Annotated in this window: 51 protein-coding genes and 3 pseudogenes (2 of these 54 only partly in view); 28 read left to right on the top strand and 26 right to left on the bottom strand. The window is 64.4% G+C overall.

Going from position 1 to position 54612, the window contains the following annotated elements; translation table 11 throughout:
• Positions 1 to 96, top strand: the 3' portion of a protein-coding gene (locus ACVWY3_RS10500; RefSeq protein ID WP_456838372.1) for a hypothetical protein. 450 nt of this gene lie to the left of the window's left edge; 96 of the gene's 546 nt are visible here — the last part of the coding sequence; its start codon lies beyond the left edge, outside the window; its stop codon occupies positions 94 to 96.
• A gap of 52 nt (positions 97 to 148) precedes the next feature.
• On the opposite strand, the pseudogene ACVWY3_RS10495 reads toward ACVWY3_RS10500, so the two are convergent.
• Positions 149 to 548: pseudogene (locus tag ACVWY3_RS10495) on the bottom strand (RidA family protein).
• A gap of 147 nt (positions 549 to 695) precedes the next feature.
• Between ACVWY3_RS10495 and ACVWY3_RS10490 the strand changes: the two are divergent.
• Both ACVWY3_RS10490 and ACVWY3_RS10485 read left to right on the top strand, forming a co-directional pair.
• A complete protein-coding gene (locus tag ACVWY3_RS10490) occupies positions 696 to 1571 on the top strand; it encodes a DMT family transporter (protein WP_456838371.1) in 876 nt (291 codons plus the stop codon).
• Between the two features lie 202 nt (positions 1572 to 1773).
• Positions 1774 to 3201: a caspase family protein gene (locus ACVWY3_RS10485; protein ID WP_456838370.1), complete on the top strand. Its 1428-nt coding sequence runs from the start codon at positions 1774 to 1776 to the stop codon at positions 3199 to 3201.
• Between the two features lie 251 nt (positions 3202 to 3452).
• Here ACVWY3_RS10485 and ACVWY3_RS10480 read toward each other — a convergent pair whose 3' ends face one another.
• Entirely contained in the window at positions 3453 to 3692 is a 240-nt protein-coding gene (locus ACVWY3_RS10480) for a BrnA antitoxin family protein (RefSeq protein WP_172783722.1), read from the bottom strand.
• A 3-nt stretch (positions 3693 to 3695) separates the two neighbouring features.
• The gene (gene cysK, locus ACVWY3_RS10475) at positions 3696 to 4685 is read right to left on the bottom strand and encodes a cysteine synthase A (RefSeq protein WP_456838369.1); all 990 of its coding nucleotides are present in this window, start codon (positions 4683 to 4685) and stop codon (positions 3696 to 3698) included.
• Between the two features lie 221 nt (positions 4686 to 4906).
• Here cysK and ACVWY3_RS10470 point away from each other — a divergent pair, with 221 nt between their 5' ends.
• Positions 4907 to 5125, top strand: coding sequence for a hypothetical protein (locus tag ACVWY3_RS10470; RefSeq protein WP_456838368.1), 219 nt, complete (start codon positions 4907 to 4909; stop codon positions 5123 to 5125).
• A gap of 12 nt (positions 5126 to 5137) precedes the next feature.
• On the opposite strand, the gene tgt is transcribed toward ACVWY3_RS10470, so the two are convergent.
• Positions 5138 to 6286 carry a tRNA guanosine(34) transglycosylase Tgt gene (gene tgt, locus ACVWY3_RS10465; RefSeq protein ID WP_456838367.1) on the bottom strand — a complete coding sequence of 383 codons (1149 nt, stop codon included), beginning with the start codon at positions 6284 to 6286 and terminating at the stop codon, positions 5138 to 5140.
• Between the two features lie 219 nt (positions 6287 to 6505).
• Here tgt and ACVWY3_RS10460 point away from each other — a divergent pair, with 219 nt between their 5' ends.
• The 4 genes from ACVWY3_RS10460 to ACVWY3_RS10445 all read left to right on the top strand — a co-directional run bounded on the left by ACVWY3_RS10460 (position 6506) and on the right by ACVWY3_RS10445 (position 10651).
• A complete protein-coding gene (locus tag ACVWY3_RS10460) occupies positions 6506 to 7663 on the top strand; it encodes a patatin-like phospholipase family protein (protein ID WP_456838366.1) in 1158 nt (385 codons plus the stop codon).
• A gap of 130 nt (positions 7664 to 7793) precedes the next feature.
• Entirely contained in the window at positions 7794 to 8543 is a 750-nt protein-coding gene (locus ACVWY3_RS10455; RefSeq protein WP_456838365.1) for a TetR/AcrR family transcriptional regulator, read from the top strand.
• 251 nt (positions 8544 to 8794) lie between these two features.
• Positions 8795 to 9397, top strand: coding sequence for a PepSY domain-containing protein (locus ACVWY3_RS10450; protein ID WP_456838364.1), 603 nt, complete (start codon positions 8795 to 8797; stop codon positions 9395 to 9397).
• A 216-nt stretch (positions 9398 to 9613) separates the two neighbouring features.
• Positions 9614 to 10651 (top strand): aspartate-semialdehyde dehydrogenase, encoded by a 1038-nt coding sequence (locus tag ACVWY3_RS10445; RefSeq protein ID WP_456838363.1) that lies wholly within the window; start codon positions 9614 to 9616, stop codon positions 10649 to 10651.
• A 95-nt stretch (positions 10652 to 10746) separates the two neighbouring features.
• On the opposite strand, the gene queA is transcribed toward ACVWY3_RS10445, so the two are convergent.
• From queA to coaD, 5 genes are all read right to left on the bottom strand, one after another.
• A complete protein-coding gene (gene queA / locus ACVWY3_RS10440) occupies positions 10747 to 11820 on the bottom strand; it encodes a tRNA preQ1(34) S-adenosylmethionine ribosyltransferase-isomerase QueA (RefSeq protein ID WP_456838362.1) in 1074 nt (357 codons plus the stop codon).
• 100 nt (positions 11821 to 11920) lie between these two features.
• Positions 11921 to 12385 (bottom strand): peptidylprolyl isomerase, encoded by a 465-nt coding sequence (locus ACVWY3_RS10435; protein WP_194461990.1) that lies wholly within the window; start codon positions 12383 to 12385, stop codon positions 11921 to 11923.
• Complete coding sequence (locus ACVWY3_RS10430) at positions 12382 to 12807, bottom strand: hypothetical protein (RefSeq protein WP_456838361.1); 426 nt, start codon at positions 12805 to 12807, stop codon at positions 12382 to 12384. Before ACVWY3_RS10430 ends, ACVWY3_RS10435 begins: the two co-directional genes overlap by 4 nt.
• An 8-nt stretch (positions 12808 to 12815) precedes the next feature.
• The gene (locus ACVWY3_RS10425; protein ID WP_456838360.1) at positions 12816 to 13403 is read right to left on the bottom strand and encodes a peptidylprolyl isomerase; all 588 of its coding nucleotides are present in this window, start codon (positions 13401 to 13403) and stop codon (positions 12816 to 12818) included.
• 37 nt (positions 13404 to 13440) lie between these two features.
• On the bottom strand, positions 13441 to 13938 hold the full coding sequence (coaD, locus tag ACVWY3_RS10420) for a pantetheine-phosphate adenylyltransferase (protein ID WP_456838359.1): 498 nt from the start codon (positions 13936 to 13938) through the stop codon (positions 13441 to 13443).
• A 259-nt stretch (positions 13939 to 14197) separates the two neighbouring features.
• Here coaD and ACVWY3_RS10415 point away from each other — a divergent pair, with 259 nt between their 5' ends.
• Complete coding sequence (locus ACVWY3_RS10415) at positions 14198 to 14455, top strand: hypothetical protein (RefSeq protein WP_456838358.1); 258 nt, start codon at positions 14198 to 14200, stop codon at positions 14453 to 14455.
• Between the two features lie 194 nt (positions 14456 to 14649).
• On the top strand, positions 14650 to 16503 hold the full coding sequence (locus tag ACVWY3_RS10410) for a potassium transporter Kup (protein ID WP_456843332.1): 1854 nt from the start codon (positions 14650 to 14652) through the stop codon (positions 16501 to 16503).
• 56 nt (positions 16504 to 16559) lie between these two features.
• Here ACVWY3_RS10410 and gyrA read toward each other — a convergent pair whose 3' ends face one another.
• Both gyrA and ACVWY3_RS10400 read right to left on the bottom strand, forming a co-directional pair.
• Positions 16560 to 19295: a DNA gyrase subunit A gene (gene gyrA / locus ACVWY3_RS10405; RefSeq protein WP_456838357.1), complete on the bottom strand. Its 2736-nt coding sequence runs from the start codon at positions 19293 to 19295 to the stop codon at positions 16560 to 16562.
• Positions 19296 to 19644: 349 nt separating this feature from the next.
• On the bottom strand, positions 19645 to 20142 hold the full coding sequence (locus ACVWY3_RS10400) for a single-stranded DNA-binding protein (protein ID WP_456838356.1): 498 nt from the start codon (positions 20140 to 20142) through the stop codon (positions 19645 to 19647).
• A 450-nt stretch (positions 20143 to 20592) separates the two neighbouring features.
• Between ACVWY3_RS10400 and ACVWY3_RS10395 the strand changes: the two genes are divergently transcribed.
• The 5 genes from ACVWY3_RS10395 (at position 20593) to ACVWY3_RS10375 (ending at position 28432) form a co-directional block, all read left to right on the top strand.
• Positions 20593 to 21354, top strand: coding sequence for an outer membrane protein (locus ACVWY3_RS10395; protein WP_456838355.1), 762 nt, complete (start codon positions 20593 to 20595; stop codon positions 21352 to 21354).
• A 238-nt stretch (positions 21355 to 21592) separates the two neighbouring features.
• Positions 21593 to 22282, top strand: coding sequence for an outer membrane protein (locus tag ACVWY3_RS10390; protein ID WP_456838354.1), 690 nt, complete (start codon positions 21593 to 21595; stop codon positions 22280 to 22282).
• A gap of 481 nt (positions 22283 to 22763) precedes the next feature.
• The gene (ltrA, locus tag ACVWY3_RS10385; RefSeq protein ID WP_456837647.1) at positions 22764 to 24143 is read left to right on the top strand and encodes a group II intron reverse transcriptase/maturase; all 1380 of its coding nucleotides are present in this window, start codon (positions 22764 to 22766) and stop codon (positions 24141 to 24143) included.
• 364 nt (positions 24144 to 24507) lie between these two features.
• Positions 24508 to 27486, top strand: a complete 2979-nt coding sequence (gene uvrA, locus ACVWY3_RS10380) for an excinuclease ABC subunit UvrA (protein WP_456838353.1) — start codon at positions 24508 to 24510, stop codon at positions 27484 to 27486.
• 271 nt (positions 27487 to 27757) lie between these two features.
• On the top strand, positions 27758 to 28432 hold the full coding sequence (locus ACVWY3_RS10375) for an HAD-IA family hydrolase (protein WP_456838352.1): 675 nt from the start codon (positions 27758 to 27760) through the stop codon (positions 28430 to 28432).
• Positions 28433 to 28483: 51 nt separating this feature from the next.
• Here the strand turns inward: ACVWY3_RS10375 and ACVWY3_RS10370 are convergent, their stop codons facing one another.
• The 3 genes and pseudogenes from ACVWY3_RS10370 to ACVWY3_RS10360 form a co-directional block, all read right to left on the bottom strand.
• Positions 28484 to 29437: a YVTN family beta-propeller repeat protein gene (locus ACVWY3_RS10370; RefSeq protein ID WP_456838351.1), complete on the bottom strand. Its 954-nt coding sequence runs from the start codon at positions 29435 to 29437 to the stop codon at positions 28484 to 28486.
• Between the two features lie 2 nt (positions 29438 to 29439).
• Positions 29440 to 30006 (bottom strand): SRPBCC family protein, encoded by a 567-nt coding sequence (locus ACVWY3_RS10365; RefSeq protein ID WP_456838350.1) that lies wholly within the window; start codon positions 30004 to 30006, stop codon positions 29440 to 29442.
• A gap of 922 nt (positions 30007 to 30928) precedes the next feature.
• A pseudogene (locus ACVWY3_RS10360) lies at positions 30929 to 31694 on the bottom strand (AAA family ATPase).
• Positions 31695 to 31954: 260 nt separating this feature from the next.
• Here ACVWY3_RS10360 and ACVWY3_RS10355 point away from each other — a divergent pair.
• The gene (locus ACVWY3_RS10355; protein ID WP_456838349.1) at positions 31955 to 34018 is read left to right on the top strand and encodes a DUF1217 domain-containing protein; all 2064 of its coding nucleotides are present in this window, start codon (positions 31955 to 31957) and stop codon (positions 34016 to 34018) included.
• Positions 34019 to 34034: 16 nt separating this feature from the next.
• Here the strand turns inward: ACVWY3_RS10355 and ACVWY3_RS10350 are convergent, their stop codons facing one another.
• Both ACVWY3_RS10350 and ACVWY3_RS10345 read right to left on the bottom strand, forming a co-directional pair.
• Positions 34035 to 34895 carry a PCC domain-containing protein gene (locus ACVWY3_RS10350; protein WP_456838348.1) on the bottom strand — a complete coding sequence of 287 codons (861 nt, stop codon included), beginning with the start codon at positions 34893 to 34895 and terminating at the stop codon, positions 34035 to 34037.
• 6 nt (positions 34896 to 34901) lie between these two features.
• A complete protein-coding gene (locus tag ACVWY3_RS10345) occupies positions 34902 to 36509 on the bottom strand; it encodes an acyl-CoA synthetase (RefSeq protein ID WP_456838347.1) in 1608 nt (535 codons plus the stop codon).
• 310 nt (positions 36510 to 36819) lie between these two features.
• Between ACVWY3_RS10345 and ACVWY3_RS10340 the strand changes: the two genes are divergently transcribed.
• The 3 genes from ACVWY3_RS10340 to ACVWY3_RS10330 all read left to right on the top strand — a co-directional run bounded on the left by ACVWY3_RS10340 (position 36820) and on the right by ACVWY3_RS10330 (position 38061).
• Complete coding sequence (locus ACVWY3_RS10340; protein ID WP_456838346.1) at positions 36820 to 37179, top strand: hypothetical protein; 360 nt, start codon at positions 36820 to 36822, stop codon at positions 37177 to 37179.
• Between the two features lie 82 nt (positions 37180 to 37261).
• Positions 37262 to 37774 (top strand): DUF3828 domain-containing protein, encoded by a 513-nt coding sequence (locus ACVWY3_RS10335; RefSeq protein ID WP_456838345.1) that lies wholly within the window; start codon positions 37262 to 37264, stop codon positions 37772 to 37774.
• A gap of 11 nt (positions 37775 to 37785) precedes the next feature.
• The gene (locus tag ACVWY3_RS10330; RefSeq protein ID WP_456838344.1) at positions 37786 to 38061 is read left to right on the top strand and encodes a GNAT family N-acetyltransferase; all 276 of its coding nucleotides are present in this window, start codon (positions 37786 to 37788) and stop codon (positions 38059 to 38061) included.
• Positions 38062 to 38099: 38 nt separating this feature from the next.
• Here ACVWY3_RS10330 and ACVWY3_RS10325 read toward each other — a convergent pair whose 3' ends face one another.
• A complete protein-coding gene (locus ACVWY3_RS10325) occupies positions 38100 to 38498 on the bottom strand; it encodes an SPW repeat protein (RefSeq protein ID WP_456838343.1) in 399 nt (132 codons plus the stop codon).
• A gap of 201 nt (positions 38499 to 38699) precedes the next feature.
• Positions 38700 to 39638 (bottom strand): tetratricopeptide repeat protein, encoded by a 939-nt coding sequence (locus ACVWY3_RS10320; RefSeq protein WP_456838342.1) that lies wholly within the window; start codon positions 39636 to 39638, stop codon positions 38700 to 38702.
• A 104-nt stretch (positions 39639 to 39742) separates the two neighbouring features.
• On the opposite strand from ACVWY3_RS10320, the gene ACVWY3_RS10315 reads away from it, so the two are divergent.
• Positions 39743 to 40018, top strand: a complete 276-nt coding sequence (locus tag ACVWY3_RS10315) for a GNAT family N-acetyltransferase (RefSeq protein ID WP_456838341.1) — start codon at positions 39743 to 39745, stop codon at positions 40016 to 40018.
• Between the two features lie 75 nt (positions 40019 to 40093).
• On the opposite strand, the gene ACVWY3_RS10310 is transcribed toward ACVWY3_RS10315, so the two are convergent.
• Positions 40094 to 40495 (bottom strand): DUF3597 domain-containing protein, encoded by a 402-nt coding sequence (locus ACVWY3_RS10310; RefSeq protein WP_027559301.1) that lies wholly within the window; start codon positions 40493 to 40495, stop codon positions 40094 to 40096.
• A 332-nt stretch (positions 40496 to 40827) separates the two neighbouring features.
• Here ACVWY3_RS10310 and ACVWY3_RS10305 point away from each other — a divergent pair, with 332 nt between their 5' ends.
• Positions 40828 to 41736 (top strand): DUF2189 domain-containing protein, encoded by a 909-nt coding sequence (locus tag ACVWY3_RS10305; RefSeq protein WP_456838340.1) that lies wholly within the window; start codon positions 40828 to 40830, stop codon positions 41734 to 41736.
• 137 nt (positions 41737 to 41873) lie between these two features.
• Complete coding sequence (locus tag ACVWY3_RS10300) at positions 41874 to 42698, top strand: lytic murein transglycosylase (protein ID WP_456838339.1); 825 nt, start codon at positions 41874 to 41876, stop codon at positions 42696 to 42698.
• A 70-nt stretch (positions 42699 to 42768) separates the two neighbouring features.
• On the opposite strand, the pseudogene ACVWY3_RS10295 reads toward ACVWY3_RS10300, so the two are convergent.
• Positions 42769 to 42971, bottom strand: a pseudogene (locus tag ACVWY3_RS10295) (hypothetical protein); the annotation flags it as partial.
• A gap of 468 nt (positions 42972 to 43439) precedes the next feature.
• On the opposite strand from ACVWY3_RS10295, the gene ACVWY3_RS10290 reads away from it, so the two are divergent.
• From ACVWY3_RS10290 to ACVWY3_RS10270, 5 genes are all read left to right on the top strand, one after another.
• Positions 43440 to 43592 carry a DUF1127 domain-containing protein gene (locus tag ACVWY3_RS10290; protein ID WP_007590701.1) on the top strand — a complete coding sequence of 51 codons (153 nt, stop codon included), beginning with the start codon at positions 43440 to 43442 and terminating at the stop codon, positions 43590 to 43592.
• A 124-nt stretch (positions 43593 to 43716) separates the two neighbouring features.
• The gene (gene trmFO, locus ACVWY3_RS10285) at positions 43717 to 45144 is read left to right on the top strand and encodes a methylenetetrahydrofolate--tRNA-(uracil(54)-C(5))-methyltransferase (FADH(2)-oxidizing) TrmFO (RefSeq protein WP_456838338.1); all 1428 of its coding nucleotides are present in this window, start codon (positions 43717 to 43719) and stop codon (positions 45142 to 45144) included.
• A 7-nt stretch (positions 45145 to 45151) separates the two neighbouring features.
• Positions 45152 to 46246 (top strand): serine/threonine protein kinase, encoded by a 1095-nt coding sequence (locus ACVWY3_RS10280; RefSeq protein WP_456838337.1) that lies wholly within the window; start codon positions 45152 to 45154, stop codon positions 46244 to 46246.
• A 96-nt stretch (positions 46247 to 46342) separates the two neighbouring features.
• Positions 46343 to 46897 (top strand): CAP domain-containing protein, encoded by a 555-nt coding sequence (locus ACVWY3_RS10275; protein ID WP_456838336.1) that lies wholly within the window; start codon positions 46343 to 46345, stop codon positions 46895 to 46897.
• 78 nt (positions 46898 to 46975) lie between these two features.
• Positions 46976 to 48154, top strand: coding sequence for an aminotransferase class V-fold PLP-dependent enzyme (locus ACVWY3_RS10270; protein ID WP_456838335.1), 1179 nt, complete (start codon positions 46976 to 46978; stop codon positions 48152 to 48154).
• Between the two features lie 59 nt (positions 48155 to 48213).
• Here ACVWY3_RS10270 and ACVWY3_RS10265 read toward each other — a convergent pair whose 3' ends face one another.
• Complete coding sequence (locus ACVWY3_RS10265; RefSeq protein ID WP_456838334.1) at positions 48214 to 48675, bottom strand: cupin domain-containing protein; 462 nt, start codon at positions 48673 to 48675, stop codon at positions 48214 to 48216.
• Positions 48676 to 48801: 126 nt separating this feature from the next.
• Here ACVWY3_RS10265 and ACVWY3_RS10260 point away from each other — a divergent pair, with 126 nt between their 5' ends.
• Positions 48802 to 50355: a winged helix-turn-helix domain-containing tetratricopeptide repeat protein gene (locus ACVWY3_RS10260; protein WP_456843331.1), complete on the top strand. Its 1554-nt coding sequence runs from the start codon at positions 48802 to 48804 to the stop codon at positions 50353 to 50355.
• A gap of 33 nt (positions 50356 to 50388) precedes the next feature.
• Here ACVWY3_RS10260 and ACVWY3_RS10255 read toward each other — a convergent pair whose 3' ends face one another.
• The 5 genes in view from ACVWY3_RS10255 to secD are tightly spaced (at most 60 nt apart) and all read right to left on the bottom strand, a layout consistent with a single transcriptional unit that may run on beyond the window.
• Complete coding sequence (locus ACVWY3_RS10255) at positions 50389 to 51633, bottom strand: threonine ammonia-lyase (protein WP_456838333.1); 1245 nt, start codon at positions 51631 to 51633, stop codon at positions 50389 to 50391.
• Between the two features lie 45 nt (positions 51634 to 51678).
• The gene (locus ACVWY3_RS10250; protein WP_456838332.1) at positions 51679 to 52539 is read right to left on the bottom strand and encodes a phytoene/squalene synthase family protein; all 861 of its coding nucleotides are present in this window, start codon (positions 52537 to 52539) and stop codon (positions 51679 to 51681) included.
• On the bottom strand, positions 52536 to 52919 hold the full coding sequence (locus ACVWY3_RS10245; protein ID WP_456838331.1) for an Mth938-like domain-containing protein: 384 nt from the start codon (positions 52917 to 52919) through the stop codon (positions 52536 to 52538). The genes ACVWY3_RS10250 and ACVWY3_RS10245 overlap by 4 nt, the downstream gene beginning before the upstream one ends.
• Before the next feature lie 60 nt (positions 52920 to 52979).
• Positions 52980 to 53999, bottom strand: coding sequence for a protein translocase subunit SecF (secF, locus tag ACVWY3_RS10240; protein ID WP_456838330.1), 1020 nt, complete (start codon positions 53997 to 53999; stop codon positions 52980 to 52982).
• 10 nt (positions 54000 to 54009) lie between these two features.
• A protein-coding gene (gene secD, locus ACVWY3_RS10235) for a protein translocase subunit SecD (protein ID WP_456838329.1) crosses the window boundary here: on the bottom strand, positions 54010 to 54612 show its end. It continues 1002 nt past the right edge of the window; the window shows 603 of its 1605 coding nt (coding positions 1003-1605); its start codon lies off the right edge, out of view — the gene reads right to left on this strand; it ends in the stop codon at positions 54010 to 54012.

Genomic DNA, 54612 nt, shown 5'->3' with positions numbered 1-54612 from the left:
GCCAACATTTCTCTGAAGACGAGTGGCAACAAGCAGAGCGTCGCGATGCGCGCCGACAGCCAGTTCCGCGGTGCCACCATCACTCTGTCGAAGTAAGCCAGTCAGTGACACGACAATCGACCCGGGCGTCGGCGCCGGGTCGATTTTTTTATGCGACGGGCACGAACGCTGTGACCTCGATCTCGACCTTGGCGCGCTCGTCGACGAGACCGCCGATATAGAGCAGCGTCGAAGGCGGAAAATTGCGCCCGAGCGTCTCCTTCCAGGCCGCGCCGATGCCGGCGCCCGCAGCTTCATATTCGCTGCGGCTGGTCAGGTACCAGGTCAGTCGGACGATGTGCTCGGGGCCGGGCGCCCGCCTCGCCCAGGAGCTTGATGATCCGCTTCAGCGCGGTCGCAACCTGCGCCGCCATGTCGGGCGCGTAATTGCCGGCCTCGTCGCCCCCGGTTTGGCCGGCCAGCACCACCCAGCGGCCCGGCCCATCCACCTCGACGCCGTGAGAAAAGCCGCGCGGTTTTTTCCATTCGGCCGGCTGCAAGATACGCATGAGCGACATTCTCCCGTTTCTTGTCGTTGTTCACCTAAGCCTTAGCACGACATCCTGCATCGCTGCATCCGCAGATTTGGCCGTTGCAAACGGTGCCGATGTCGCCGATACCGGGCGTCCCCTCACGTTCGATCTCCTGCGCCGCCGATGCCCCCGACACCGTCCAAAACGATGGCCGCACTCTGGATGGCCGGCTGGCTAGCGCTGATGCTGGTCATGGCGGTGGCCGGGCGCGAGGCCACGCGCGAGCTCAATGTCTTTCAAATTATCGAAGTGCGATCGGTGATCGGGTTCGCGCTGCTGCTGCCGATCATCTACCGCAGCGGTGGCTTCAAGGCCGTCGCGACCGAACGCCTGCCCCAGCACCTCGCCCGCAACGGCGCCCATTATTTCGCACAGCTCGGCTGGTTCTATGCCCTGACGCTGATCGGGATCGGCCAGGTGGTGGCGATCGAATTCACCATGCCGATCTGGACCGCGCTGATGGCCGCAACCTTCCTGTCCGAGCGCATGACCGTCTGGAAGATCGCCGCGGTCGTGCTGGGTGTCGTCGGCGTCGTTATGATTGTGCGTCCCGCCGCCAGCGAGATCAATCCGGGCCAGATGATCGCGCTCGGAGCCGCAATCGGCTTCAGCATCTCCATGATCCTGGCGAAATCGCTGACCCGGACCGAGAGCGCATTGTCGATCCTGTTCTGGATGACCGTGGTGCAGTTTGTCGTAGGCCTACTGCCGACGCTCTATGTCTGGACCTGGCCGTCAGCCACCCTTTGGGGCTGGCTCTTGGTCATCGGGGTCTGCGGCACATTCTCGCACTACTGCCTCCCCAGCGCGCTCCGCTACGCCGACGCGACGATCGTGGTTCCCATGGACTTCCTGCGGGTTCCGCTGACCGCGACCGCCGGCTGGCTGCTCTATTCCGAACGGCTCGATGCCTGGACCGTGCTCGGCGCCGCGTTGATCCTCTGCGGCAATCTCTTGAATTTAAAGCCGGCTTCGCCCGTTCCCGCCCGCGCGCAGTGAACCCCGCGCGGCCTCGCGCGACCAAACAAAGTGGTCGAGCGTGATTTGGATCACGTTGGAGGAGCCCTCCATCGTGCACATTCGGCCACACAGCAACGGGTTGAATGGATCGTACCGCCGTTCTGGTGGCGCGAAGTCGGGCACTTCGTGTAGGTTCGCTGTCGATTTGTTGCTGCCTGCAATTCGATTCTGGGGATTTCAGATGCGCTATCTCACCCTCCTCGTCTCGCTGATGTGCATGGCCCTGTCGGTCACTGCTGCGAAGGCTGATCGCCGTGTCGCCTTCGTCGTCGGCAATGGCTCCTACAAGAACGTCGCGCAATTGCCGAACCCGCCGATCGACGCCAAGGCTATGGCGGCGACACTGCGCAACGTCGGCTTCGAGGTGATCGAAGGATCCAATCTCAGCCGCGACCAGATGACGGAGAAGCTGCTCGATTTCGGCCGCAAGGCGCAGGGCTCCGACATCGCGCTGTTCTATTATGCCGGCCATGGCATTGCTGTCGGCGGCACCAACTATCTCCTGCCCGTCGATGCCGACATCAAGTCGGAGATGGACGTCAAGCTCGGCGCCGCCATCAACATCGACCTGACGCTCGAGCAGACCATGGGCGATGCCAAGGTCAAGCTCGTGTTCCTCGATGCCTGCCGCGACAATCCGTTCGCCGCCAAGATCAAGTCGAACTCGGCGACCCGCAGCGTCAACGTGCAGAGCGGTCTTGCCGAGATGAAGTCCGGCGAAGGCACGCTGATCGCGTTCGCCACCGGCCCCGGCCAGACCGCGCTCGACGGCCAGGAGGGCAATAACAGCCCGTTCACCCGCGCGCTGATCGACAACATCACCAAGCCCGGCGTCGAGATCCAGCAGGCGATGACGTCGGTGCGCGCTCAGGTCAACGAAGAGACCCACAAAGGCCAGCTGCCCTGGGGCCATACCAACCTGATCGGCGCGGTCTATCTCAACCAGGCTCCGACGACCCAGGTTGTCAACGCGGCTCCCACAGCTTCCAGCGTCGTACCGGCGGCGAGCGGCAGCAATGACGGCGTCGAGCTCGAATACTGGCGCTCGGTCAAGGAAAGCAACAAGCCGGAAGAGCTCAACGCCTATCTGGCGGCCTATCCGAACGGCCAGTTCAAGGCGCTCGCACTGGCGCGGCTTGCCGCGATCAAGAGCGGTCCGTCGACCACGAGCCGCACGCTCAATGCTGGTGTCGATCCCGCAGCCTTCACCGATGAGGCCTCTCAGCTCACCGAGGACCAGATCGGCCTCGACAAGAATCAGCGCCGCGATGTGCAGCGCCGCCTGACCGGGCTTGGCTTCGACACCAAGCAGACCGGCGTGTTCAGCGAGGAAACCCGGTCCGTCATCAAGCGCTGGCAGGCCGCGCGCGGCTATCCTTCGTCGGGCTATCTGAACAAGCCCCAGCATAAGGCCCTGCTCGCCGAAGTCGTCGCCGCGCCGCCGACCGCAAGCGATAACAGTCAGAAGGCGGCCCGCCGTGCCAGCGCCCCGGCAGGCAGCAGCGCGCCGGCACCGGCTCCCCAACGCAGCAGCCCCGGTGATGCGGCCGGCGCAGCCTTCGTCGGCGGCGTCGTCGGCGGCATGATGGGCGGCATGTTCCGCCGCTGAGGCGAGGCCTTTGCGCGAAGTACAAAGCCCGGCTCGCGCCGCCCGGCTCGCGCCGGGCTTTTTCTTTGGTCCGCGCTTAAAGCATGATCCGGAAAAGTGCGAAGCGGTTTTCCGGAAAGATCATGCGCAAACAACAACCTAAAGCGCGATGACGATTCATCCAAATCTCATCGCGCTTTAGCATCTCCATCATCGCGAGCGCCGCACGCGAACGCCTCTTCCTGCGGACAGACGGTCGCCCGAGCGGGCCGCTACTTCCCCGCCGCCTTGCGCAGGGCCTCGTTGATGCGGTCCTGCCAACCCGGCCCGCCTTCCTGGAAGAACTCCAGCACGTCCTGGTCGATGCGCAGCGTGACCTGCTCCTTGATGCCGGGCACGGCGTTCTGCTTCGGCGGTGGCGCGGCGACCTTGGCCGTCACCTTCTTGAACGCTGCCTCCGCCTCGGTCCGCGCGTCACCCAGCGTGCGCGGCCGCCTCGGTTGATCCGCCATGTCCTAGATTCCCTCAAACAGAGCCGTCGAAAGATAACGTTCGGAGAACGACGGCACCACCGCGAGGATGGTTTTTCCCGCAGCTTCCGGCCGCTTGCCGATCTCGAGCGCCGCAGCGATCGCCGCGCCCGAGGAGATGCCGCCCGGAATGCCCTCATGCCGCGCCAGCGCGCGCGAGATCTCGATGGCGGTCGTCGAATTGATCTTCACGATCTCGTCGATCACCGAGCGGTCGAGGATGTCGGGCACGAAGCCCGCGCCGATGCCCTGGATCTTGTGCGGCGTGTGCTGGCCGCCCGACAGCACCGGGCTCTCCTCCGGCTCGACCGCGACGACGCGCAGCGACGGCTTGCGCGGCTTCAGCACCTGGCCGACGCCAGTGATGGTGCCGCCGGTGCCGACGCCGGCGACGAAGAAGTCGATGTTGCCGCCGGTGTCGTTCCAGATCTCCTCCGCAGTGGTGCGGCGATGCACCTCGGGATTGGCGAGGTTCTTGAACTGCTGCGGCATCACCGAGTTCGGCGTCGTCTTCAAGAGCTCCTCGGCGGTCGCGATCGCGCCCTTCATGCCCTGCGCGGCCGGCGTCAGCACCAATTCGGCGCCAAGAAAGGCCAGCATCTTGCGCCGCTCGATCGACATCGATTCCGGCATCACCAGCTTCAGCCGGTAGCCGCGCGAAGCGGCGACGAAAGCGAGCGCGATGCCGGTGTTGCCGGAGGTCGGTTCGATCAGCACGGTGTCGGGCTTGACGATCCCCGCCTTCTCCATCGCGATGATCATGGCCGCGCCGATGCGGTCCTTCACGCTCGCGGCAGGGTTGAAATATTCAAGTTTTGCCAAAATGGTCGCGTTCACGCCGTGCATGCCCGGCAGGCGGCGCAAGCGCACGATCGGCGTGTCGCCAAAGGCCTCGACGATCGAAGAATAGATCCGGCCGCGGCCGGGTTGGTGCGCTGCACCCGTCATTGCAGCCTTTTCGGACGATGCGTCCATGATGAACTCCCTGTGGCGACAATACACTTCTTTCGCAGCTCTCCCGCAGTTGCGGACACCTTGCGACGACACGCAAGCGACAATGCGGCACATGTTAAATACGCTGCATCGCAAAATCGCGTGAGCTGTAATTAGCAGAAAACCAACGCATTTGTGTTGCGACCTCGTCAACTGATTCTGCTTATGTTAGACTTAGGTCTCAAAGCAGGGAGGTCACCGCGATGTCAGCAGTTGCTGAAGTGTTGTCGACCGTCGCGCATCACCGCCAACCGCGTTGTAGCGAGTTGCCCACCTGTCCGGTCTGCGCCGACTCGATGGTCGCCGCCGAAGCATCCGCCTACGTCTCGGACCACATGATCTCGTACCTCTGGACCTGCGACAATTGCGGCTATGGTTTCGTGACCAAGCATGCCGTCAAGCAGCGGATCGTCTGCAATTGACCGTTGATCGTCTTAGCGTGGGGCAATATCGCCCCTCGCCCAGTCCTCGCGCGTACGCTGATAGAACTCCTCGAACGTTCCGTGTGCGATCGCGTTCCTGATGCCCTGCATCAGGAACTGATAGTAGGCGATATTGATCTCGGACAGCAGCATCGCCCCCAGCGTCTCGCCGGCCTTGACGAGATGATGCAGATAGGCGCGCGCGCAGTTGCGCGCCGACGGCCAGGGGCTCTCCTCATCGAGCGGGCGCGGATCGTCGGCGTGGCGTGCGTTGCGCAAATTGACCTGGCCGAAGCGCGTGAAGGCGACGCCGTGGCGGCCATTGCGCGTCGGCATCACGCAATCGAACATGTCGACGCCGCGCTTCACCGCCTCCAGGATGTCGTCGGGCGTGCCGACGCCCATCAGGTAGCGCGGCCGGTCGGTCGGCAGCGCCGGCGCGGTCTCGTCGATCATCGCCAGCATCACCGCCTGAGGCTCGCCGACGGCGAGGCCGCCGATCGCATAGCCGTGAAAACCCATCTCGACGAGGCCTTGTGCGCTCGCGTGACGAAGCTGCGGGATGTCGCCGCCCTGGACGATGCCGAACAGCATGTAGCCGTCGGGCGCACTTTCGAAAGCGCGCTTGCTTCGCTCGGCCCAGCGCAGCGACAGCCGCATCGCGCGCTCGATGTCGTCGCGCTCGGCCGGCAGCCGCACGCATTCGTCCATCTGCATGGCGATGTCGGAGCCGAGGAAGCGCTGCACCTCGATCGAGCGCTCCGGCGACAGCTCGACCTTGGCGCCGTCGATATGCGAGCGGAAAGTCACGGCGTGCTCGCTGACCCTGCGTAAGTCGGCCAGCGACATCACCTGGAAGCCGCCGGAATCCGTCAGCATCGGCCCATTCCAGCCGGTGAATTTCTGCAAGCCGCCGAGCGCTGCGATCCGCTCGGCGCCGGGACGCAGCATCAGGTGATAGGTGTTGCCGAGCACGATGTCGGCGCCGGCCTCGCGCACCTCGCGCCAATGCATGCCTTTCATGGCGCCGGCGGTTCCGACCGGCATGAAGGCGGGCGTGCGCACCACGCCGTGCGGCGTGGTCAGGCGCCCGGTGCGTGCGGCCCCATCGGTGGCGAGCAGTTCGAAATGATTGGCTAGACCTGTGTCCGGAAGATTCATGGCCGTGCTTATTGCGTGTCGGGGGATGCCGATCAACCCGCCCATGCTCCAGACTGGGACAGAATGGGCGCGGATATTTCACGCGCCGCGCTTGTTAAATAAAACGATACAGTTTAGTTTTACCTAGGGCTGGACGAGATGCCGCGGCAGGGTTGCCGGCGGCTGTAGATGCGTGATCGCCAGCCACCGACGATGCTCCCCGCTTCATGTTCGACCGAGATGTCCGGCCCCGCGCGCGGCTGGATCAGGCAGACAAGCGCCCGCCTGACCGGCGCCATGGCCCTGACATGCAGCCTGGCGCTCGCGGCCTGCACCTCCCTGCCCCGCACGCCCTATACGGCAGCTGAAGCCAGCTCATCGCGCGTGCTCGATATCGACGGCCTCAGGCGCTACGCCGACGAGCCGGTCACGAAATTCAGCTTCGAGAAGGACACCAGCACCGCCACGAAAACCTATCTGGCGCTCTCGGGCGGCGGCGCCGACGGCGCCTATGGCGTCGGCGTGCTCAACGGCTGGACCGCGGCCCGAACCCGTCCGACCTTCTCGGTCGTCTCGGGTGTCAGCACCGGCGGACTGATCGCGCCTTTCGCGTTCCTCGGGTCGCAATATGACGACACGCTGAAAGAGGTCTACACCAGCGGTATCGCAGAGAGCCTCCTGAACGACCCCAGCATCATGCGCGTGCTGTTCGGATCGGGCCTGTTCGGCAACACGCGGCTGCGCGAGCTGGTCGCCCGCTATGTCGGGCCGGAGATCCTGGCGCAGGTCGCGCGCGAAAATGCCAAGGGCCGAAGGCTGCTGGTGGTCACGACCGATCTCGACACCCAGCGGACCGCGATCTGGGACATGGGCAAGATCGCCGCGGTCGGGACGCCCGAGGCGCTCAAGCTGTTTCGCGACGTGATGGCGGCCTCCGCCAGCATTCCGCTCGTGTTTCCGCCGATCATGATCGACGCCGAAGGCCAGGGCCGCAAATTTCAGGAGATGCATGTCGACGGCGGGGTGACGGCCCCGGTGCTGACGCTGCCGGAGGCCCTGCTGTTCCAGAGCAGTCGCCTGCCGGGCACCGCGAAGATGGACATCTATATCCTCGTCAACAAGAAGATCGAACGCAACTTCGAGCTGGTGTCGAACAGCACGATCGATGTCGCCTCGCGCAGCCTATCGGCAATCACGCAGTCGCAGACGCGTTCGATCATCTTCTCAACCTACGATTTCGCCAAACGCAACCGCCTCGGCTTCCACCTCTCCTACATAGCGCGCGATTATCCCGCGCCGCCGTCGGAAGGGTTCGACACTGGCTATATGCGGGCGCTGTACCAGTACGGATATGACAAGGCCGCGTCCGGCCAGGCCTGGACCTCGACGCTCCCATGAGCACGTCTTGACGGAACGAGGTCGTATCGAGACCGTTGACGATACGGCCAATTCGGCCAGATTCGCAATGACGCCTTCGCTCCTGCGCGATATAGAGCGAATGACAGCCAACGCGCAGGAATCAACGGGCATGGGATTGACTGCGACCAAGACACGATCGGCAACGGCGCGGCGCGAGGTGCCGAAATCGCGCGGCGGTCGGCCGACCAAGACCGCTGCGATCGAGCGCGACCAGCGGCTGATCGAGGTCGCCACCCGCCTGTTCCTGGACCGCGGCTTTGATGCGACCTCGCTCGATGCCGTGGCCGAAGCCGCGCGGGTCAGCAAGCCCACCGTCTACTCCCGTTACGGCGACAAGCGCGGCCTGTTTGCCGCCGTGCTGAGGCGCGAGATCGAGCGCTGGCTTGCACCGCTGTCGGCGGCGGCTGAGACGCAGCTCTCCAGCGCCTCGGATATTTCTGTCGAGCAGCGCCTGGTCGAGATCGGGCGCGAAATGCTGACCTTCACTTGCGGACCCGACGCTGTCGCTTTCAGCCGCATGATGACGTCGCAGGCCATCAACTTCCCCGACGTTGCCAAGCTCGGCAAGGAGGAAGGCTGGCTCAAGGCGGTCGCCACCACGGCGCGCTTCTTCGACCATCTGGTGGCGCAAGGCGCGCTCGACCTCGAGGACACGACGATCGCAGCGGAAGTGTTCCTCGATGTCGTTGCCGGTCACACCCACCGCATGGCGACGTTCGGAATGGCGCTGGAACTGAAGGCCGCCGAGAAGCGCATGCGCGCCGCCATCAAGCTGTTCCTGGCCGGTGCGCTCGGCCCTGCCGACCGCGTCCAGGATGCCCCAAAGGGGACGCCGCGGCGGCGCCCGTCGTCCCGCTGACAATTACGTGAGCTTGCGATCTATCCCCTGGAAGAACGCACCCTCGCCATTGACTGAAATGAAACGATACGGTATGGTTTAGTTATAGGTGAGACGGACCGCTTTTTTCACCAGCCCCAAAGAGGTCGGTATCGCCCAGATCGCCGCGACGGGTACAGCCCGCCACGACGCTCCGCGGCCGGCCGATGCCCAAGGTCGGCCGCGAATTCTTTACGATCATCCGGCACACTCGCTGGCCGAGGGTTTCGCGCATGACGACAGCCAAACGATGGACCTCGCAACTGCTTGCCATCGCCTTGCCCACGCTGCTCCTCGCAGCGCCGGTACAGGCGACCGTGACCACGGGCACGCCAACGGCCCTTCGCGGCGAAACAGATGGTGATGCCGAGGCCGATCGCCAAGCGGTCAGCCGCGAGATCGAGCGCTTTCGCAGCTCGTCGATCTCGATCAGCCAGGCTATGGCAATTGCCGAGGCCCGTCACGCCGGCGCAACCACCGCGGATGTGAGTTTTGACGGCGGCTCCGGCGTGCCGGTGTATCGGGTCAAGACCGTGCACAACGACCGGATCTGGCGCCACACCATCAATGCGAGGACCGGCGAGCTCGTCGGCGGCGAGGCCGCCCTCCCCCTTGCCGAGCTCGACCTCGAGGACCGCGATACTCTCGCAGCGCTCGGCGCGATCAGGCACCGCCTTGCGGATGCGGTACGCGTTGCCGAGCGTGCAGCCTCGGGCAAGGCGATCAGCGGCGGATTGATCCGCGAACGCGGTCGGCTGAATTTTTCGATCGTCGTCGTCAGCGGCGACGACCTCAAGGAGGTCACCCTCGAGCCACCCGGCGCCCGGGCCAAATAACTCCGCCACAATCCCGCCGAAAAGCCATTGACGGGCGCAAGACTCTCCCGCATAAGTCGCCGCCATGTTCACGACCGCCAAACGCACGACCAAAACCACCACGGCCTTCGGGGCCCGGGGAGGCGTGCGCGCGTAGTCGTCGACTAAAACGCATCAGCTCGACCGAAGCCCCGCCCTCGATGGTCCGGGGCTTTTTTGTTGTCTCAATCGATCTCAATGGAGGACACAGTGAGTAACGATCCCGTCGTCGCGATTGTCGGCGTCACCGGTGCGGTGGGCGCCGAATTCATCGCCACCATGGACAAGCGCGGCTTCCGCGTCGGCAAGCTCAAGGCGCTGGCGAGCGCCCGCTCGGCCGGCAAGACGGTGTCGTTCCGAGGGCAGAATATCGTCATCGAGGAGCTGACCGAGCGCGCCTTCGAGGGCGTCGACATCGCGCTGTTCTCGGCCGGCAGTGGCATCTCCAAGACGTTCGCGCCGATCGCGGTCAAGTCAGGCGCCGTCGTCGTCGACAACTCCTCCGCCTTCCGCATGGATCCGAACGTGCCGCTCGTGATCCCCGAGGTCAACGCTGGCCGCATTCGCGAGCACAAGGGCATCATCGCCAACCCGAACTGCGCCGCGATCACCGCGCTGGTGCCGCTCTGGCCGATCCACCAGAAGAACCGCATCAAGCGCGTCATCATCTCGACCTACCAGGCGGCTTCCGGCGCCGGCGCCGCCGCGATGGAGGAGCTCGTCGAATCCACCCGCGCCAACCTCAACGGGCAGGTCTATACGCCCAAGGTGATGCCGCATCCCTACGCCTTCAATCTCTTCAACCACAATACGGCAATCGACCCTGAAACCGGCTACAACGACGAAGAGACCAAGGTCATCAAGGAGACCCGCAAGATCTTCGAGGACGACAAGATCGCCATCGGCGTCACCTGCGTCCGCGTGCCGGTGCTGCGCGCGCACTGCGAGGCCATCACCTTCGAATGCGAGAAGCCGATCACCGAGGACCAGGTCCGCGCCATCATGGCGCAGGCGCCCGGCGTGAAGATCGTCGACGATCGCGCCAACAACTACTTCCCGATGCCGATCGACGCGTCGGGACAGGACGACGTCCTGGTCGGCCGCATCCGCAAGGACCTCAGCGATCCCAGTGGGCATTCGATCTCGATGTTCGTGGCCGCCGATCAGCTGCTCAAGGGCGCGGCGCTGAACGCCGTGCAGATCGCCGAGCTCTTGCCGCAGCGAGTGATGGCGTAACGGAAAGTGCGTAGGGTGGATTAGCCGAAGGCGTAATCCACCTCTTTAGTGTCCACGGGATGGAGAAGTGGTGGGTTACGCCTTGCTAACCCACCCTACAGCTCTGCCCGAAACAGCAAACACGCATCGCCATACGAGTAGAATCGGTAGCCGCTCGCGATCGCGTGTGCATAGGCCCGTTTCATCGTCTCCAGCCCCGAAAACGCCGACACCAACATGAAAAGCGTCGACTTCGGCAGGTGGAAATTCGTCATCAGCACGTCGACGGCGCGGAAGCGGTAGCCGGGCGTGATGAAGATCGAGGTCTCCGCTGCGAACGGCCGGATGATGCCGTCCTCGCTGGCCGCACTCTCCAGCAGCCGCAATGACGTGGTGCCGACAGCCACGATGCGGCCGCCGTTTCTCCGCGCGCTGTTGAGCCGCTCGGCCGTCTCGGCCGAGATCGTGCCCCACTCGGCATGCATCTTGTGGCCTTCGGTGTCGTCCGCCTTCACGGGAAGGAACGTCCCTGCCCCGACATGCAGCGTGACGCGGTTGACGCCGACGCCGCGCGCGTGCAGCGCCTGCTCCAGCGCCGGGGTGAAATGCAGCCCCGCGGTGGGAGCAGCGACTGCGCCTTCGTTGGCCGCGAACATGGTCTGGTAGTCGGTAAAATCCTGGTCGTCCGGCGTGCGCTTGGAGGCGATGTAGGGCGGCAGCGGCGGGCTGCCGAGATCGGCGATGGCCTGGTCGAGGGCGGGCCCGTGAAACGAGAACGACAGCGTCACCTCGCCCTCGGCGCCCTTGGCTTCGACCTCGGCATCGAGATGGCCGAGCAGGCAGACCTTGCCTTCGTTGCCGAAGCGGATGCGGTCGCCGGCCGTGAGCTTCTTCGCCGGCTTCACCAGCGCCTGCCAGCGCGAGCCGTCGAGCCGCTTGATCAGCGTCGCCTCGATCTTCGGCTCGGTCTCGCGGCCGATGCGGCGGCCCTTCAATTGCGCCGCGATCACCTTGGTGTCGTTGACGACGAGCTGGTCGCCCGACCTCAACCATTGCGGCAGATCGGCGATGGTCTGATCGCGCAGTGCGCCGTTCTCCACCACCAGCATCTTCGCGGAGTCGCGCGGGCTCGCCGGGCGCAACGCGATGCGCTCGGCGGGCAGGTCGAAATCGAAGAGGTCGGTGCGCATGGTCCGCTATTGCATCATTCCGGGGCGCGCAAGGCGCGAGCCCGGAATCTCGAGGTTCCGGGTTCGGCTCTACGAGCCGCCCCGGAACGACGACACATGCTTACTCCTTGTCGATGGCCATCCGCGCCTTGACGATCTTGTCGGGGTTCTGCACCGGCTCGCCGCGCTTGATCTTGTCGACGTTCTCCATGCCCTCGGTGACCTTGCCCCACACCGTGTACTGGTTGTCGAGAAAACGAGCATCGTCGAAGCAGATGAAGAATTGGCTGTCGCCGGAATCGGGGTTGGCGGCGCGCGCCATCGAGGCGGTGCCGCGCACATGCGGCTCCTTGTTGAATTCGGCCTTCAGCTTCTTGCCGGAGCCGCCGGTGCCGGTGCCGTGCGGGCAGCCGGTCTGCGCCATGAAGCCCTCGATGACACGGTGGAACACGATGCCGTCGTAGAATCCTTCGCGGACCAGCTCCTTGATGCGCGCAACATGGCCGGGCGCGAGGTCAGGCCGCATCTCGATGGTAACGGGGCCCTGCGTGGTCTCGAGGATAAGGGTGTTTTCGGTGACGCTCATGCTCGTCTCTCTTGTGTTGGAGGTGAAGTCTTGTCAGGTGACGTTTTGCGGTTGCGGAACTGGATCGCGAATGGACGTCCCGCGGCGGCGCCGGCCATTGCATCGGTAAATGGCATCGGCGTGCAGCGTTGCAACGCCTCCATCACCGCGATCCGGTATTGCAGCCGGTCATTGTCGGAGGCCTCCGCGGATTCATAGGTAATCCTCGGATGGCCCAGAATGTTTCCGGACCGGTTAAAGCTCACGACGACGGTGATGTCGAGTGGGCGAGCCTTGGTCGGCGGCGGCGGCTTCCAGCAGGTCCGCAAGTGCTCGAAGACCTCCTTGATGGTGTTGACCTGCGCGTCCTCCGCGGCCGCGCCACAAGTGCCAAGCAGCAGCGCCGCGGCAGCGAACACGAGCCTGTGGCCGCAGCGCGCCATCACCTCGGCTACTTGATGTCGGAGGCGACTTGCACCTTCACCATCTTGTCGGGATCAGTGACGGTGCCGCCGGGCGAGCCGGGCGGAGCCTTCTTCAGCTTGTCGACGACGTCCATGCCCTGCACCACCTCGCCGATTACGGTGTACTGGCCGTCGAGGCTGCCGCCATCGGCGAACATGATGAAGAACTGCGAGTTGGCGCTGTCGACGCTGTCGCCGCGCCGGGCCATGCCGACGATACCACGCGCGAAATGCACCTTGGAGAATTCCTGCTTCAGATTCGGATATTTCGAGCCGCCGGTGCCGTTGCCGTTCTGGCCGTCGCCAGTCTGGGCCATGAAGCCGTCCATGACGCGGTGGAACGGCACGTTGTTGTAGAAGCCTTCGCGCGCCAGCTGCTTGAGGCGTTCGGCGTGCTGGGGCGCGATGTCGGTGCGCAGCTTGATCACGATGCGGCCCTTGGTGGTGTCGATGACCAGCGCATTGGCCTTGTCGAGATTGGCCGGCAGCTGCTGCGCCATCGCCGGCGCCGTGCCCCAGGGGACGGCCACGAGCGCGACGAACATCGTGGCAAGAATTGCGAGACGACGGATCATGGAAACTCCGGATCAGGTGAGATGAAAAAGCGCGCCGTTATCCGGCGAATTTTGCCTTGAGCTGGAATGCAACGAGCGGCGGGACGAAGGCCGAGACATCTCCGCCCATGCCGGCGATCTGACGCACCAATGTGCCGGTAATCGGGCGCACCAGCGGAGAGGCCGGCAGGAAGACAGTTTGCACCTCGGGCGCCATGGTGCCGTTCATGCCGGCGAGTTGCATCTCGTAGTCGAGGTCAGTGCCGTCGCGCAGGCCCCGGATCATGATGGTCGCACCGTATTTGCGCGCCGCGGTGACCGCGAGATCGTCATAGGTCACGGCCTCGAGCGTGCAGCCGACTTGGGCTGCCACCGGCCCGCAGACGTCATGGAGCATCTTGAGCCGCTCCTCGCTCGAAAACAGCGGCTTCTTGCCGGGATGGATCCCCACCGCGACCACCAGCCGGTCGCACAAGAGGACGCTGCTCCGGACCACGTCCAGATGGCCGTTGGTGATGGGGTCGAAGGAACCGGGGTAGAACGCAATGCGCGGCATAGCCACGTCCTACCGCGCCCGGCCCGGCCCGGCAAGCCGGGCAGGTCCCCTGCCCGTTCGCTGCGGATTCTGCGGCCTATCCTGTCGGCAGCGGCTCGTTTGTTTCGTCCTTGGGGCGGCCACGAAACAAAACGGAGCGGGAACGAAACCATTTCCGGCTTCCGCGAAGACGTCCGGAAACTGGCCATGGTTACTAATCCGCCCAACAAACGGCGGGCCGCACAACCGGGCGTCGCGGCCGCATCACAGGGGACCGTCAATGATCAAGACCATCTCGGCCATCGGTGTTGCTGCGTGTGTTGCTGCCGCCCTCACCCTCCTGCCCGGCTTTGCCCCGACCGTCGAGGCCAGCGTCCCGCAGCCGCTTGCCAAGAGCGACCGTCTCGATATCCGCACCATCGGCAAGGACTGCTCGCAGCAGGCTTGGCCGAACTTCGAAGCCTCGTGCCTGCGCCGCGCCGGCACCAAGGCCAATGTCCGCGAGGCGCGCCTCGTGACCGCCGACCGCACGCCCTAATTGCGGTTGTCAGCTCCGCGTCAGGGAGGCTTCCTGATATAAATTTCATGGATATTTGCGACGTCTCGTCGCAGACTGTCTGATGTTCGCGTCCGTCGGACTGGCCCGCCGGGCGCGATCCCATCAGGGGGTCGCCATTGTCCAGTACGCCCGCAATCGCCTCCGGCCACCATCCTGATCCGCTGCCGCTTGCCATGACCATGGGCGCCCTTGGGGTGGTCTATGGCGATATCGGCACCAGCCCTCTTTACGCGCTTAAGGAAGCCGCCAAGGCGGCGGCTCATGGCGGAACGCTAAGTCACGAGGCGGTCCTCGGCGTTGCATCGCTGATCCTCTGGGCCCTGCTGCTGATCATCTCACTGAAATACGCGTTGCTGATCCTGCGCGCGGACAACCGCGGCGAAGGCGGCATCGTTGCGCTGCTGGCCCTGCTGCATGCCCGGCACGCCCAGCCGGGCACTTGGCGCGCGCATCTGCTTGTGGTCGGGCTCATCGGCGCCGCTCTGCTCTATGGCGACGGCGCCATCACGCCGGCGATCTCGGTGCTATCAGCCATCGAAGGCCTCAAGGTCGACGCTCCTTCGCTCTCGCCTGTTGTCGTGCCCATCACGATCGCCATCCTGGTCGGCCTGTTCATCATGCAGAAGCAGGGCACCGGCTTCATCGGCCGCATTTTCGGCCCGGTGATGCTGGCCTGGTTCGCGGTCTTGGCCGCGCTCGGCATCCACGGCATCATCAAGGCCCCGGCCGTGCTGGCCGCGCTCAGCCCGCTCTACGCGTTCGACTTCCTGATTCATCAGGATTTCCACGTCTCGTTCGCGATCCTCGGTGCCGCCTTCCTCGCGGTGACCGGCGGCGAAGCGATGTATGCCGACATGGGCCATTTCGGCCGCCTGCCGATCCGGCTCGCCTGGTTTGCGATCTGCCTGCCTGCGCTGGTGCTGAACTATTTCGGCCAGGCCGCGCTGCTGATCACCGATCCCGCGATGATCGAGAACCCGTTCTTTCAGCTCTGCCCCGACGCCCTGCATTATCCGCTGGTCGCGTTCTCGGCCGTGGCGACCGTGATCGCTTCGCAGGCGATCATCTCCGGCGTGTTCTCGCTGACGCAGCAATCGATCCAGCTCGGCTTCCTGCCGCGCATGCAGATCCGCCACACCCAGAGTGACGCGATCGGCCAGATCTACGTGCCGCTGGTGAACTGGCTGCTCGCGGCCGCAACCTTGGGCGCAGTTCTGAGCTTCGGCTCCTCGGACGCTCTCGCCGGGGCCTATGGCATCGCGGTGTCGCTGCTGATGGCGATCACCACGCTGCTCGCCGCACTGGTCGCGATCCAGTGGGGCTTTTCGCCCTGGCTCGTCGTGGCTGTGAACGGCTTCTTCTTCGTCATCGATCTGATCTTCTTCGCCGCGAACTCGATCAAGCTATTCGAGGGCGGCTGGTTTCCGCTTCTGCTCGCCGGCCTCGTGGCCTTCCTGATGCTGACCTGGCGTGCTGGCGTGAAGCTGGTCGAAGCTGCGCGCGCCCGGCTGCGCCAGCCCGAGGAGGACCTGATCGAGACCGCCGTGAACAAGTGCCGCGCCAGGTTGCCCGGGACCGCCGCGTTCCTGGCGTCCGCGCCACGGGGCGTGCCGCTCGCGCTGACCCAGTTCGTCAAGCACAACCACGTGCTGCACGAGCGCGTGCTGCTGGTGACGGTGCTGATCGAGGAGTCTCCGCACATCCCGGACGAGGAGCGCGCCGAGGTGATCGAGATCATCCCCGGCATCACACGCGTCATCCTGCACTACGGCTTCATGCAGAACCCCACGATCTACGAGGGATTGGGGCTCGTCTGCCGCCAAGGCAAGCTGCCCGGCATCGATCTCGCCGATGTCACCTATTATGTCGGCCGCGAGACCATCATCCCGCGCGAGGACGTGCCTGGCATGTGGGTGTGGCGCGAAGGCCTGTTCGCCTTCCTCCAGCGCAACGCCGAACGCTCCGCCGCATTCTTCGGCGTGCCGACCAGGCAGGTAGTGGAGTTCGGTACGGAGCTGGAGATCTAGCGAATGGCGAATGGCCGATAGCGAACGGACAATGCTCCATTCGCTATCCGCCCTCACTATTCGCCATTGCCATTGCCGTTGCCGTTCTCGGCCTCTTCGGTGATGTGCTCGACCGAGACGACGTGCTCGTCCTCGGCGGTGTCGAACACGATCACGCCCTGCGTCGAGCGGCCAGCAATGCGGATGCCTTCGACCGGGCAGCGGATCAGCTGGCCCTTGTCGGTGACGAGCATGATCTGGTCCGCATCCTCCACGGGGAAGGACGCGACGAGGTTGCCGTTGCGGCTGTTGACGCTCATGGCGACGATGCCTTTGCCGCCGCGCCCCGTGGTGCGGTACTCGTAGGACGAGGTCCGCTTGCCGTAGCCGTTGACGGAGACGGTCAGCACCACCTGCTCCTGCGCCGACATCTCGACATAACGCTCCTGGGCGAGCTGGAAGCTGCCGGAGGTCTCCTCGGCCTCGGTATCCGCCGCCGCCTCGTCAGCCGCCGCTTCGCCGGCGACCGCGCGGCGCATCTTCAGGTAAGCTGAACGCTCGTCGGAGGTGGTCTCGACATGGCGCAGGATCGCCAGCGAGATTACCTTGTCGCCCTCGCCGAGCGCAATGCCACGCACGCCCATCGAGGTGCGCCCGGTGAATACGCGCACGTCGGGGACCGGGAAGCGGATGCACTGGCCGCCGGCAGCGGTCAGCAGCACGTCATCGCGCTCGGTGCAGATCTGGACGTCGACGATCGCTTCGCCGTCGTCGAGCTTCATGGCGATGATGCCGGAGCGGCGGACGTCGACGAAGTCGGACAGCTTGTTGCGCCGGACATTGCCGCCCGTCGTCGCGAACATCACGTCGAGCTGGCCCCAGGTGGACTCGTCTTCGGGCAGCGGCATGATGGTGGTGATGCGCTCGCCCTGTTCCAGCGGCAGGATATTGATCATCGCCTTGCCGCGCGCGTTGGGAGCTGCCATCGGCAGCCGCCAGACCTTCTCCTTGTAGACCTGGCCGCGCGAGGAGAAGAACAGCACCGGAGTATGAGTCGAGGCCACAAAGAGCCGGCTGACGAAATCCTCGTCGCGGGTCTGCATGCCGGCGCGGCCCTTGCCGCCGCGGCGCTGGGCCCGATAGGCCGACAGCGGCACGCGCTTGACGTAGCCGGCGTGCGAGACGGTGACGACCATGTCCTCGCGCTGGATCAGGTCCTCGTCCTCGACCTCGCCCTCCTGCTCCATGATCACGGTCTTGCGCGGCGTGGCGAACTCCGCCTTCACCTCCGCAAGCTCAGTCTTGATGATGTCGAGGATGCGCCCACGCGAGCGCAGGATCTCGAGATAATCGCCGATCTCGCCGGCAAGCTTTGCCAGTTCCTCGCCGATTTCGTCGCGGCCGAGCGCGGTGAGGCGTGCGAGGCGCAGCTCGAGGATCGCCCTCGCCTGCTCCAGCGACAGGCGGATGGTGCCGTCCTCGTTGATGCGATGGCGGGGATCGTCGATCAGCGTGATGATGTCCTCGACGTCGCGCGCCGGCCAGTCGCGCGTCATCAGGGTTTCGCGGGCAGCCGCCGGTGTCGGCGAGTGCCTGATGACCTTGATGATCTCGTCGATATTGGCGACTGCGATGGCAAGCCCGACCTGCTCATGCGCGCGCTCGCGCGCCTTGCGCAGCTTGTACTTGGTCCGGCGGGTGACGACCTGTTCGCGGAAACCGACGAAGATCGTCAGCATGTCCTTCAGGTTCATCGTCTGCGGACGACCACTGTCGAGCGCGACGGCGTTGACGCCGAAGCTCGTTTGCAGCGGCGTGAACTTGTAGAGCTGATTGAGCACCACGTCGGGCACGGCATCGCGCTTGAGCTCGACCACGACGCGGTAGCCGTCGCGATCGGATTCGTCGCGCAGGTCGGCGATGCCCTCGATCTTCTTTTCCTTGTAGAGCTCGGCGATGCGCTCGACCATCGTCGCCTTGTTCACCTGATAGGGGATCTCGGTGATGACGATCGCCTCGCGCTCCTTGCGGATCGTCTCGAAGGTGACCTTGCCGCGCATCACGATGGAGCCACGGCCGAGGTGATAGGCGCTGCGGATGCCCTGGCGTCCCAGGATGATGCCGCCGGTGGGGAAATCCGGGCCGGGGATGATGTTGTTGAGCTCGTCGATCGTCAGCGCCGGATTGTCGATCAACGCGAGGCAGGCATCGATCACCTCGCCGAGATTGTGCGGCGGAATGTTAGTGGCCATGCCGACGGCAATGCCGCCGGCGCCATTGACGAGCAGGTTCGGGAACCGCGCCGGCAAAACCACCGGCTCCTTGGTGGAACCGTCGTAGTTATCCTGAAAGTCGACGGTTTCGTTATCGATGTCGTCGAGCAGCTTCAGCGCGATCTTGGCCAGGCGCGACTCGGTGTAGCGCATCGCCGCCGGCGGATCGCCGTCGACGGAGCCGAAATTGCCCTGCCCGTCGACCAGCAGCTCGCGCATCGAGAAAGGCTGCGCCATGCGCACCAACGCATCATAGATCGCCTGGTCGCCATGCGGATGGTATTGGCCCATGACGTCGCCGACGATACCGGCCGACTTCTTGTGCTTCTTGTCGGGCGTGTAGCCTTTCTCGTTCATCGCGAACAGGATGCGGCGATGCACCGGCTTCAGGCCGTCGCGTGCATCGGGCAGCGCGCGCGACACGATCACGCTCATGGCGTAATCGAGGTAGGACTTCTTCATCTCGTCGAGGATGGAGACGGGGCGAATGTCCGAGGGTTGCGCCGGCTGGTCGCCGGGCTTGTTGTCGTCGTCAGCCAAGGGGAAATCCGGTGAGGTTTATCTGGGAATCATATAGCGCATCGACGCCCCGATAACCACCCTTACGGCCCGTCCCAAGGTGCTTTTTCCGCTCATTCTTCCAATAACTTAAGCCCCTGCGACCGCCACTTGGGCGGCTTCCGGAGCAGCTTGCAGGAATTGCGCTTTGGCCCCTGTCAAACCGGGCGGCAGGAGCCCCGGCGAGCCCGCTGGCCGGGCGCGATCCGAGTTCATCCCAAACGTGAAGCGGGCCCGGAAGTCCCGAGCCCGTCCCGCCGATTAGTACGATCTGCTGACCTCGCGTGGAACGCGCCGCCCGATCCGGCCCGTTGTCGCGGGGTGGCCCGCCTCAGAACGGGATATCGTCGTCCATGTCGCTGTTGCGGCCACCGCCGCCGGCAGCCACGGGAAGGCGCGGCGCGCTGCTGACGGGACCCGAGGAGCCGAAATCGCCGCCCGGCTCGTCGCCGAAGCTGCCGCCTCCTCCGCCCCCGCCGCGACCATCGAGCATCGTCAGCGTCGAGTTGAAGCCCTGCAGCACGACCTCGGTGGAGTACTTCTCAACGCCGCTCTGGTCGGTCCATTTGCGGGTCTGCAGCGCGCCCTCGATGTAAACCTTGGCGCCCTTCTTCAGGTACTGCTCGGCGACCTTGCAGAGACCTTCGTTGAAGATCACCACGCGGTGCCACTCGGTCTTTTCCTTGCGTTCGCCGCTGTTCTTGTCGCGCCAGGTCTCCGAGGTGGCGATGCTCAAATTCGCGATCGGCCGCCCGTCCTGGGTGCGGCGGATTTCGGGGTCCTTGCCGAGGTTTCCAACCAGAATGACCTTGTTGACGCTTCCCGCCATCGCCGCTCTCCACTCCAAATGCCATTGAATGTCAAAAGGCCGAACCCGCCCGCCGCGAAGCTCCGCCGCCCCGTTGAGCCGACCTATACGCTCGCGCGGGGTGATCAGCCCGTCGCCCCTCAGGTTATCCCCACATATAGCATCAGCCCTTGGCTTGTTCCAGATTTGTTCTTGTGCAGATCGCACTCAACGCGCGGCAGGACCGGGCGGAGGTGGCGTCAAAAATAGCAAGCGTCGGATGGAACTTTTTCCGGTTCCCGGCAACGGGCAAAAGCGCTTAACATTCATCAAGTTAGAAACGCCTCAGATGGTCCCTGACTGTTGCATTTCGGAGACGGACTCTGCCTCACCATTGAGCTACGGTTGCCTTGGAATTGAGTCCATATGGGCGTCGCGCCTGATCAACCGTTTCGGGGACTTCGAGAAGCGGACGAAACTGGGGAGACTGCAATGAATAAGATTTTGTTTGGTGCAATCAGTGCAATAGCGTTGGGCCTGTCGGCTCCCGCAAGCGCGGCGGATCTCGCGGCGCGTCCCTACACCAAGGCTCCGGCACCGGTGGTGGCGACCGTTTACGACTGGAGCGGCTTCTACATCGGCATCAACGGTGGCTGGGGTACGAGCCGCAATTGTTGGGATTTCGTGACACCGGTCGTCGGCACGCTGATCACAGACGGCTGCCATGACGCGTCGGGCGGCACGGTCGGCGGTCAAATCGGATATCGTTGGCAATCCGCCAACTGGGTGTTTGGCCTGGAAGGCCAGGGCAACTGGGCTGACTTCAGCGGAAACAACATCAGCCCGACTGCCCCGGGTCAGCAGAACCGTACCCGGATCGATGCCTTCGGCCTGATTACCGGCCAGGTCGGCTATGCCTGGAATAACGTTCTGTTCTACGTAAAGGGTGGTGGCGCGGTCGTGGGCGACAAATACGACCTCATCGTCGCGCCAGGTTTCGTGGGTGCAGGCACTACCTTCGGATCGGCCCGGGAAACCCGCTGGGGCGGAACGGTCGGCGCCGGTCTCGAATTTGGCTTCGCTCCAAACTGGTCGGTGGGCGTCGAGTACGATCACATCTTCCTCGGCAGTCGTAACGTCGACTTCACCCTCGGCGGCGTTCTCGTCCAGACCGAACGCGTCCGCCAGGACGTCGATATGGGTCTCGTTCGTATCAATTATCGCTGGGGTGGCCCGGTCATCGCGAAGTACTGATATCCATCAGACATCATTCAGAGATCAAAGGCCGGCTTTGCGCCGGCCTTTTTTTTTGCGTGATCCCGAGCTGCGACAATCTGCCAGCAATTATGACGTTTTGCAGCTGTTGTGGCTTTTGAGAGACACAACTTGCGGATTTGGTGGTGTAAGCACGGCGCCAGTTGGACCACGGCGTCCGATACCCTTCTGCACGCGGAAGGCAACAACAGAAACTGGGACTGGGATTTTGGTTGAAATGAAGAAAGTTTTGTTGGCTTCGGCCTGTTTGTTCGCTCTGGCTGCCCCCGCGTCGGCGGCTGATCTCGCGGCCCGCCCGTACACCAAGGCTCCGGTGGCAGTGGCCTCGGTCTACAACTGGACCGGCTTCTATCTCGGTATCGTCGGCGGCGGCGCCTGGGAAAACGCTTCGGGCGACCCGAAGATGAAGGGTGGCTTCGTCGGCGGCACCGCCGGCTACAACTGGCAGACCGGCAACGTCGTGTTCGGCATCGAGGCCGACGGCGCCTGGGCTGACGTCAGCGCCACGGCGACCGGCGCGACCGCTGTCCCCGGCTTCGGCGTTGTGACCGCAACCGCCAGCTCGAAGACCGACGCGATGGGCACTGTGCGTGGCCGCATCGGCTGGGCCGTCAACAACGTCCTGCTCTACGGCACGGGCGGCTACGCCTGGATCGACAACAAGATCACCCTCTCGGCGCTCGGCGTGAGCGCGTCGGACAGCAAGTGGCACTCCGGCTGGACCGTCGGCGCGGGCGTCGAAGCGTTCATCGCGCCGCAGTGGTCGATCAAGGGCGAATACCTGTATCGCAGCCTCGGCGGCGAGACCTACTTCGCCGGCGCCCTGCCCACCGGCACGCTCAACTTCCACACCGTGCAGGTCGGCGTGAACTATCACTTCGGCGGCCCGATCGTCGCGAAGTACTGAGCTTCGTCTCACGACCGACGTCATATCGTCACGAAAGGCCGGCCTCGCGCCGGCCTTTTTGTTGTGTGCCGAGTATGAACGACAGCTTGGAGGTGGAAGTCCTCTATCCAGCCTGATGGCGGCGAAGGATTAGCGAAGCGCAAGGGCGTCACCGCGAGGTGGGGTCTGAAGAAAGCGTGGAGCAAAGCCGCGGCCCGATGGACAAACACCGGATAACGAGGCCTACCCGGCCGGACGAGCGAGCAACTGATCGCGAAGTCCAGGGTCATCAAGGGTCGGGGTGGTAAATTCGGCGGGCGCGCGGTGAAGGCGGTCGGTCTTACCTCGGGAGGTCTGCGTTGTGTCCCGGCAACGGGACTGAGGTCGTCGTAAGGCGGCCCGACCGCAGCGCAGAAGTCAGCTGAGGGCATAGTAGGTGGCGTGTGCCGCCGAAGGCCCGAACGGTGGAAGTGGTTAGTAGAGCAACGATCTCGCGCGAGCCATGCGGCAGAAGAATCAGGTCGAACTGAACTTGGGCACCGGAGCAGGCGGTGAAGCCGCAAGCTCCGCCGCCGGAGAGACCGAAGCAAGCGCGGTGAGAGCCAGCCTCGAACGCCCGGCGGTCGCAGGACCGTCGATGGAAGTAGTCGTCGAGCGTGAGAATCTGCAAGCAGCATTGGCGCAAGTGAAGCGCAACAAGGGTGCGGCAGGCGTCGATGGGATGACCGTCGGCGAGCTATCGGCCTATCTGAAGGAGCACTGGCTCACGATCCGCGCCCAGTTGCTTGACGGCACCTATAAGCCACAGCCGGTGCGGCGGGTGGAGATACCGAAGGCGTCGGGCGGCCTGCGGCCGCTCGGCATCCCGACGGTGCTCGACCGCTTCATCCAGCAGGCGGTGATGCAGGTGTTGCAGGCAGATTGGGACGGAACGTTCTCCGAGGCGAGCTTCGGCTTCCGGCCGACCCGCTCGGCGCATCAGGCGGTGGAACGGGCGCAGACCTACATCGCATCCGGTTACGCCGTCGTCGTCGACATCGATCTGGAAAAGTTCTTCGACCGGGTCAACCACGACATCCTGATGGGGCTCATTGCCAAACGGGTCGCTGACAAGCGCCTCCTCAAGCTCATCCGTGGCTTCTTGACTGCGGGTGTGATGGAGGCAGGGCTGGTCAGCCCGACGGAGGAGGGTACGCCGCAAGGCGGACCGCTCTCGCCGCTGTTGTCGAACCTGATGCTGGATGTGCTGGACAAGGAACTGGAGAAACGCGGCCATCGCTTCGTGCGCTACGCCGACGACTGCAATATCTATGTACGCAGTCAGAAGGCGGGCGAGCGGGTGTTGGCCGGCCTCGAACGGTTCCTCGAAAAGCACCTCAAGCTCAAGATCAACAAGGCCAAGAGTGCGGTCGCCAAACCGAGCGTTCGCAAGTTCCTGGGCTTCAGCTTTACCGGCGGAAGTGAACCACCGCGACGGCGCATCGCGCCGCAGGCGCTCGCCCGCTTCAAGGTAAAAGTTCTGGAGCTGACGCGACGCACGTGCGGTCGAAGCCTCGTGCAGATTACCAAGGAGTTGTCAGCCTACCTGATCGGGTGGCGCGGCTACTTCGGCTTCTGCCAAACCCCGTCGGTGTTGCGCGTGCTTGACCGGTGGATCAGGCGGCGGCTGCGCGCCGTCGTCTGGAAGCAATGGAAGTATGGACCCGCTCGCTTCGCCGAGCTGCGACGCCGTGGCGTCGGCCGGGATCTGGCAGCGCAAACTGCCGGCGCCCCGCATGGCCCTTGGCGGCTCGCGAACAGCCCCGCGCTCGCCATTGCTCTGCCAAATAGCTTCTTCGCTTCGCTCGGCTTGGCTTCCGTCACGGGACAGTGGCCTGCATAATCCGCCGAACCGCCGTATACGGACCCGTATGTACGGTGGTGTGGGAGGGGAGGAGTCGCGAGACTCCCCCCTATCCCGATTTTCGCGCGCCGCTGATTGGCGCCGGTCACGTGCGGATTCCCCAAACCCGCACTCGACCGCGAACGAAGGGCCGACGCTTCGCCTGTTCCAGATCCCTCACTCCTGCCAGATGCCGCCAGCGCGCCAACAATCCGTTGACGATTCGCAAAGTCCACTGGAAATCCGCCCTCGTTCTTCCTACGTTCGCTGCCATACCCATCGGCGCCGTTCCCGGTTCCGGGCGAAGCGCGCCTCCAGCGTCGGCGCGCTCGCGCACCCATGGGATTCCTTGAGGGCAACTCGGATGGATGAAGTGATCAAGGCGAAGCGCCAACAGCAGAACGCGGGCTCCAGCCTGCGCGCAATTACGATCCGTGGCGCGCGCGAGCACAACCTCAAGAACATCGACGTCGAGATTCCCCGCGACAAGCTCGTGGTGTTCACCGGGCTCTCCGGCTCCGGCAAATCCTCGCTCGCCTTCGACACCATCTACGCCGAAGGCCAGCGCCGCTACGTCGAGTCGCTCTCGGCCTATGCCCGCCAGTTCCTGGAGATGATGCAGAAGCCTGACGTCGATCAGATCGACGGGCTGTCGCCGGCGATCTCGATCGAGCAGAAGACGACGTCGAAGAATCCGCGTTCGACCGTCGGCACCGTGACCGAGATCTACGACTACATGCGCCTGCTCTGGGCCCGCGTCGGCGTGCCCTATTCGCCCGCGACCGGCCTGCCGATCGAGAGCCAGACCGTCTCGCAGATGGTCGACCGGGTGCTGGCGCTGCCCGAAGGCACCCGCCTCTATCTGCTGGCCCCGGTCGTGCGCGGCCGCAAGGGCGAGTACCGCAAGGAGCTCGCCGAATGGCTCAAGAAGGGCTTTCAGCGCGTCAAGATCGACGGCACCTTCTACGAGCTGGCCGAAGCCCCTGGCCTCGACAAGAAATTCCCGCACGACATCGACGTCGTGGTCGACCGCATCGTGGTCCGCGCCGACATCGGCCAGCGCCTCGCCGAAAGCTTTGAGACTGCGCTGAAGCTCGCCGAAGGCCTCGCCGTCGTCGAGTTCGCCGACGCGCCGGCCGCCACCGCGCCCGCCGAGGAGAAGAAGAAGACCGCGAAGATCCACGACAAGAGCGGCCCCGAGCGCATCCTGTTCTCGGAAAAGTTCGCCTGCCCGGTCTCCGGCTTCACCATCCCCGAGATCGAGCCGCGCCTGTTCTCGTTCAACAATCCCTATGGCGCCTGCCCGGCCTGCGGCGGTCTCGGCGTCGAGCAGCATGTCGACGAGGACCTCGTCATCCCCGAGAAGGACCTCACCTTGCGCAAGGGCGCGATCGCGCCCTGGGCCAAGTCGTCATCGCCCTACTATACGCAGACGCTCACCGCGCTCGGCAAGCACTACAAGTTCACGCTCGACACGAAATGGAAGGACCTGCCGAAGAAGACGAGAGACGCGATCCTCTACGGCTCCGGCGAGGACGAGATCAAGTTCTCCTACGAGGACGGGGTGCGCTCCTACGACACCAAGAAGCCGTTCGAGGGCGTGATCACCAACATCAACCGCCGCTACCGCGAAACGGAAAGTGAATGGGCGCGCGAGGAGCTGGCGAAATATTTCCACGACGTGCCCTGCGAGGGGTGCAAAGGCTTTCGGCTCAAGCCCGAGGCGCTCTGCGTCAAGGTCGGCGGCAAGCATATCGGAGAGATCTCTGAGCTGTCGGTGAGGAAGGCCGGCGAGTGGTTCGAGGGCGTGCCGGCGGCGCTGAACGCGCAGCAGAACGAGATCGCGGGCCGCATCCTGAAAGAGATCCGCGAGCGCCTCACCTTCCTGCTCGACGTCGGCCTCAATTACCTCACCCTGTCGCGCTCGTCCGGCACGCTGTCCGGCGGCGAGAGCCAGCGCATTCGCCTGGCCTCGCAGATCGGCTCGGGGCTGACGGGCGTGCTCTACGTGCTGGACGAGCCTTCGATCGGCCTGCACCAGCGCGACAATGCCCGCCTGCTCGACACGCTGAAGCGGCTTCGCGATCTCGGCAACACCGTGGTGGTGGTCGAACATGACGAGGATGCCATTCGCCTCGCTGACTACGTCCTCGACATCGGCCCCGGCGCCGGCATGCACGGCGGCAACATCGTCGCCGAGGGCACGCCCGATCAGATCATGCGCAACCCGAAATCGCTCACCGGCAAATACCTCACCGGCGAGCTCGAGGTCGAAGTGCCGGAGCGGCGTCCGCCGAACCATCGCCGCACCATCAAGGTGGTGAACGCGCGCGGCAATAACCTCAAGAACGTCACCGCCGAGATTCCGCTCGGCCTGTTCACCTGCGTCACCGGAGTCTCCGGCGGCGGCAAGTCGACGCTCCTGATCGACACGGTCTACCGCGCCATCGCCCGCAAGCTGAACGGCGCCAGCGAAGGCGCAGCGCCGCACGACCGCATCGAGGGGCTCGAGCATATCGACAAGATCATCGATATCGACCAGTCGCCGATCGGCCGCACCCCGCGCTCGAACCCTGCGACCTATACCGGCGCCTTCACGCCGATCCGCGAGTGGTTCGCAGGCCTTCCCGAAGCCAAGGCGCGCGGCTACGAGCCCGGCCGCTTCTCCTTCAACGTCAAGGGCGGCCGCTGCGAGGCCTGCCAGGGTGACGGCGTCATCAAGATCGAGATGCACTTCCTGCCCGACGTCTACGTCACCTGCGACGTCTGCAAGGGCAAGCGCTACAACCGCGAAACGCTGGAGGTCCTGTTCAAGGGCAAGAGCATCGCCGACGTGCTCGACATGACCGTCGAGGAAGCCGCCGAGTTCTTCAAGGCAGTGCCGCGCGTGCGCGAGACTTTTCAGACGCTTCACCGCGTCGGCCTCGACTACATCCATGTCGGCCAGCAGGCCACGACGCTCTCCGGCGGCGAAGCCCAGCGCGTCAAGCTCGCAAAGGAGCTGTCAAAACGTGCCACCGGCCGCACGCTTTACATCCTGGACGAGCCGACCACCGGCCTGCACTTCCACGACGTCAAGAAGCTGCTGGAGGTGCTGCACGAGCTGGTCGCGCAGGGCAACACCGTGGTCGTCATCGAGCACAATCTCGAGGTCATCAAGACCGCTGACTGGGTCATCGACCTCGGCCCCGAGGGCGGTGACGGCGGCGGCGAGATCGTCGCCTGGGGCCCGCCGGAGGACATCGTCAAGGCGCCGCGGAGCTATACCGGCAAGTTCCTGGAGCCGGTGCTGAAGAAGGCGCGGAAGCCGAAGCGAAGAAGCACGAGCGAGGCGGCGGAGTAGAACTTATTTCTTGGTCAAACGCTCATCTCTGCCTCGAATCTATGCGCCCTTTCATCAAGGTCGCGGAACTGTCCAAGCCGAACGAACGAATAAACATGCAGTGCGTTGCGGCTAGGGGACGCGCCCGACGACTAGGCGCGCCCCAAGTTTCTCATTGCAATTAGAATATACGAAGCGACAATAGCTCCATTGTAGATTTTCGTCACGCATCGCAACGGTTTGCAACCTTAAATCCGATTCATTGGCATCGCGGCCAACTTCCCATTTCTCCATGCCCTACACCTTCGCCATCTTCGATCTCGACGGCACGCTCGTCGACAGCTTCCCCTGGTTTCTGCGTACCATCAACGACGTCGCCGATCGCTTCGGCTTTCGCCGCGTCGCGAATGAGGAGATCGAAGAGCTCCGTCATGCGTCGAGCCGCGAAATTCTCGGCCGGCTCGAGGTGCCCTTGTGGAAGCTGCCGGCAATTGCACGGCATGCGCGGCGGCTGAAGGCTGAGGCAGCGGGCGAGATCTCGCTGTTTGCGGGCGTCGAGACGATGCTGCAAGCACTTGCCGACAATGGCGTGCAGCTTGCGCTGGTGACCTCCGACAGCGAAGCCAATGCGCGCGAGAAGCTCGGGGATGCCGCCGCATTGTTCTCGCATTACGACTGCTCGGCATCGCTGTTCGGCAAAGCGGCGAAATTCCGCCGCGTCATCCGCCGCGCCGGTGTCGAGCCGAGCAAGGTGATCGCGATCGGCGACGAAGTGCGCGACATCGAGGCGGCGCGGACCGCAGGCATCGCCTGTGGCGCGGTGTGCTGGGGCTATGCGGCACCGCCCGCGCTGCGGGCACTTGGGCCGGACCACGTGTTTGAGCGGATCGATGAGATTAGCTCGACGCTCTGCGCCGCAGCCGTAGCCCGGATGAGCGAAGCGACATCCGGGAACGTCGATGGATGAGGATGGCGCTGTGCCGGATTTCGCTTCGCTCATCCGGGCTACGAGATGCCCCTACTCCGTCCGCCTGAGAAACGCCCCGAAGGCCCGCGGCCCATCGCCCACCCTGACTTCGCCGATCACCTTCAGCTCGGCCGCGTCGATGATATCGAGCGTGTTGCTCTCCCAGCAGGCGACGATGACACGCTTGCCGTCGGCGGTCGCGTTGATGCCTTCAGGGTAGTCTCCGACATTGATGCGCTTGACCGGCTTCAAGCTCGCGAGGTCGAACACGCTGACGGTGCCGCCATATTGGTCGGTGACGAAGCCGCGGCCCTGCGCCAGCGCCACCGCATAGGGGCGCATCCCGACCGGCACGCGGCCGATCTCGGCACCCGCGGCGATGTCGATCACCGAGACGTCGTCAGAGCCGACATTGGCGGTGTAGGCGCGCTTGCCCTCGGCATCGATGGTGACGCCGAACGGGCGGGTGCCGACCTTGATGCTCGCCTTGCGCTCGCCGGTCGCGGTGTCCACCACCGAGACGCTGTCGTCGTCACGGTTCGCCGAGAGCAGCAGCTTGCCGTCGGGCGTCACCGCAAGCCCCGACGGTGAAGCGCCGACCGCGATGCTGGCGGTGACGCGCCGGGCGACCGCATCGATCACCCGTACCGCCGCCGCATACCAGTCGGCGACGTAGATGGTGCGGCCGTCGGGCGCGACCGCGATGCCGAGCGGCCCGCCGCCGATCTCGATGCGGCTTGCGACCTGCCACGTGGCGGCGTCGACCACCGTCACCACCTTGGCGTCGGGGCTGGTGACATAGGCGAAGCGCCCGTCCGGGCTGACGGCCACGCCGGCCGGCTTGCCGCCGATCGGGATGGTCGCAACGCTGCGTGATGTCGCGAGGTCCACGACCATCAGATCGTCGCTGAGCTGGTTGGTGACGAACGCCTCTTCGGCGGACGCGCAGCCGAGGCCGGCGATGCAGATGCTGGCGGCGAGCGCCGCCAGAACCAGGGCGCGCACGCTCAGCTTCCGCTCTCGATCTTCTTCTTCAGCGCCTCGAGGCCGTTCTTGTAGAGGCCGCTCACCGCGGTCTTGGCCGCTTCGTCGCTCAGCTCCGGCGGCGGATCGTTGTTGGGATAGCCGCGATAGAACGCACCGGCCCATTCCAGCGTCGCGCCCTTGCCGTCGGCACTCGGCGTCACCGTCAGCGTCGAGGAATAGTTGGTGACCGGCAGCACCTTCACGTCGACGGTGGTGATCCGGTAGGAATAGGTCATCGCGGCCGCGTCGAACTTGTAGAGCTCCTCGTCGATCGTGGCGCCGCCGGTCAGCGTCAGTTTCCGCGTCGCGCCGATCTCGTTGCCCTTCTCACCCTCGGTCTTGGTGACGGGCGGAAGCCAGCTCATGTCCTGGAAATTGCCGATCGCCGCCCACACCTTGGCCGGGGCCGCGTTGATCTCGATGGATTCCCGCACCTTCTGCCGGGTCGGCCCGTGCGCCCACACCGGCTCAAACATAGCGGACAGAGCCATCCCCGCCACCGCCAGCGCCGCCACCCCGACGATCGCCGTTCCGCTTCTCGTCCTCATACCGTTTCCTCACTCTTCATCCGCGCGACTTGAGGCGCGCTGAGGCCATGGTAGCGCATTTTTGGACCATGGCGAGACCGGTTCGCGGCGCGGCTGTGGCCGAGGCGCTCGCCCATCCACACCATCCATCGCGTTGCCCGACGGGCAACACACGCAAGAGCAGGGTCAATGCACGGCGGCGAAAACAATTCGCTTTACTCGAATTCGGAATTATCGCATGTTGCGGCCATCCCAGCCCGTGCCGAGGGGCGTATCGCGATCGTCACGACATGCGGGGTGGGACGTGGTGGGCGCAGGCGGCGTCGGCGCGAAGGCGGTTTGCAGGGGCGGGTCACACCGTGAGCGACGGCTAGCGCGCACACGACCGGTGCAGTCTGCGTACGGCAAAATCGTGTGGTCCTGGCGCCCGGGGTCTGTGCGCCAAGTCTTGCGGTGATGCGCGGTGCCCGATCGGGTCCGCGCGTCAGCTATCCGCAAGGCGACGGGGGCAATAGTGCATCGCTCCCCGGGGAGAGCGCGACATAAGCCGTCAAACCACTGCGCAGGGAAGGCCGGATGTTTGGCTTCACCTGTATGCCGCTGTGCATCATCTTCCAGCGCATTTCGCGCACAGCGGACCGTGGGTGCCCAGCCGGCACCCGGCCTTCCCTGCGCCCTCGGCATGTTCGGGGGCGGCGACTGAAGCAAAGCTCGGACCGGATAGGCCGCGAGAGCGCGAAGGTATGTCAGCAATCGGACTCGAACGTCGATTGAGGCTCAGCCGATGCCACACACTCCGTCATTGCGAGGAGCTCTTGCGACGAAGCAATCCAGGCTGCCTCCGCAGAGAGATTCTGGATTGCTTCGCGGAGCCTGTCATCGGGCAGCGCTTGGCGTGGCTCGCAATGACGACGGCGAGAGCGAGTATCGGGAGTGCCCTCGCCTATTCCCCCAGCGTCACATCTACGAACCCACGCGGGTCCGCGCAAAACTCCCGCATCAGCCGGTAACGATCCGTCTCCTCCACTGTCGTCGGCCCCAGCCCATATTTCCCGAGCCGGAGCAATTTGGCATTTGGATAGGCCATCAGCATTGGCGAATGGATCGCCATGATGACCTGGCAGATGCGGGACTGGTCCATGCGGCGCAGCAGTTTCAGGAACTCGATCTGGCGCGCCGGCGAAAGCGCCGACTCCGGCTCGTCGAAGATAAAGATGCCCTGGCGCTGGCAGCGCTCCTCGAAGAAGCGCAGGAAGCCTTCGCCATGGGAATGCGACAGGAAATCGGGACCGGCCTGTCCGGCATCACGTGCGGCCTTGTCGAGGTATCGCGCGACCGAGAAAAAACTCTCGGCGCGGAAAAACCACCCATTGGTGATCTTCGGCAGCCAGCTTGCGCGCAGCGCCTTGGAGAGCTGGCCGCCCATATTCTCGCGGGCTTCGGAGTGGTCAACCGGCATGTAGCCCTTGCCGCCCCGGCATCGTCGTAGCCGGCGAGCGCTGCTATCCCCTCGAGGATCGTCGACTTCCCGGTGCCGTTCTCTCAACGATGATCGTGATGGCGGCCTCGAAGTTGAGCTCGAAATCGTCCGGAAAGATCGGCAAGCAAAACGGATAGACCTCGCGATCGCGAACCTGGGACGGGTCGAGCCAGACCCGCTTCAAATACGGGGCCGGCAGATTGATCGTTCGACTGCTCCTGCGGCTCATGTCCGGCTTTCCCACCCGTTCCGCTTGAACCTTGATTGGAACGTATCAGGAACAAAAGCTTCGCGAAAGCTGCATCTGGGAAACATATGGAAACGACTGGAAACATACCCGATATGCGTTACTTGGACACAAATTGCTACCTGAAATTGCCGATAAAAATCGGGCTACCAGACAGTTTGCTGGCATGACGCCAGCTCCCACCTCGCGACCCCGGCAATGATTGACGGACGTCCGGGACACTAAGCCGCGAGGAATGCGCGATGGTCACGACCTATTTCAGCTACAGCTACATCACGCGCAATCTCAAGCAGTCGCTGACGCGGGTCGAACAGCAGCCGGATGTCGCGCGGGAGGCCGCCTATTACAGGGCCAACATCGGCAAGGTGAAGACCGTCGACGATTTCATGAAGGACCATCGCCTCTATCACTATGCGATGAAGGCATATGGCCTGGAGGACATGGCGTACGCCAAGGCTTTCATGAAAAAGGTGCTGGAGAGCGATCTCAACGACTCCAAGAGCTTCGTCAACAAGCTGGTCGACAAGCGCTACCGTGAGTTTGCCGCGGCGTTTTCGTTCAACGGCACTGCGACGCCGGTCGCACAATCGGACGACCAGACCGACGAGATGATCGGTCTGTACACGGCGACCAAGAAGAGCCAGGTCGACGCGCTTGCCGACGACACCAGCTACTACAACGCCAAAATCGGCAACATCACCGGTGCAGACCAGCTCCTGAACGACGACCGCCTTCGCAACTACGTCTATTCAGCGTTCGGGATCGATGAAAGCAAGTGGCCCCGTGACACGATAAGCCAGGTCCTGCGCAGCGATCCATCCGATCCCAACAGCTATGTCAACACCACCTTCGCATCCCAGGTGATTGGCCTCAAAGCCCAGCTCGCCCAAGCCAAATCGGACGTGAGCGCCACCAATACGAAGATCGCCGACTACACCGCCCAACTCTCGCAGCCGGGTGCCGACGTGTCCCAGTTGAAGGTCCAGATCCTGGTCGAAAAACATCACCTGGAATCATACACGACAAGCGTATCCGACCTGGGCGATCAAATCGCCACGATCGGTAACTTCGTAGATCTGGCCGGCGCATTCGAGTTTTCGCCTGACGGGTCGCTTCCGTCGGGCGTGTCTGCGCAAACCGCCGCAAACGTCACGCTCACGACAAAGCGGTTCGACGACAGCAAGTCGGAGGTCTATGCGGCTGTCAGCCCGCTGAACGAAGCTCTGGCCATCAGGCAATTCAGAACGGCCGTCCTCACCATCAACTCAGTCCAGACGTTCGTATCGACTCCAGCCGTATATGATTTCGCGCTGGGCGCCGTCGGCCTCGATCCGGCAAAGATTTCGCAGAACACCGTCAAGGCTGTCCTCGAAAGCGATCTCAGCGATCCCAAGAGCTACGTCTATACGCTGAAGGACGATCGCTACGTTGAGCTCGCGCGCGCCTTCAACTTCGACGCAAAAGGCAATCTGACGACGCCCCTGGTGGCTCAGGACCCGGCTGAAGTCCTCGACATTGCAAAGGACTACGTCATACAGGCAGTGAAGCAGGCAAGCCCCGATCAGCAGAAGGCCGTTCGAGCCCAGGCGCAGAAAGACGCGACGGCTTATCAGGAAGCCATCGGAGGCATCGACAGCGTTTCCGATCTGCTTGCAAACCGGAAGATGGTCGATTTCATTCTCGTCGCCAAAGGCCTGGAGCCCAAGACGGTCAGCACCGACTATCTCAAGAAGATCTTCGCTTCCGACTTGAACAATCCAAAGAGCTTCGCCAACACCGAGAGCGATCCGCGCTTTGCCGAGATCGCAGCGTCGTTCAATTTCGACAGCAAGGGCGACGTCGCCCGTCTTGCGCTGATGGGCCCGCAGAAGCGGGATCAATTCCGGGAAACACAGGCGAACTATCTCCAACAAAGCGTGGAGCAGCAGCAGGGTGAGACGAATCCCGGCGTGCGCCTGGCACTCTATTTCCAGCGCAAGGCCGGCGAGATCACCTCCGCCTACGACATCCTTGCCGACAAGGCTCTTTCGGAGGTGTTCAGGACCACGTTCGATTTACCGGACTCGATGGCTGCGATGCCGATCGATCAGCAGGCCAAGTTCGTGGACAAGTTCATGAAGATCACGGATCTGTCCGATCCAACGAAGGTTGCAAAGCTGTTGAACCGTTTCTCCGCCATGTATGACATCAGAAACAGCCAGAGCACCGGTCAGACCCAATCTCCCTTGCTCAACCTCTTTCAGGGATCGAACTCGGGATTAAGTGACGCGACGTACCTCGCCATTGCCAAGCTGCGTGCTCACTGATGATCGTTCGGGGCTATTACGCCAACACCTCGAGCACCAGCTCCATGGTCATCAGCACGGGATTGTCGCCTCGGATCAAGCGGCCCTCCGCAATGCCGCCGGTGTAATCGATCAGGGCAATGTCGAGCGCCGCTTCGAGTGCGCCCGAAGCGCCCGGCGCAATCGTCCCCGCCGTCACCGCAAGCTCCGTCGCGAACGGCTCGGTCACGCCGCCATGGGTGAAGCGCGCGCCGATGGTCGAACCGACGCCGCCGCGAACCTTCGCGCGGGCGATGCCGTGCGCGCGGCAGAACGCTTCGAGGCTGCCGGCAAAATCCTGGTTGGGCCGCAGCCGCAGGGCGAAGGCGCGGCTGGCCGTGCGTGCGCCGGTGCTCGCGGCGGCCACCGGTCCAAACAGCCTGAAGTTGGTCTCCGGATCGACCGCGGTCGTGAACGCCGCGCCATCGAGGCCGAACGCCTCGACCTCGAACGGCTCGGCGACGATCGTCTCATCCGGCATCATGTGGCCGCCGCTCGCCGTGCCATCCGCCTCGGTCCAGAGCCCGTGGCAATGAAAGAACGGTGCGTCGTCGCGCGTACCGAGGGTCATGCTGCCGAGCCTGGTGCGCGTCACGCCGCCGGGACGATAGGTGTCGCTGTAGAACGCCGCGTTCTCGCCGGTCTTCGACAGCGCCGGCATCACATAGGCGAACGGCCCGAGCGCGCCGCGGCCGAAATTCAGGACGCCAGCCGCAAATCCCTCCGCGGCAAAGCCACGGCGCGCGGCTTCCAGCAACGGCAGGCCGGCTTGAAGCGTGAACGTGAACGCGCGCCCCCTCGCTTCCACCCACTGGATGCGTTCGGGAGGCGGCGCGCCCGGCTGCTTGATACTCCGCATCCCCGCTCAGCCCGCCTTCGTCTTGTCGAGGTCGAGCAGCCCGCGCGCCTCGAGCTCGTCGCGCACCATACGCTTCGGCACCTTGCCATAGCCGGACTTCGGCAGCGCCTCCCAGAAGAAGAACCGCTTCGGCATCTTGTAGCGCGGCACCTTCGGACCGAGGAACGCTGCCATCTCGGCTTCGCTCACCGGCTTCGCGCCCTCGCGCGCGACGCAGACGGCGACGCCGACCTCGCCCCAGGTCGCATCGGGCACGCCGAGCACGGCGACCTCGCCAACCGCGGGATGGGTCAGGATCTTCTCCTCGATCTCGCGCGGATAGATGTTGGAGCCGCCGGAGATGTACATGTCGGAGGCACGGCCGGTGATGTAGACGAACCCCTCCTCGTCCATGTGGCCGAGATCGCCGGTGCGGAACCAGCCATTGCGGAACGCCTTCGCATTGGCCTCGGGGTTGTCGTAGTAGCCGGCGAGCACCGCGGGGCCGATCACGCAAATCTCGCCGCTCTGGTTCGCCTTGAGCTCGCGGCCCTCGTCGTCCTGGATCGACACCTGCATGGCCGTGCGTTCGAAGCCGCAGGTGCCGATCCTGGCATGCGGACTATCCTCGGCATCGTGCAACGCGGCGGGCAGCACCGTGATGTTGCCGGTGACCTCGCCCAATCCAAAATACTGCACGATGACCTTGCCGAGCTTCCTCAGCGCGGTCTTCTGATCCTCGCGATACATCGGCGCGCCGGCATAGATCACGTGCCGCAGCGAGGAATGATCGTATTTGTCGACGGCGGGGTGCTCGACCATCATCTTCAAAATGGTCGGCACGGTGAAGAGATTGGCGACCCGATGCTTCTCGATCAGACGGAAGGCCTCGTCGATGTCGAACTTCTCGGTCGGCAGCAGCACGGTGCAGACGCCGCGCGCGGTCTGCACCAGCTGGTGCACGCCGGCGCCATGCGACAGCGGCGCCACCACCAGCGAGGCATCCGCTTCCGTGACGCCGGGAGTGAGATCGGCAAGATGATTGGTGACGACGAAGCCCATCTGGCCGTGGGTCAGCACCGCAGCCTTGGAACGGCCGGTGGTTCCGGAAGTGAAGAAGAACCAGCAGGGATCGTCGTGCTCGACCGCAACGTTTTCGACCGCGCTGCCCGCCTTGGATGCGATAGCCTCCGCGACCGACGTCTCGCCAAACGCGCTGCTGCCCTCGATGCTCCAGGTGAACTCCAGCGCCCCACCCTTCACCGCCGTGGCATGCTCGGGAAAATCGACATGGCACAAAAATGCCTTCGCGCCGGAGGCCTCGGCGAGATAGCTGACCTCGTCTGGCATCAGGCGGAAATTGGTGGGAACCCAGACGGCCCCGAGCCGGAACGCTGCGAACATCGAGAAGAACATCTCGTCGCCATTCTTGGAATGGACGAGGATGCGGTCGCCTTTCGAGATGCCGCGCGCGGCGAGCGCTGCGGCCAGCGCGGACACCTGCGTATCGATCTCGCGCCAGGTCCAGGATCTGTCACGCCAGACGAAGCCTGTCCGCGCCCCATGCCGCCGCGCATTCTGGGTCAGCATGTGAGCGAGATTCATGACGCGGCGGGACATGCGCAGGGGCTGCATCGGGCTTCCTCTTCGGTAGCGGACCGTGCACTCGCCGCCCGCTCATTAGAGCCCATTTATCGCCATCGCCAGCGAGGTAGCAAGACCGCCGGCCGCGCGCCTGCCCTACGGCTGCGTGAATGCGAACGCGCCGCCGTGATCGCCCTGACATGGGCCTGCACGCCGAGACCGCCGCAATGGCTGCCGGGCAGATCGAGGCGGATGGCGCGCGCGGCGCCGCGTTTGTCGGCCGCGCGGGCACGATCGTTCATGGAATTTTAAACATGGTCAGCGCAACCTCGCTCAGTCTTCGCGTACAGAGTGCCGCATCATGGTCAAAGCGCCCGCCTTCCTCCTGTTGTCGCTGGCGCTCGCCGGATGTGCCGTCGCCCCGCAAGCCCAACTCGCACCCGATCCAGCCTTCAAGCCCGCGCGCTACGCCTGGGACGGGGCCGGCGAGAATCCCAACCAGCCGCGTTCTGCCTCATTGCATGTTGCGCGCTCCGCGAGCTCCGAGCGCACCAGATCGCAAGCCGGGCTTCAGCCCTATTCTCGGGAATGGTGGCAGGCGCAGGACGGCATCGAGGCCGAGCAGGACGCCAGGATCAACCGCTCCCTCGTCATTTGCGAGGATTGCCTCCGCCAACAGCCGCAGCCGGAAGACTCCAGGCTCGCCAAGGCGAGTGATTGAACCGAACGGCCGCTCCATTGGTCTACAGAGATACGCGCCGGCCACTCCGGCCTATTGTCGCGCGCCATCTCAAGGACGTTCCATGTTCACCCGTCGGACCTTCGTCGCCGCCTCTCTGCTTGCCGCAATCGCCCCGGCCTTCGCCGAGACCGCTCCCAGCGATCCCGTCGCCATCCTGACCGCGATCTATACCCGCGCCGCCAAGGGCAAGGGCGATGGCGGCGCCGCCTTCGGCATCGAGAACAAGGCGGCGAAGTCAAAATACCTCTCCAAGGCGCTGGTCGCGTTGTGGGCCAAGGCAGATGCGCACACGCCGAAGGGCGACGTCGGGCCGGTCGATTTCGATCCCGTCACCAATTCGCAGGAACCGGACGTGAAATCGTTCAAGGTGGACGCTGAGAAGATGGAAGCGGACAAAGCGACGGTCGCAGTGACCATCACCGGCCATCGCAACGACCGGAAACCGGCCGACCAGATCGTGCGTTACGACTTCGTACGCGAGGCAAATGGCTGGAAAATCGACGACATCAAGGGCTCCTCCGACGGGGAAGCCTGGTCGATCCGCAAGATGCTGACGGACTCGCTGAAGAGCTGACCGGAGACGACATGAGCGATGTCATCAACAACGAGGCCCATCACCGCTATGAGCTCGAGGTGGAGGGCCATCTTGCGACCGAGCATTACAAGCTCGACGGCGACGTCATCACCTTCGAGCATACGGACGTGCCGAAGGAGCTCGGCGGCAAGGGCGTCGGCTCAAAGCTGGTGCAAGGCGCGCTCAACCAGGTCCGCGCTGCCGGTTTGAAGCTGATCCCGCAATGCCCGTTCGTAAAGGCGTGGATCGAGAAGCATCCGGACTATCAGGACCTGGTGAAGCGATAAGCGCGCAGGCTCGCTGCTGACGGACCTGCCGACGGGCCCTATTGCCCATGCTTGAGCATGTCCTGATCAGTCAGATCCCAATCTTGCCACAGCTGGAGTATGCCGAGGAGCACCGTCACCGCGCCGAGGCTCGTGTGGTAGATGCGGACAAAGCCCTCGCCGGAATAGCCGAGGATATAGGGCGAGGCGATGAGCCACAGCCCGATCAGGATCGTCGTCACCTCTTGCCAGCGCTGCAGCGCAACATACTCAAGCTGGCTGATGCCGAACACGAGAAGGCCAACTGCGACAGAGTTCAGGATCATCGCCTCTCTTCCGGCGACCTCTAACTCGTCTTGGACAGGAAACCACGGCGAAATGACAATCAATGCGCCGAGCAGCATGCCGCACCAGTCTTCCCATGTTCGATGAACATTCAAGAAACCAAACTCCGACATTGTACCCTCCTACACGAGAGGCATACGTCGGCGGCTGGCGATCATGACACTCCGAATGTCTAGCAACCCTGCCGGCCGCATTCGGGCGTATGTCCTTCAAAAAGACGTGGGAACCGTCGACGACCGCGCAAGAGCGATGACGAGGATTATTTTCGTCGGGCGCGCGACGTTCGCTGCTCAGGGCTTCATACTGAACCGGGGCTACGGAGCCCCGAGCTTCTGCAGGGCCTCGCGCGCCACCGGCAGGCCGGGCTTGAATTCCAGCGCCGTCCTGAAGTCGGCGATCGCGCCCTGCTTGTCGCCGAGCCGAAGCTTGGCCTGGCCGCGATTGTTCCACGAAAACACGTCCGAGGGATCGTATTGCAGCGCCTTGTCGTAGTCGGCAAGACCGCCCTTGTCGTCGCCCTGGTAGAGCCGGATCATGCCGCGATTGCGCCAGCCGCGCGCGTCGGTCGGCGCGATACGGATCGCCTCGCCATAGTCGGCGGCGGCGCGGTCGAGCTGCTCGCTGTCACGATAGACATTGCCGCGATCGATATAGGCGAGCAGGCTGGGTGCAAGCTTGATCCGCATGGTGTAATCGGCGAGCGCATGCGCCACGTCGTGCCTGCGGTAGTAGACCAAGGCACGATTGGTATAGGCCGTAGCATAGTTCGGATCCCGCTTGATCGCGGCGTCGAAATCGGCGAAGGCGCCGTCGAGATCGCCCTTGTTGTAGCGGGATTCGCCGCGATTGCTGTAGGCCAGCGCGAGCGAGGGATCGAGCTTGATGGCCTGGTCGTAGTCGGCGATGGCGCGATCGTAGTCGCGCTTGAAGCTGTAGAGGCGTCCGCGATTGTTGTAGGCGCAGGCATAGTCCGGGGCGAGCCTGACCGCCTCGTCGAGATCGGACAGCGCGGCATCGAGCTCGCGCTTCTCGGTGAGACCATGGCCGCGATTGCAATAGGCGCCGGCGAGGCGGTGCCCGCTCTCGCTCCCAGTCTCGATTACGGTCGAGCAGGCCTTGACCCGCTCCTCCGGCGTGCTGGTCGGCCCGACGCATGCGTCCCAGGCAGGACCGCCTTCGGCTGCGGCCGGCAGCGGCGCCGTCGAAGCAAGCGCGCCAAGGAGCAACGCCATCAAACTGAGCGGGACACGCATTTTCCAGATATCTCCCCTACGGCAACCTCCCTTGGTCGCATCCTGGCAAGGGCCGGTTCAAACGCCTAGATCAAGGGACACACGGCGCTTCGGAAGGATCTGGCATGGCGGCAGCAGTACGTGACAACAAGGACAGGAGCCGCTTCGAGCTCGATATCGGCAGCGAGATTGCATTCGCCAATTACCGGCTGACCCCGTCGGCGGTGATCATCACCCACACCGAGACGCCGCGTGCGCTGCGCGGCCGCGGCATCGCCTCCGAGCTGGTCAAGGGCGCGCTCGACCTGATCCGCCGCGATGGCAAGAAGGTGATCGCCGGTTGCGGCTTCGTCGTCGACTATCTCGAACGGCATCCGGAAGATGCCGACCTCGTCGCCTGAAAGCAGAAGGGCCCGCGAGATCGCGGGCCCTTCTCAATTCCTTGTCAAACGCCTTGGCGATGACCGATCACACGGTCAGTGCTTGATCTCCGGCGGCAGCTTGCCACCATTGGCGGCGAGCTTGGACATCACCTGCTTGTGCAGCCAGACGTTCATGCTGGCCGAGTCGTTCATGTCGCCGCTATAGCCGAGCTCCTTGGCGAGGTCCTTGCGCGCGGCAAGACTGGAATCGATGTCGAGCGCTTTCATGAGATCGACGATCGAGGTGCGCCACTCCAGCTTCTCGCCCTTGTGCGCGGCCGCGGCCTTGTCGACGATCGCGGCGACGTCGACCGTTGCCGCCGGCGCGGCAGCAGGCGCCGATCCAGCCGGCGCGGCGCTCGCGGGCGCGCTGGGCGACGGTGCGCTGCCTGCGGGTGCGGCGGCAGCCGGATGGCTGCCGAAAATCGCGCCCATGATTTTCCCGAAAATGCTCATGTCTGCTCCCCGAAAAGGATCCGTTGGAAGGGCCTTGAGTGGCACTTATAGACGGAATTACCGCGTTGCGCCCGCGTTCCTGCGAACGAACCAGCAGCATCAGCTTATCTGCGGCGAAATGACGACCGAATGACATCATCGAGGTTGCACTGCGGCATCAAATTTCACCCAAGCATGAGGGACATGACTTGGAAATCGGCGTACGCTTCCGGTTCAGCTCGCGATGCCTTCCGGAATTCGCGTCTGGTCGGGATCGCGCAACTCAGAGAATGGCGGCCGCTTGCGCCGTTGCCGGCGCCGGATGCGGTCGCCCGGCAAGGGAGCTAGCGATCATGGCCACATTCTACCAGGGCAATGTCCCAACGATGGCCCAGCCCACTGATGCGGCTGGACCGGTGATCCGAACCATCCAACTTTCCGACCTGCACGATGCGCTCAAGCGCGGCTGGGAAGATTTCAAGGCGGTCCCGAGCCACGCCATCATCCTCTGCGTGATCTATCCGGTGCTGGGCCTCGTGCTCGCCCGCGTGGTAATGGGCTATTCGGTGCTGCCGCTGCTGTTTCCCCTGGCCGCCGGCTTCGCGCTGATCGGGCCGTTTGCGGCGATCGGTCTCTACGAGCTCTCCAGCCGGCGTGAACGCGGTGAAGAAGCGAGCGCCTGGCATGCCATGGAGGTGCTGCGCTCGCCTTCGTTCGGCGCCATGCTCGGCCTCGGCACGTTGCTGCTCGCCCTGTTCGTGACCTGGGTTGCGACCGCGCAGGCCATTTATGTCTCGGCGTTCGGCTATGAAGGCTTGACCGGAATCTCCGATTTCATGACGCGCGTGCTGACCACCCGGCAAGGCTGGTGGCTGATCGTGGTCGGCTGCGGCACCGGTTTCCTGTTCGCCCTCGCCGCGCTCTGCATCAGCGTCGTGTCGTTCCCGCTCATGCTCGATCGCCATGCCGGCGCGTTCGAGGCCATGGTCACCTCGCTCCGCGTCGTCGCCAAGAACCCGGCGCCGATGGCCGCGTGGGGTCTGATCGTGGCGGTGCTGCTGGCGCTGGGTACGATCCCGGCCTTCCTTGGCCTTGCCGTTGTGATTCCCCTGCTCGGCCACGCCACCTGGCATCTCTATCGCAAGGTGATCGCCTCCGAGCCCGGTTCGCGTCCGGTGCCACCCCCGCCGCATCGTCCAAGCAAGCCGGCCGCCGACTTCCCCGCCAACCTCTTCCCCTGGCGTAACAGATCGGACGCCTGACGGCATCGTGACACGCGATCCTGCCCGAGCCCGGCTCGGGCAGGATCCGCGAACTTGTCATACGCCTTGCTTTGGCCGCGGTTAGAATCGAGATTGCGCCTGCCGGTCAGATCACTTCACGGAATCTATTTCATCTGATGACCCCGACGATTTCTCGTCTCGCTCTCGCAGCCCTCGCCCTCTCCGCGTCCATCCTGTCCGCCCAGCCAGCGCTCGCCGCGGTCCCCTGCGGCTCTGGGAATTTCGAGGCCTGGCTTGCCGATTTCAAAGCCGAAGCCGCGGCCAAAGGCATCTCGCAACAGGCCATTGCCGCCGCGCTTGCGGGCGTGACGCTCGATCAGAGCGTGCTCAACCGTGACAAGTCGCAAAAGGTCTTCACCCAGACTTTTGAAGAGTTTTCCGGCCGCATGGTGCCGCCGCGAATGACGCGCGGCTCCAACATGATGAAGCAGTACGGCTCGGTGCTCTCGCGCATCGAGCAGACCTACGGCGTGCCCGGCGAGGTGCTGGTCGCGATCTGGGGGCTCGAGACCGATTTCGGCGTCAACACCGGCAAGTTCTCCACGATCCGCTCGCTGGCGACGCTGGCCTATGACTGCCGGCGTTCGGAGCAGTTTCGCGCCGAGCTGATGGATGCGCTGCGCATCGTCCAGCGCGGCGATCTGGCCCCCGGCGACATGAAGGGCGCTTGGGCCGGCGAGCTCGGCCAGACCCAGTTCATGCCATCGTCCTGGTTGAAATACGCCGTCGACTTCGACGGCAATGGCAAGCGCGATCTCCTGCACAATGCGCCCGACGTGCTCGCCTCCACCGCCAATTATCTCGCCGGCTATGGCTGGCAGAAGGGTAAGGACTGGCAGCCCGGCAGCCCCAACTTCGCGGTGCTCCAGCAATGGAACAAAAGCGAGGTCTACTCCAAGACCGTGGCGTACTTCGCCACTCAGCTCGCGCACGCTCCTTGATAATGCTCGGCAGCCAATCCTCGACGCATAGGGCCGATCGATAAGGCGACCGGCCCTCTCTTGGCTGCGTTTACTTGCCCATGGTGGCGTGCATCGCCTTGTTGAGATCCGAGCCCATGCACCCATCTTGCCATTGATGAGCGCGTCCCGCGCCGCCGCGATCTCCTTCTGCGCGATGAACTTGCTGTCGCCATCGGCGATGGCTTCGATCGCAGTTTCGGTCTTTTCCAGATTGGCCGAGCTGCAGCCGCCCATCGCGTGCTTGGCGGGCTGGGGCCGGTTCCTTGACGCTCCATGGCCTACCGGCCAGAGAGCTGGCGAATCGGTGGTTGACGTCTTGATCGCGCTGTTGCTTGCTCCTGCAAACCTGCTGCTTATAATGAACTAATATTCATTATTTCTTGACAGCGCCGCACATGCGATTCGCGCATGCGAGACTTGGGTCCAGTAGCTGATTGGTCGCCTTGCTCGGCAGGGGAATACGACCTATTTCGCTCCTGAAGGGAACCGCGATTGTAATCATAAGGCCGTGTATTCACGGACGTTTATGACCGTTTTGCGTCTCGCTCGCCCACGCCTTGGGCAAGCTTGCCTTCGGGTTAATCGTCCGTTACCGACGCTATGCGTTAGGCGCTTAGCTGCGTCGCAACATCGGAACTTTCGCACTGCACCACTCTCACCTATATTCATTTCAACGATGAGGCCTCGGCAAAGGCTGAATCGAACTACAGGAGACTATCAATGCTGCTCTCGCTCATCCGCATGATCCAGGCTTTCCGGGACTATCAGCGCAATGTTGCCGAGCTGTCCCAGCTCAGCGATCGCGAACTGGCCGACATCGGCCTTGATCGCTCGGACATCCCGCGCGTTGCCGCCGGTCAGTATCAGGGCTGATATCGTTCAGCCCTACCGGACCAACCGATAGCGCCCGCCTCGTGCGGGCGTTGTCGTTTCCAATGGCAGAAAACTCGATCTCGGCGATTCCACTCTCCGCCGAAAAGCGCTACCTGTCGGCCCCATGACAGGCCCCCACTCCAACATCGTGCACGTGATCGGCGCCGGCCTTGCCGGTTCCGAGGCCGCCTGGCAGGTCGCCAAGTCAGGCGTACCCGTCGTGCTGCACGAGATGCGGCCGAGCCGCATGACCGAAGCGCACCGCACCGATGGCCTTGCCGAGCTCGTATGCTCCAATTCGTTCCGCTCGGACGACGCCGTCAACAATGCCGTCGGCCTGCTGCATGCCGAGATGCGCCGCCTGGACTCGCTGATCATGCGCGCGGCCGATGCCAACCAGGTGCCCGCCGGCGGCGCGCTCGCGGTCGACCGCGAGGGCTTCTCGGCCGCCGTCACCAAGGCGCTGAACGAGCATCCGCTAATCGAAATCGCCCGCGGCGAGGTCGCAGGCCTGCCGCCGGCTGAGTGGGGCAACGTCATCGTTGCGACGGGTCCCCTCACCTCGGCGGCGCTGGCCGATGCCATCCGCGAACTGACCGACGAGAACGCGCTCGCGTTCTTCGACGCGATCGCGCCGATCGTGCATCGCGAGTCCATCGACATGTCGGTGGCCTGGTTCCAGTCGCGCTACGACAAGGTCGGCCCCGGCGGCAATGGCGCCGACTACATCAACTGCCCGATGACCAAGGAGCAGTATGACGGCTTCGTCGCCGCACTGATCGCGGGCGAGAAGACCGAGTTCAAGGAGTGGGAGACCAACACGCCCTATTTCGACGGCTGCCTGCCGATCGAGGTGATGGCGGAGCGCGGCCCTGAGACCTTGCGCCACGGCCCGATGAAGCCGGTCGGCCTCACCAATCCGCACGATCCCGCGACGAAAGCCTACGCGATCGTGCAGCTGCGCCAGGACAACAAGCTCGGCACGCTCTACAATATTGTCGGCTTCCAGACGAAGCTGAAGTACGGCGAGCAGCAGCGCATCTTCCGCACGATTCCCGGTCTGGAGAAGGCCGAGTTCGCCCGTCTCGGCGGCCTGCATCGCAACACCTTTCTCAACTCGCCAAAGCTGCTCGACGGCCAGCTGCGCCTGCGCGCGCAGCCGCGGCTGCGCTTTGCCGGCCAGATGACGGGCTGCGAGGGCTATGTGGAGTCCGCGAGTGTCGGCCTCATCGCCGGCCTCTATGCGGCAGCCGGCGCCCGCGGCGAGACGCTCGCGAGCCCGCCGGCGACGACGGCGCTCGGCTCGCTGCTTGGCCACATCACCGGCGGCCATATCGAGACCATCGAGCCGGGCACCCGCTCGTTCCAGCCGATGAACATCAATTTCGGCCTGTTCCCGCCGCTCGCGAGCGTGCCGACGAAGAAGCCCGACGGTACGCGGCTGCGCGGCAACGAGAAGGCGGTGGCCAAGAAGCAAGCGATGAGTGCACGGGCGCTCGCCGATCTCGATCGCTGGATCGCCGATCACCTGCGCATAGCCGCTGCCGCGTGAGCTATCGATGAGCCTTCCCAAAGACGACGCCGCGTCGCTCTCGACGCGCTGGACCGAGGGGGTGCTGCTCAAGCGCGACGTGTTCTCGACCGTCGAGCGCGGCCGCTTCCGCGCCGACGACGGCGAGGTCGATGCGGTGCTGCGCCGGCTCGACGAGGTGCCCTGGTGGTCGTTCCTGCTGGCGCGCCATCTGTTCGCGCGCGAGAAGCACGCGCTGGCGCTCGCCAAGGGCCTGAACGTCGGCCCCGAACTGCTGTGGGCCGGACGGCGCGCGCTGGTGCGTGGCTTTGTCGACGGCGTCGCGCTGCATCTGGCCAAGCCTCATGGCGACCTCGCCTATTTCCGCTCGGCCAAAGCGGCGCTGCGCCGGCTGCGCCGGGCCGGCATCTGCCACAATGATCTTGCCAAGGAACAGAACTGGCTGGTCGGCCGCGACGGCCGCGCCTATGTGACCGACTTCCAGCTGGCAGCGTGCTTCAACCGGCGCGGCCGGCTCTATCGGATCCTCGCGTATGAAGACCTCCGGCACCTGCTCAAGCACAAGCGCTCCTACGCGCCCGAGGCGCTGACGCCGCGCGAGCGCAAGGTTCTGGCGAAGAAGTCGTTTGCCGCGAGCCTCTGGCTTGCGACCGGCAAGAAGGTCTACCGCGCCATCACCCGCGGCCTGTTCAACTTCACCGACCGCGAGGGCGGCGGCCGCCGGCTCGTCAACGACGCGCCGGTGCTGGCCGAGCTGATCCGCAAGAACCCGGCCGTGCGCGACACCGCCATCGTCGCCTTCGCCGACCGCCGCTCGGGCGTCGGGCTCTATGCCTTCGTGGAAGCGGATCAGGCCACGCTCGAAGGGCAGCTGCGCAACGAGCTGACCGCCGCGAAGGGCCCGAAGCCACCGGAACACATACAGGTCGTGCATGCGCTGCCGCGCGATCACGGTGGCAAGCCGCGCACCGAGATCCTGCAACTGGTCGCCATGAACCAGCTCGACCTGATCGAGCCGATGATGAGGAACGACCAGGACCGCGCCTTTCTCAAGGACATCCTGGAGCAGCGCAAGAACCTGCGCGACCGCTTCAATTTCGAGGCGGACCTGCCAACGAGCTAGCGCAGGGCGCTGTGCCTTGAAGCGTCCACATTAGCGATGGAGAAGCGGTCGAACGAAGGCAGGCTTGGCGGAATCATGGGGACGCGGGGGACGAGGATGCATGGTGCGGTTGGCGGCCTGATCGCCAGCCTTCTGCTGCTGGTGGCCGCCCCGGCCATGGCCGAGTCTCCAGCCGAGCAGATCTCGAGCTTCCGCCTCAAGCACGGTGAAGTCCGCGTCGTCCGCGACGCAACGCTGGACCGCATAGCGATGGACCAGGCGCGCGCGATGGCGGCGAAGGACGACCTCAGCCATGACGCTCTCGGTCCATTCAACAAGCGCGTCGCCCCGGCCGGCGCGGGTCGCGCCGCCGAGAACATCGCCTACGGCTACGACAATTTCGAGAAGACGCTCGGACAGTGGATCGACTCCTCCGGGCACCGCAAAAACCTGCTCCTGCACAACGCCTCGCGCGTCGGGATCGCCAGTGCCAAGAACGCGAGCGGCAAGCGCACCTATTGGGCGATGGTGATCGCCGGCGATTACGAGCCAAAAGGCAAGAAGAAGAACAAGGACAAGGAGCCGCTGGTCGCCGTGAAGCGCGAGACTGCGCCCGCGAGCAAGCCGAAATCCAGCGGCTGCCACATCAAGCTGCTGAGCCTCTGCATCTGAGGCAAAACCGGGCCATCTTGCCCGCAGTCCTCGCCGCGTCTAATTCATGCATGAAGATCGCGAAAGGCGCAGACGCAAGTGATCGACATCGACCGAATTCGCGCCGACACGCCGGCCGCCTCCCGCCTCGCCTATCTTCACAATGCCGGCGCGGCTCTCATGCCGGCGACGGTCGTCGCAGCGATGAAACAGCATATCGACCTGGAGGCAGAGATCGGCGGCTATGCCGCCGCCGACCGCGAGTCCGATCGGCTCGAGAACGTCTACGGCTCGGTCGCGCGCCTGCTGAATGCGGCGCCCGACGAGATCGCCCTCGTGCAGAACGCGACCGTTGCCTGGCAGATGGCATTCTACTCGCTGCCGTTTCGCAAGGGCGATCGCATCCTCACCGCGGAGGCGGAATATGCCGCCAACTATGTCGCGTTTCTTCAGGTCGCGAGGCGCACCGGCGCGATCGTCGACGTGGTTCCGAGCGATGCCAGCGGCGAGCTCGACGTCGGCGCGCTCGAACGCATGATCGATGCGCGCGTAAAGCTCATTGCCATCACCTGGGTTCCGACCAATGGTGGGCTGGTCAATCCCGCTGCGGCTGTCGGGAGGATCGCGCGGGCGCACGGCATTCCCTACCTGCTCGATGCCTGCCAGGCCGTCGGGCAGATGGTGGTCGATGTCGAAGCCATCGGCTGCGACCTGCTGTCGGCGACGGGGCGCAAATTCCTGCGCGGCCCGCGCGGCACCGGCTTTCTCTACGTCCGCCGGGCGCTGCTGCAATACCTCGAACCGCCGATGATCGACCACTTCGCAGCACCCTGGGTCGCGCGAGATGAATATCGGCTGCGTGACGATGCACGCCGTTTCGAGACCTGGGAGAACAACTACGCGGCCCGGCTGGGGCTGGGCGCTGCCATCGACTACGCCCTCGACATCAGTCTTGGCCCGATCGAACAGCGCTGCCGCCTGCTCGCCGATCGCCTGCGTGCCGGCCTTGCATCCATTCGCGGGATTACAATTCGCGACCTCGGCCGCACGCTGGCCGCCATCGTCAGCTTCACGATGGAGGGATATGAGGCGGATGCCATCGTCCGCAGCGCCGCCGCGGCCGGCATCACCATCGGCGCTTCGGATCCTGCGAGCACCCGCATCGACGCCGAAATCCGCGCGCTGCCGCCGCTGGTGCGGGCCTCCCCGCATTACTACAACACGGAAGCCGAGATCGATCGGCTGATCGGACATCTGGCGGGGTTGACTCGTCGATAACTCGCAACGCGGGCTCGGATCGGCATCAGTCCAATCTGCCGTCGCGCGCGGGCCCCATCTCAGGTTCTTGCCGTCAGCGCAGATAGTTGATCGGTATCGAACCGCGCGCGCAACTCGCTGATGGCTTTCGCGTCCGGCGTTCCGCTGGCTGTGAGCCTGGCCAGTTCCTCGAAATAGCGTTCGTGCCCCGGGGGCGACACGGTCATGAGAACGCGGGCAGGCCTGTCACTGACATTGGTGATGTTGTGGGGCACGCCCGGCGGGATGAAGAGGTAGGTCCCGGGCGCGGCTCGCACGACCTCCTCGCCCACGTGCCATTCGCACTCGCCTTCGAGCATGTAGAAGGTCTCCTCCTGCACGCGGTGAACGTGGAGGCCCGTGGCAAATCCTGGCGGGACCGTCCAGTCGAACATGCTGGTGTGCCGGGTGTCCTCCCCGGTCACCAGGAAGGCCATTGGTTGGCCACGCAGCATGACCCCCTTGGTCTCGCCGGGCCTGCGGATGACGTGTCTGGCGGTCATGTATCCCTCCATGGCTTGTTACAGCCTTCCTCACGGCCCCGCCATAGTTGCCCAGTCGAGCTCGAAAGTCGTGAAACGGTTCGGAAAACATTGCAAAAAACCTACAAAATGTGCCCTTCTTCGGCGATGGCCGCGATGCTTGAATTCGGTCCCTTCCGCCTTGATGGTGACGCGGGGATCCTTTTCCACGGTGCCGAGCCGACTGCTCTCGGCCAGCGCGCTGTGCTGCTCCTGGCTCTCCTTGTCCGGCGGGCTGGCGTGCCGGTGGCAAAAGATGCGTTGATCGAGGCGGCCTGGCCCGGCCAGGCCGTCGAAGACAGCAACCTGACCGTCCAGATCGCGGCGGTGCGGCGTACGTTGGCGGACATATCCGGTGAGGCTCATTGGATCGAAACTCTGCCGCGCCGCGGCTATCGCTATGTCGGGCCGGCTCCGACCACGTCCGATCCGGATCGCGCGCCCGCCACTCCCGAGGCGCCGCTGCTCGCATTACCCGACAGGCCATCGATTGCGGTGTTGCCTTTCACGAACCTGAGTGGCGATCCAGAGCAGGATTATTTTGCCGACGGGATGGTCGACGACATCATCACCGGCCTCTCACGCATCAACTGGTTGTTCGTGATCGCGCGCAATTCCACATTCACGTACAAGGGCCGCGCAGTGGACGTGAAACAGGTCGGGCGCGAACTTGGCGTACGCTACGTGCTGGAAGGCAGTGTTCGCAAGACCGGCACGCTTGTCCGCATTACAGGCCAGTTGATCGATGCATCGACTGGAATGCACGTATGGGCAGAGCGCTATGATCGCAGGTCCGAAGACATCTTCGCCCTCCAGGACGACATCGCTCTGTCGACCGTCGGCGCGATCGCACCGAGTCTGCGGCGCGCCGAGATCAACAGGGTCAGGCGCAAGCGGCCGGACAGCCTGGATGCCTATGATCTCGTCCTGCGCGCCCAGCCAGACGTCGATTCCGGCATGCCGGATCAGGTCACACAGGCGCTCGTGCTGCTCGAACGTGCAATCGCGATCGAGCCTGCCTACGCAATCGCGCACGGCAACGCAGCAATGTGCTATCATTGCCTGTTCCTTCGAGCCGGTTTGCAGGAAGTCAATCGCGAGGCCTCGATCCGCTACGCACGCTCGGCCATCGCTCACGGCCAGGACGATGCACTGGCCCTCACCCTTGCGGGTTTTTCGATTGGCATGGATGGGCACGATCGCTCCGCAGCCTTTGCCGCGCTCGATGCGGCGCTTGCCATCAGCCCATCCTCGGCTCTGACCTACATCCTCGGCAGCGTCATGCTCGGCTGGGGCGGGGACGCCGACCGTGCGATCGAATGGAGCGAACGCGGCATGCGGCTCAGCCCGTTCGATTCCTGGGCTTTCGCCGCCTTCGACGCCCAGGCTCTGGGGCATTTCCACCGGGGCCGATATGAAGAGGCATGCCGCGCCGCTTACCGCTCGGTTCAAGCCAATCCTCGCCACAGCATTACCTATGTGCAATTGACTGCCGCGCTCGTAAAGCTTGGGCGGTTGCAGGACGCGAAGGCGGCGGCTGCGCGGGTGCTGGAGCTGCACCCGACGTTTCGCTACAGCCGTCAATTTCAGGGCGTCAATTGCGCGCCCAGCCTGGCTTCCTCGCTTGGGAGTGCCCTCCGCGCGGCGGGACTTCCGGAGTAGCGATCAACTCGGTTGGGCGTTTCAATACGTCGCTTACGTGCAGCGCGCGCTCAGTCCGGATGCACTGAGCCTCGCCATGACCTCATCGAGATGCGCGGCGTCGCGGGTCTCGATCACGAGTTGCAGCAGCGTCGCCTTGGCCGGCAGGTCGGAGAAGGTCCGCTGATGCGAGACCTCGATGATGTTCGCGCCGGCCTCGGCCAGCAGCGCCGCGACCGCAGCGAGCTGTCCGGGCCTGTCCGGAATGTCGAGCGACAGCTGGGTCAGGCGCCCCTCGCGCGCGAGCTCGCGGGTGAGGACGGATGCGATCAGCCGCGTATCGATATTGCCGCCGCTCAGCACCAGGCCAACCTTCTCGCCGGCAAAGCGCGAGGGATCGGACATCAGCGCGGCGAGGCCGGCGGCGCCGGCACCCTCGACGACGGTCTTCTCGATCGAGATCAGGGTTGCGACGGCGCGCTCGAGCTCGGCTTCGTTGACGAGCGCGATGTCACGGACGAGGCCGCGGACGATCTCGGTGGTGATCTTGCCCGGCGACTTCACCGCGATGCCTTCCGCGAGCGTATCACCCCGCGCCGGCAGATTGCCGTCGTGGATGGCGTTGTACATCGAGGGATAGAGCCAGGCTTCGACGCCAAGGATCCGCAGCGACGGCTTGATCGATTTGGCGGCGATGGCGATGCCGCTGATCAGCCCGCCGCCGCCGATCGGGACGACGAGCGTATCGAGGTCCGGCACGGCCTTCAGCATCTCCAGCCCGACCGTGCCCTGCCCCGCGATCACCAGCGGATCGTCGTAGGGATGGACGAAGATCATGCCGCGGGACTCGCCGTGGCTGCGCGCGAAGGCTGCCGCTTCCTCCAGCGTCGCGCCCGTGACCACCACCTCGGCACCATGGTGCCTGGTGTTCTCGACCTTCACCATCGGCGTGCCCACAGGCATCACGATGGTGGCGGGAATGCCGAGGCGCCTCGCGTGATAGGCGACGCCCTGAGCATGGTTGCCCGCCGACATCGCGATGACGCCGCGCGCACGCTCCTCCGGCGTGAGCGCGGTGAGGCGGTTGAGCGCGCCGCGCTCCTTGAACGAGGAGGTGAACTGGAGGTTCTCAAACTTCAGCCAGATGTCGCAGCCGCAGATGCTGCTCAGGGTGCGGCTGTAGCTACAGGGCGTCTCGACGACGGCGCCGCGGATGGTCTCGGCGGCGGCATGGATGTCGCGAGGTGTGACCGGATAGCCACCAGGATCGGCGGACATGCTTTGGGACAACTCAGCCATAGGACAGCATAGAGCATTTGGCGGGCTCAGGCGATAAGCCAGGCGCTATTTGGTAAATTCCCGGGAGCGCGAGGCGCGCCAGAGCGTCCACAGAGTGCGCAGCCGTGAGGCCGGCTGCGGCGTAAACGGATTGCGCGCTGGCTGCGACAGGCACTTTAGGTCCGCTCGAACCAGTCCGAGCGGCAGAAAGGCCGGCCGCGCCACGGCTGGCAGCTCGGCCAGCAACGATAGCGCCGTCGCCAGATGCTGCTGCGCTTCGCCCGTAAGCTGGTCCAGCGCGGCACGCAGGTTCGGCGTCTCCTTGCCGGCGAACACGTCCTCCATGCTGCAACTGTGGCGCGCCAGGACCTGCTGCGGCAGGAACAATTGGCGGTGCGCCGCATCGCGTGGCAGGTTCGCGATGACCTGCGCGATGCCCTGCGCCAGCCCGGCATGGCGGGCAAGATGCTCCGCCGCGTCCGAAGGCGGCGCCATGATGCGGGCGGCAAGCGCAAACAGCGCCGAGGAGGTCGCTGCCAGATAGCCTTCCAACGCCGCCGTGGTCGGCATCGGATCGTTGTAGAGATCGAACTGGTGCTCGTCGACGAGCAGCGACAGCGGCTCGACCGGCAGGTCGAAATCCCGGATCGCGCGGAGCAGCTCCGCCGCCACGGGATTACCCTCGGCGCTGCCATGGACATGGCCCGCGAGCAGATCGGTCCACCATTGAAAGCGGATCTCGCCGGGCAAGGGCTGGCTCACCTGGTCGCGGACGCGGACGATCTCGACGTTGAAGGCATAGAGCGCCAGCAGCGCACGCCGCTCGGCGGCCGGCACGAACAGCGTCGCGGCATAACGCGGAAAGTCATGGCTGCGCAGCAGATCGGCGCAGTAAGTCACGTTGTCCGACGTCGCGGCGCTGCTCATGGCACGGCGATCAGCGCGGCCGCGACCCGCCGCCGTTCGCCGATCATGATGTTGTAGGTGCGCACGGCCGGGCCGGTCTGCATCGTGTCCAGCACCACCCTCACGGCCTTGAGTTGCTGGCGCAGCTCCGGTGGCGGCAGCCAGAGCCCGGTTCCGGTGCCGATCAGCAGCGTGTCGATGCCGTTGGCGGCCGCGAACACCCGATCCAGCGAGTAACGGTCGATCTTGGCAGGATCAGTCACGTCCCAGGCCCAGATCGCGTCGGGCAGGCAGAGCAGCGAGCCGCGATGCGACATGCCGGCAAAGGCGAAACCGCCCTTGCCATAGGCCTCGATCGGCGCCGAGCGCGGGAAATGCGGAGCGTTAGGATCGCCGGCCATGAGCCTCGTCCGAATGGGCTGACTACCCTCGCAAACTCGTGCGAGGGCATAGGGTTCGGATCACGCCTTGCTTTTCTTCGCCGGCGCAGCCGTATCAGGCGCATCCTCGCGGTGCTCGCCGACGCCGAGATAGATCAGGATCGGAGCCGCGATGAAGATCGAGGTGTAGGTGCCGACCAGCACCACGCCGAACATCATCACCGCCGTGAAGCTGTGGATGGCATGACCACCGAACAGCAGCAGCGCCAGCAGGGCCAACGTCACGGTGAAGTGAGTGATGATCGAGCGCGACAGAGTCGAGTTGATGGATTCGTTGAGCAGCTGCGGCATCGGCATCTTCTTGTAGCGCCGCAGCATCTCACGGATGCGGTCGTAGATGACGACGGTGTCGTTGAGCGAATAGCCCAGAATCGTCAGCAGCGCCGCGATGCTGGTCAGGTCGAAATCGACCTGGCTGATCGACATGAAGCCGATCGTCAGCACGATGTCGTGCACGTTGGCGATCATAGCGCCGAGCGCGAACTGCCATTCGAAGCGGAACCAGAGATAGATCAGGATCGCGACGATCGCGAGCATCAGGCCGAGCATGCCGTAGGCCAAGAGCTCACCGGCGACGCGCGGACCGAGCACTTCGGTGCGCTGAATGTCGACGCTGTCGCCGAGCGCGCCACGAAGCTTCTGCAAGGCCGCCTGCTGGGCGGCGTCGCCCCCCGGCTGTTCCGCAACACGGATCAGGACGTTCTCGGGGCCGCCGAACTGCTGCAACTGGACTTCGCCGAGACCCAAGGCGTCGAGCTTGGTGCGCATCGCCGCGATGTCGGCGGTGCCGGACTTCGCCTTCACCTCAAGGAGCGTGCCTCCCTTGAAGTCGATGCCGAGGTTCAGGCCGTGGGTGAAAAACAGCGTGATTGCGACGATCGACAGCGCCGCCGAGATCGGGAAGCTGATGCGGCGGAAGCGCGTGAAGTCGAAATGCGTGTTGTCCGGAACGATGCGCAGCGACGGCAGCACGCCGAGGGCTGCGACCACGGTCAGGACGGCAATCAGGACGCCGAGCCCGATGAGAACGGTGTGAGTCACGATCAGGCTCCTAGATCGGCACGCTCTGCGGCCGCTTCCACCGCACCCACCAGGCGACGATCAGCCGGGTCAGGGTGAAGGCGGTGAACACCGTGGTGATGATGCCGATGCCGAGTGTCACGGCGAAGCCGCGCACCGGGCCGGTGCCGATGTAGAACAGCACCGCGGCAGCAATGAAGGTGGTGATGTTGGAATCGAGGATGGTCGCGAGCGCGCGCTTGAACCCGGCGTCGATCGCTGAGATCGCGTTGCGGCCGCCGCGCAGCTCCTCGCGGATACGCTCGTAGATCAGCACGTTGCTATCCACCGCGATACCGACGGTGAGCACGATGCCGGCAATGCCGGGCAGCGTCAGCGTGGCATTGAGCAGCGACAGCAGGCCGAAGATCATGGCGACGTTGATGGTCACCGCAATGTTGGCGAACACGCCGAACAGCCGGTAGGTCAGCAGCATGAACACGACGACGAGGATTGAGCCGACATAGGCCGCAAGCTCGCCCTTCTCGATCGAGTCCTGGCCGAGGCCCGGGCCGACGGTGCGCTCCTCGACCACGGTCAGCGGCGCCGGCAGCGCGCCGGCGCGCAGCAGGATGGCGAGATCGTTGGCCGATTG

The sequence above is a fragment of the Bradyrhizobium sp. USDA 4486 genome, assembly GCF_054057995.1.
This window is presented reverse-complemented; position numbering and strand designations above follow the sequence as displayed.

What these genes read in the sequence shown, in the direction of transcription:
- ACVWY3_RS10450 (WP_456838364.1), top strand. Translation starts at nt 8,795, where the DNA reads ATGACGACAGCCAAACGATGGACCTCGCAACTGCTTGCCATCGCCTTG.
- ACVWY3_RS10265 (WP_456838334.1), bottom strand. Translation starts at nt 48,675, where the DNA reads ATGACCGCCAGACACGTCATCCGCAGGCCCGGCGAGACCAAGGGGGTC.
- ltrA (WP_456837647.1), top strand. Translation starts at nt 22,764, where the DNA reads ATGCGGCAGAAGAATCAGGTCGAACTGAACTTGGGCACCGGAGCAGGC.
- trmFO (WP_456838338.1), top strand. Translation starts at nt 43,717, where the DNA reads ATGACAGGCCCCCACTCCAACATCGTGCACGTGATCGGCGCCGGCCTT.
- ACVWY3_RS10250 (WP_456838332.1), bottom strand. Translation starts at nt 52,539, where the DNA reads ATGAGCAGCGCCGCGACGTCGGACAACGTGACTTACTGCGCCGATCTG.
- ACVWY3_RS10395 (WP_456838355.1), top strand. Translation starts at nt 20,593, where the DNA reads ATGAATAAGATTTTGTTTGGTGCAATCAGTGCAATAGCGTTGGGCCTG.
- ACVWY3_RS10355 (WP_456838349.1), top strand. Translation starts at nt 31,955, where the DNA reads ATGGTCACGACCTATTTCAGCTACAGCTACATCACGCGCAATCTCAAG.
- ACVWY3_RS10390 (WP_456838354.1), top strand. Translation starts at nt 21,593, where the DNA reads ATGAAGAAAGTTTTGTTGGCTTCGGCCTGTTTGTTCGCTCTGGCTGCC.
- ACVWY3_RS10315 (WP_456838341.1), top strand. Translation starts at nt 39,743, where the DNA reads ATGGCGGCAGCAGTACGTGACAACAAGGACAGGAGCCGCTTCGAGCTC.
- ACVWY3_RS10245 (WP_456838331.1), bottom strand. Translation starts at nt 52,919, where the DNA reads ATGGCCGGCGATCCTAACGCTCCGCATTTCCCGCGCTCGGCGCCGATC.
- ACVWY3_RS10455 (WP_456838365.1), top strand. Translation starts at nt 7,794, where the DNA reads ATGGGATTGACTGCGACCAAGACACGATCGGCAACGGCGCGGCGCGAG.
- coaD (WP_456838359.1), bottom strand. Translation starts at nt 13,938, where the DNA reads ATGCCGCGCATTGCGTTCTACCCCGGTTCCTTCGACCCCATCACCAAC.
- uvrA (WP_456838353.1), top strand. Translation starts at nt 24,508, where the DNA reads ATGGATGAAGTGATCAAGGCGAAGCGCCAACAGCAGAACGCGGGCTCC.
- ACVWY3_RS10415 (WP_456838358.1), top strand. Translation starts at nt 14,198, where the DNA reads ATGATCAAGACCATCTCGGCCATCGGTGTTGCTGCGTGTGTTGCTGCC.
- ACVWY3_RS10325 (WP_456838343.1), bottom strand. Translation starts at nt 38,498, where the DNA reads ATGTCGGAGTTTGGTTTCTTGAATGTTCATCGAACATGGGAAGACTGG.
- ACVWY3_RS10255 (WP_456838333.1), bottom strand. Translation starts at nt 51,633, where the DNA reads ATGGCTGAGTTGTCCCAAAGCATGTCCGCCGATCCTGGTGGCTATCCG.
- ACVWY3_RS10340 (WP_456838346.1), top strand. Translation starts at nt 36,820, where the DNA reads ATGGTCAAAGCGCCCGCCTTCCTCCTGTTGTCGCTGGCGCTCGCCGGA.
- ACVWY3_RS10490 (WP_456838371.1), top strand. Translation starts at nt 696, where the DNA reads ATGCCCCCGACACCGTCCAAAACGATGGCCGCACTCTGGATGGCCGGC.
- ACVWY3_RS10290 (WP_007590701.1), top strand. Translation starts at nt 43,440, where the DNA reads ATGCTGCTCTCGCTCATCCGCATGATCCAGGCTTTCCGGGACTATCAG.
- ACVWY3_RS10350 (WP_456838348.1), bottom strand. Translation starts at nt 34,895, where the DNA reads ATGCGGAGTATCAAGCAGCCGGGCGCGCCGCCTCCCGAACGCATCCAG.
- ACVWY3_RS10335 (WP_456838345.1), top strand. Translation starts at nt 37,262, where the DNA reads ATGTTCACCCGTCGGACCTTCGTCGCCGCCTCTCTGCTTGCCGCAATC.
- ACVWY3_RS10305 (WP_456838340.1), top strand. Translation starts at nt 40,828, where the DNA reads ATGGCCACATTCTACCAGGGCAATGTCCCAACGATGGCCCAGCCCACT.
- ACVWY3_RS10410 (WP_456843332.1), top strand. Translation starts at nt 14,650, where the DNA reads ATGACCATGGGCGCCCTTGGGGTGGTCTATGGCGATATCGGCACCAGC.
- ACVWY3_RS10260 (WP_456843331.1), top strand. Translation starts at nt 48,802, where the DNA reads ATGGCCGCGATGCTTGAATTCGGTCCCTTCCGCCTTGATGGTGACGCG.
- cysK (WP_456838369.1), bottom strand. Translation starts at nt 4,685, where the DNA reads ATGGACGCATCGTCCGAAAAGGCTGCAATGACGGGTGCAGCGCACCAA.
- tgt (WP_456838367.1), bottom strand. Translation starts at nt 6,286, where the DNA reads ATGAATCTTCCGGACACAGGTCTAGCCAATCATTTCGAACTGCTCGCC.
- ACVWY3_RS10345 (WP_456838347.1), bottom strand. Translation starts at nt 36,509, where the DNA reads ATGCAGCCCCTGCGCATGTCCCGCCGCGTCATGAATCTCGCTCACATG.
- ACVWY3_RS10310 (WP_027559301.1), bottom strand. Translation starts at nt 40,495, where the DNA reads ATGAGCATTTTCGGGAAAATCATGGGCGCGATTTTCGGCAGCCATCCG.
- queA (WP_456838362.1), bottom strand. Translation starts at nt 11,820, where the DNA reads ATGCGCACCGACCTCTTCGATTTCGACCTGCCCGCCGAGCGCATCGCG.
- ACVWY3_RS10460 (WP_456838366.1), top strand. Translation starts at nt 6,506, where the DNA reads ATGTCCGGCCCCGCGCGCGGCTGGATCAGGCAGACAAGCGCCCGCCTG.
- ACVWY3_RS10425 (WP_456838360.1), bottom strand. Translation starts at nt 13,403, where the DNA reads ATGATCCGTCGTCTCGCAATTCTTGCCACGATGTTCGTCGCGCTCGTG.
- ACVWY3_RS10365 (WP_456838350.1), bottom strand. Translation starts at nt 30,006, where the DNA reads ATGAGGACGAGAAGCGGAACGGCGATCGTCGGGGTGGCGGCGCTGGCG.
- ACVWY3_RS10430 (WP_456838361.1), bottom strand. Translation starts at nt 12,807, where the DNA reads ATGGCGCGCTGCGGCCACAGGCTCGTGTTCGCTGCCGCGGCGCTGCTG.
- ACVWY3_RS10485 (WP_456838370.1), top strand. Translation starts at nt 1,774, where the DNA reads ATGCGCTATCTCACCCTCCTCGTCTCGCTGATGTGCATGGCCCTGTCG.
- ACVWY3_RS10320 (WP_456838342.1), bottom strand. Translation starts at nt 39,638, where the DNA reads ATGCGTGTCCCGCTCAGTTTGATGGCGTTGCTCCTTGGCGCGCTTGCT.
- ACVWY3_RS10435 (WP_194461990.1), bottom strand. Translation starts at nt 12,385, where the DNA reads ATGAGCGTCACCGAAAACACCCTTATCCTCGAGACCACGCAGGGCCCC.
- ACVWY3_RS10400 (WP_456838356.1), bottom strand. Translation starts at nt 20,142, where the DNA reads ATGGCGGGAAGCGTCAACAAGGTCATTCTGGTTGGAAACCTCGGCAAG.
- ACVWY3_RS10470 (WP_456838368.1), top strand. Translation starts at nt 4,907, where the DNA reads ATGTCAGCAGTTGCTGAAGTGTTGTCGACCGTCGCGCATCACCGCCAA.
- ACVWY3_RS10330 (WP_456838344.1), top strand. Translation starts at nt 37,786, where the DNA reads ATGAGCGATGTCATCAACAACGAGGCCCATCACCGCTATGAGCTCGAG.
- ACVWY3_RS10480 (WP_172783722.1), bottom strand. Translation starts at nt 3,692, where the DNA reads ATGGCGGATCAACCGAGGCGGCCGCGCACGCTGGGTGACGCGCGGACC.
- ACVWY3_RS10300 (WP_456838339.1), top strand. Translation starts at nt 41,874, where the DNA reads ATGACCCCGACGATTTCTCGTCTCGCTCTCGCAGCCCTCGCCCTCTCC.
- ACVWY3_RS10280 (WP_456838337.1), top strand. Translation starts at nt 45,152, where the DNA reads ATGAGCCTTCCCAAAGACGACGCCGCGTCGCTCTCGACGCGCTGGACC.
- ACVWY3_RS10445 (WP_456838363.1), top strand. Translation starts at nt 9,614, where the DNA reads ATGGAGGACACAGTGAGTAACGATCCCGTCGTCGCGATTGTCGGCGTC.
- ACVWY3_RS10275 (WP_456838336.1), top strand. Translation starts at nt 46,343, where the DNA reads ATGCATGGTGCGGTTGGCGGCCTGATCGCCAGCCTTCTGCTGCTGGTG.
- ACVWY3_RS10375 (WP_456838352.1), top strand. Translation starts at nt 27,758, where the DNA reads ATGCCCTACACCTTCGCCATCTTCGATCTCGACGGCACGCTCGTCGAC.